The sequence below is a fragment of the Pseudomonas sp. c313 genome (assembly GCF_055407145.1).
In genome coordinates, this window is record NZ_JBUZRD010000012.1 from 55,803 (window position 1) to 102,274 (window position 46,472).

36 protein-coding genes and 2 pseudogenes (1 of these 38 only partly in view) are annotated in these 46,472 nt (G+C 60.7%); 15 read left to right on the forward strand and 23 right to left on the reverse strand.

The features are described from left to right. Window positions 1-628, forward strand: partial view of a substrate-binding periplasmic protein gene (locus ACZRKZ_RS23885; protein ID WP_463982928.1) — the 3' portion only. Its footprint begins 170 nt before the window's first position; only the last 628 of its 798 coding nucleotides appear in the window; the start codon falls outside the window, past its left edge; it ends in the stop codon at window positions 626-628. Between the two features lie 81 nt (window positions 629-709). Continuing rightward, on the forward strand, window positions 710-1,723 hold the full coding sequence (locus ACZRKZ_RS23890; protein WP_463982929.1) for a GNAT family N-acetyltransferase: 1,014 nt from the start codon (window positions 710-712) through the stop codon (window positions 1,721-1,723). Between the two features lie 169 nt (window positions 1,724-1,892). Here the strand turns inward: ACZRKZ_RS23890 and ACZRKZ_RS23895 are convergent, their stop codons facing one another. Then, complete coding sequence (locus ACZRKZ_RS23895) at window positions 1,893-2,444, reverse strand: RNA polymerase factor sigma-70 (RefSeq protein WP_133098807.1); 552 nt, start codon at window positions 2,442-2,444, stop codon at window positions 1,893-1,895. A gap of 302 nt (window positions 2,445-2,746) precedes the next feature. Here ACZRKZ_RS23895 and ACZRKZ_RS23900 point away from each other — a divergent pair, with 302 nt between their 5' ends. From ACZRKZ_RS23900 to ACZRKZ_RS23910, 3 genes are all read left to right on the forward strand, one after another. Beyond that, window positions 2,747-3,505: a thioesterase II family protein gene (locus ACZRKZ_RS23900; RefSeq protein ID WP_463982930.1), complete on the forward strand. Its 759-nt coding sequence runs from the start codon at window positions 2,747-2,749 to the stop codon at window positions 3,503-3,505. Between the two features lie 69 nt (window positions 3,506-3,574). Beyond that, on the forward strand, window positions 3,575-16,522 hold the full coding sequence (locus ACZRKZ_RS23905) for a non-ribosomal peptide synthetase (protein WP_463982931.1): 12,948 nt from the start codon (window positions 3,575-3,577) through the stop codon (window positions 16,520-16,522). A gap of 189 nt (window positions 16,523-16,711) precedes the next feature. Continuing rightward, window positions 16,712-19,402: a hypothetical protein gene (locus ACZRKZ_RS23910; protein WP_463982932.1), complete on the forward strand. Its 2,691-nt coding sequence runs from the start codon at window positions 16,712-16,714 to the stop codon at window positions 19,400-19,402. Between the two features lie 63 nt (window positions 19,403-19,465). Here the strand turns inward: ACZRKZ_RS23910 and dsbG are convergent, their stop codons facing one another. Genes dsbG through dsbD form a run of 3 tightly spaced genes read right to left on the reverse strand, consistent with a single transcriptional unit; the run spans window position 19,466 to window position 22,799 of the window. Beyond that, entirely contained in the window at window positions 19,466-20,227 is a 762-nt protein-coding gene (gene dsbG / locus ACZRKZ_RS23915) for a thiol:disulfide interchange protein DsbG (protein ID WP_463982933.1), read from the reverse strand. After that, window positions 20,203-21,069, reverse strand: coding sequence for a TlpA family protein disulfide reductase (locus ACZRKZ_RS23920; protein ID WP_463970226.1), 867 nt, complete (start codon window positions 21,067-21,069; stop codon window positions 20,203-20,205). The genes dsbG and ACZRKZ_RS23920 overlap by 25 nt, the downstream gene beginning before the upstream one ends. Further along, window positions 21,069-22,799, reverse strand: a complete 1,731-nt coding sequence (dsbD, locus tag ACZRKZ_RS23925; RefSeq protein ID WP_463982934.1) for a protein-disulfide reductase DsbD — start codon at window positions 22,797-22,799, stop codon at window positions 21,069-21,071. The genes ACZRKZ_RS23920 and dsbD overlap by 1 nt, the downstream gene beginning before the upstream one ends. Before the next feature lie 172 nt (window positions 22,800-22,971). Between dsbD and ACZRKZ_RS23930 the strand changes: the two genes are divergently transcribed. The 3 genes and pseudogenes from ACZRKZ_RS23930 to ACZRKZ_RS23940 all read left to right on the forward strand — a co-directional run. Beyond that, entirely contained in the window at window positions 22,972-23,652 is a 681-nt protein-coding gene (locus ACZRKZ_RS23930) for a response regulator (RefSeq protein WP_149414700.1), read from the forward strand. Continuing rightward, on the forward strand, window positions 23,652-24,971 hold the full coding sequence (locus tag ACZRKZ_RS23935; RefSeq protein ID WP_149414701.1) for an ATP-binding protein: 1,320 nt from the start codon (window positions 23,652-23,654) through the stop codon (window positions 24,969-24,971). The genes ACZRKZ_RS23930 and ACZRKZ_RS23935 overlap by 1 nt, the downstream gene beginning before the upstream one ends. Window positions 24,972-25,033: 62 nt before the next feature. Further along, a pseudogene (locus tag ACZRKZ_RS23940) lies at window positions 25,034-25,153 on the forward strand (N-acetylmuramoyl-L-alanine amidase); the annotation flags it as partial. A 35-nt stretch (window positions 25,154-25,188) separates the two neighbouring features. Here ACZRKZ_RS23940 and ACZRKZ_RS23945 read toward each other — a convergent pair. After that, window positions 25,189-25,314 carry a hypothetical protein gene (locus ACZRKZ_RS23945; protein WP_463970223.1) on the reverse strand — a complete coding sequence of 42 codons (126 nt, stop codon included), beginning with the start codon at window positions 25,312-25,314 and terminating at the stop codon, window positions 25,189-25,191. 22 nt (window positions 25,315-25,336) lie between these two features. Here ACZRKZ_RS23945 and ACZRKZ_RS23950 point away from each other — a divergent pair, with 22 nt between their 5' ends. Together ACZRKZ_RS23950 and ACZRKZ_RS23955 are read left to right on the forward strand one after the other, a co-directional pair. Then, a complete protein-coding gene (locus tag ACZRKZ_RS23950; protein WP_463982935.1) occupies window positions 25,337-26,749 on the forward strand; it encodes a diaminobutyrate--2-oxoglutarate transaminase in 1,413 nt (470 codons plus the stop codon). 81 nt (window positions 26,750-26,830) lie between these two features. Next, on the forward strand, window positions 26,831-27,055 hold the full coding sequence (locus ACZRKZ_RS23955; protein WP_149414703.1) for an MbtH family protein: 225 nt from the start codon (window positions 26,831-26,833) through the stop codon (window positions 27,053-27,055). A 57-nt stretch (window positions 27,056-27,112) separates the two neighbouring features. Here the strand turns inward: ACZRKZ_RS23955 and ACZRKZ_RS23960 are convergent, their stop codons facing one another. From ACZRKZ_RS23960 to soxR, 10 genes are all read right to left on the reverse strand, one after another. Then, window positions 27,113-28,072 carry a metal ABC transporter solute-binding protein, Zn/Mn family gene (locus tag ACZRKZ_RS23960; RefSeq protein WP_463982936.1) on the reverse strand — a complete coding sequence of 320 codons (960 nt, stop codon included), beginning with the start codon at window positions 28,070-28,072 and terminating at the stop codon, window positions 27,113-27,115. Beyond that, window positions 28,072-28,971 carry a metal ABC transporter permease gene (locus ACZRKZ_RS23965; RefSeq protein ID WP_133098795.1) on the reverse strand — a complete coding sequence of 300 codons (900 nt, stop codon included), beginning with the start codon at window positions 28,969-28,971 and terminating at the stop codon, window positions 28,072-28,074. The genes ACZRKZ_RS23960 and ACZRKZ_RS23965 overlap by 1 nt, the downstream gene beginning before the upstream one ends. Continuing rightward, complete coding sequence (locus ACZRKZ_RS23970) at window positions 28,968-29,714, reverse strand: metal ABC transporter ATP-binding protein (protein WP_463982937.1); 747 nt, start codon at window positions 29,712-29,714, stop codon at window positions 28,968-28,970. Before ACZRKZ_RS23970 ends, ACZRKZ_RS23965 begins: the two co-directional genes overlap by 4 nt. Next, complete coding sequence (locus tag ACZRKZ_RS23975) at window positions 29,711-30,631, reverse strand: metal ABC transporter substrate-binding protein (RefSeq protein WP_463982938.1); 921 nt, start codon at window positions 30,629-30,631, stop codon at window positions 29,711-29,713. The genes ACZRKZ_RS23970 and ACZRKZ_RS23975 overlap by 4 nt, the downstream gene beginning before the upstream one ends. Window positions 30,632-30,665: 34 nt before the next feature. Continuing rightward, window positions 30,666-31,232, reverse strand: coding sequence for a DUF6162 family protein (locus ACZRKZ_RS23980; protein WP_463982939.1), 567 nt, complete (start codon window positions 31,230-31,232; stop codon window positions 30,666-30,668). Between the two features lie 5 nt (window positions 31,233-31,237). Beyond that, window positions 31,238-31,567: a hypothetical protein gene (locus ACZRKZ_RS23985; RefSeq protein ID WP_133098791.1), complete on the reverse strand. Its 330-nt coding sequence runs from the start codon at window positions 31,565-31,567 to the stop codon at window positions 31,238-31,240. After that, window positions 31,564-32,103: a thiamine pyrophosphate-binding protein gene (locus ACZRKZ_RS23990; RefSeq protein WP_463982940.1), complete on the reverse strand. Its 540-nt coding sequence runs from the start codon at window positions 32,101-32,103 to the stop codon at window positions 31,564-31,566. Before ACZRKZ_RS23990 ends, ACZRKZ_RS23985 begins: the two co-directional genes overlap by 4 nt. Next, window positions 32,100-33,302, reverse strand: a complete 1,203-nt coding sequence (locus tag ACZRKZ_RS23995) for a PepSY-associated TM helix domain-containing protein (protein WP_463982941.1) — start codon at window positions 33,300-33,302, stop codon at window positions 32,100-32,102. The genes ACZRKZ_RS23990 and ACZRKZ_RS23995 overlap by 4 nt, the downstream gene beginning before the upstream one ends. Before the next feature lie 253 nt (window positions 33,303-33,555). Next, window positions 33,556-34,017 (reverse strand): VOC family protein, encoded by a 462-nt coding sequence (locus ACZRKZ_RS24000; protein WP_463982942.1) that lies wholly within the window; start codon window positions 34,015-34,017, stop codon window positions 33,556-33,558. Between the two features lie 186 nt (window positions 34,018-34,203). Then, window positions 34,204-34,656, reverse strand: a complete 453-nt coding sequence (soxR, locus tag ACZRKZ_RS24005; RefSeq protein ID WP_463982943.1) for a redox-sensitive transcriptional activator SoxR — start codon at window positions 34,654-34,656, stop codon at window positions 34,204-34,206. Window positions 34,657-34,756: 100 nt separating this feature from the next. Here soxR and ACZRKZ_RS24010 point away from each other — a divergent pair, with 100 nt between their 5' ends. Next, window positions 34,757-35,122 (forward strand): antibiotic biosynthesis monooxygenase, encoded by a 366-nt coding sequence (locus ACZRKZ_RS24010; protein ID WP_463982944.1) that lies wholly within the window; start codon window positions 34,757-34,759, stop codon window positions 35,120-35,122. Here ACZRKZ_RS24010 and ACZRKZ_RS24015 read toward each other — a convergent pair. The 4 genes and pseudogenes from ACZRKZ_RS24015 to ACZRKZ_RS24030 form a co-directional block, all read right to left on the reverse strand. Further along, window positions 35,111-36,214, reverse strand: a complete 1,104-nt coding sequence (locus ACZRKZ_RS24015) for a sigma-54 interaction domain-containing protein (RefSeq protein ID WP_463982945.1) — start codon at window positions 36,212-36,214, stop codon at window positions 35,111-35,113. The genes ACZRKZ_RS24010 and ACZRKZ_RS24015 overlap by 12 nt on opposite strands. Window positions 36,215-36,222: 8 nt before the next feature. Continuing rightward, the gene (locus ACZRKZ_RS24020; protein WP_463982946.1) at window positions 36,223-37,410 is read right to left on the reverse strand and encodes an acyl-CoA dehydrogenase family protein; all 1,188 of its coding nucleotides are present in this window, start codon (window positions 37,408-37,410) and stop codon (window positions 36,223-36,225) included. Between the two features lie 71 nt (window positions 37,411-37,481). Then, the gene (ssuD, locus tag ACZRKZ_RS24025) at window positions 37,482-38,621 is read right to left on the reverse strand and encodes an FMNH2-dependent alkanesulfonate monooxygenase (RefSeq protein ID WP_463982947.1); all 1,140 of its coding nucleotides are present in this window, start codon (window positions 38,619-38,621) and stop codon (window positions 37,482-37,484) included. An 18-nt stretch (window positions 38,622-38,639) separates the two neighbouring features. Beyond that, window positions 38,640-38,831, reverse strand: a pseudogene (locus ACZRKZ_RS24030) (FMN reductase); the annotation flags it as partial. A gap of 399 nt (window positions 38,832-39,230) precedes the next feature. On the opposite strand from ACZRKZ_RS24030, the gene ACZRKZ_RS24035 reads away from it, so the two are divergent. From ACZRKZ_RS24035 to ACZRKZ_RS24045, 3 genes are all read left to right on the forward strand, one after another. Further along, window positions 39,231-39,500 (forward strand): hypothetical protein, encoded by a 270-nt coding sequence (locus ACZRKZ_RS24035; RefSeq protein ID WP_463982948.1) that lies wholly within the window; start codon window positions 39,231-39,233, stop codon window positions 39,498-39,500. 234 nt (window positions 39,501-39,734) lie between these two features. Then, the gene (locus ACZRKZ_RS24040) at window positions 39,735-40,895 is read left to right on the forward strand and encodes a cysteine desulfurase family protein (RefSeq protein WP_463982949.1); all 1,161 of its coding nucleotides are present in this window, start codon (window positions 39,735-39,737) and stop codon (window positions 40,893-40,895) included. Window positions 40,896-40,945: 50 nt separating this feature from the next. Further along, a complete protein-coding gene (locus ACZRKZ_RS24045; protein ID WP_463982950.1) occupies window positions 40,946-42,754 on the forward strand; it encodes an aminopeptidase P family protein in 1,809 nt (602 codons plus the stop codon). 94 nt (window positions 42,755-42,848) lie between these two features. Here the strand turns inward: ACZRKZ_RS24045 and ACZRKZ_RS24050 are convergent, their stop codons facing one another. Together ACZRKZ_RS24050 and ACZRKZ_RS24055 are read right to left on the reverse strand one after the other, a co-directional pair. Beyond that, entirely contained in the window at window positions 42,849-43,439 is a 591-nt protein-coding gene (locus ACZRKZ_RS24050) for a 2-hydroxychromene-2-carboxylate isomerase (protein WP_463982951.1), read from the reverse strand. Between the two features lie 37 nt (window positions 43,440-43,476). Next, window positions 43,477-44,208 (reverse strand): SDR family NAD(P)-dependent oxidoreductase, encoded by a 732-nt coding sequence (locus ACZRKZ_RS24055; RefSeq protein ID WP_133098778.1) that lies wholly within the window; start codon window positions 44,206-44,208, stop codon window positions 43,477-43,479. 92 nt (window positions 44,209-44,300) lie between these two features. Here ACZRKZ_RS24055 and ACZRKZ_RS24060 point away from each other — a divergent pair, with 92 nt between their 5' ends. After that, entirely contained in the window at window positions 44,301-44,861 is a 561-nt protein-coding gene (locus ACZRKZ_RS24060; RefSeq protein WP_149414720.1) for a TetR/AcrR family transcriptional regulator, read from the forward strand. A gap of 13 nt (window positions 44,862-44,874) precedes the next feature. Here ACZRKZ_RS24060 and ACZRKZ_RS24065 read toward each other — a convergent pair whose 3' ends face one another. After that, on the reverse strand, window positions 44,875-45,159 hold the full coding sequence (locus tag ACZRKZ_RS24065) for a hypothetical protein (protein ID WP_463970205.1): 285 nt from the start codon (window positions 45,157-45,159) through the stop codon (window positions 44,875-44,877). A 168-nt stretch (window positions 45,160-45,327) separates the two neighbouring features. Next, window positions 45,328-46,215 (reverse strand): threonine/homoserine exporter RhtA, encoded by an 888-nt coding sequence (gene rhtA / locus ACZRKZ_RS24070; protein WP_149414722.1) that lies wholly within the window; start codon window positions 46,213-46,215, stop codon window positions 45,328-45,330. Window positions 46,216-46,472: the final 257 nt, after the last annotated feature.

Sequence of the window (46,472 nt, forward strand, 5' to 3'; positions counted from 1 at the left end):
GGAAACCTTGAACCGTGCGCAAACCGAATATCAGTTTGTGCTGGTACCCACTTCGATTCCCCGGCGTTTTCGTGACTTGCAGCAAGGCCGGATCGACATGGCGATCTTCGAGAACCCGCAATGGGGCTGGCAGAACATCGCCCACACCACTGTCGACATGGGCCTGGAAGACGCGGAAATATTCGTCGCCCAGCGTGAACCCGGTCGTGACCAGTCGTACTTCACCGACTTGAACGACAAGCGCCTTGCGGTGTTCAGCGGTTATCACTACGCCTTTGCCAACTTCAACGCTGACCCCAAATACATGGCCGAGAAGTTCAACGCCACGCTGACCTATTCCCACGACAGCAACCTGCTGATGGTCACCCGTGGCCGCGCCGACATCGCCTTGGTGACCCGTTCCTACCTCAGCGATTTTTTAGTGCGCAATGCTGATATGGCTGGGCAGTTCTTGGTGTCCGAGCGGATTGATCAGGTGTATCACCACTATGCGTTGTTGCGGCCCAAGGCGCCTATCAATGGCGCGGAGTTTTCCGAGTTGCTCAAGGGCTTGCGGGACCGCGGCGAGCTGCTGAAGATCTTCGAACCTTACCGGGTCGACGTCCTGTCCGTGCCTGCTACGCCATGACCTGCGCAAGATAGGCTTAAATTTTTCCTGCCGGTTCACGTCACTTCGTCTAACTGCCGACGATTACCGTGAGCCCTCTCCATGTCCAATCTCAATGACTTGCCTGTCCTGCCGCTACCGGCAGGGCCCGCCCTGAATGCAGATGAAACCGATAACCGGCTGATCCTGACCCTGGAAGGCCAGCCGCTGATCCGTCTGCGACTGGAGCGGGGCGATGCGCTGCATCTTCACCTGCAAACACCGAGTGAGGTGCCCTCGGTACGTGCCTTGTGGGCAGCGTGTTACTGGTTGTTTGCCAAGGAACCGCTGCGTCAGCGCCTGACCTGGCACCTTGAACACGCCCCCGACGACGCCTTGTGCAGCGGTTTGCTGGTGGCCACTGAGGCGGCAGGCCAATTCCACTGCGAGCGCACCCTGTTCTGGCAATTGCCGCAACCCTGGCTGGGCCAGCCCTTCAGTGGCGGCTATGCGCAGCAAATGATCATCAGTGCCGGCAAGCGTCATCCCGCCCGTGCGCCCAAGCCTCGCGGTGAAGTCTATCGACGTTTCGATACGCGTCTGGGCGCCTGGGTGTCATTGCGTACGGTGGAGATCGACGTTGACCTGGCCCGCTTCAATCGCTGGCAGAACAGCCCGCGAGTGGCGAATTTCTGGGAGGAAAGCGGCAGCCTGGAGCAGCACCGCGAGTACCTGGCCAAGCTTGATGCTGACCCTCATACCCTGACGTTGATGGGCTGTTTCGACGATGAACCGTTTGCCTATTTCGAGGCCTATTGGGCCAAGGAAGATCGCATCGCGCCGTTCTATGACGTTGCCGATTACGATCGGGGCATTCATATGCTGGTAGGGGAGGAGCATCACCGTGGGCCGCACAAGGTTGCCAGTTGGTTGTCGGCGCTGGTGCATTACCTGTTTCTTGATGACCCGCGCACCCAGCGGGTGGTGGCCGAGCCTCGCGCCGATAACGCGAAGATGATCAGCCATATGCAGAACCAGTGTTTCCACTGCGAGAAGGAATTCGACTTTCCCCACAAGCGCGCGGCGCTGATGATTCTGGGGCGTGAGCGGTTTTTTGACCGATGCGGGTTGGTTTGAGGCGGGGGCTTGCCGTGTACATATCCGTTGCTGCGGTAACGGCTACTTAGGGTTACGCCCTTACGGCGTGTCACTTTCGAAAAGCCGGAATGCCGGCCCAGACGAAAGTAACCAAATGTATGGTCAGCCCACACACATTGAACCAGTTCTTTCAGCCCCCCCAGGTCTGTCAGACCCGCCGTGCAAACGTATCGCTATGAGTACCCGAAACTTTGCGGCAATGCACCAGCGCATCGCGAATCATAAAGTTCACCAGCGTCGGCGAAACCCCCAGTTCCTTGGCGATGTCTTTTTGCGGCACGCCGTGCAGGCGGTACATCTCGAACGCGTAGCGAGTGCGCTTGGGCAGTTCGGTCAGTGCGTCGGCGATGTTTTCCAGGGTGGAGAAATTGATGTGGGAGGTTTCCGGTGAAGCGCCATGAATAACCACATTCAAGCCTTCCTCTTCGGGCCCGGAGTATTTCAGTTCCAGAGCCTGTTTGCGGTAGTGGTCGATGGCCAGGTTGCGCACGATCTGGAACAGGTAACTGAGTTGAGCCTTGAACGAAGAAGTGATCTGTGGCGCCGATTGCAGCCTGAAGTAGGCGTCTTGCACCACGTCTTCAGCACGGGAGCGGCAGCCGGTGATACGTGCTGCGATCTTGACCAGAATCAGCCGGTTGTCGACAAAGGCCTGGAGTAGCGGTGAGTCGCACCTGCTTGTGGATACTTGTTCCGTCATGGAAATCACCTTGCTGCAAATAAGGTTAGTGGAGGGCGTCCGTGCTGAGTCCTCCTACACATCGGGCAACAAATTATGCTTAATGATAATGATTGTCAAATGAGAAGACGAACTAATCTTATGTCTTGTTGTGAGGTGTGAACCGCGTCTCGCTTACCCCACGATGACTAATTATTTGCAGGCGCCATCCGTTCTCATGGGTGACAGGCCAGTTAACAAACCGGCCAAGGATTAGCACCCGCAGGAGGACAAAATGGGTTCGTGTCTTGAGAACAGCGTGTTCCAGGTAGGGGTGGTCTGAAATGAGCACGCCGAGTCGATTGCGCCTGTTTTGCCTGCCTTATTCAGGCGCCAGCGCCATGGTCTACAGCCGCTGGCGCAGGGCATTACCGGATTGGTTGCAGGTTTGTCCGCTGGAGCTGCCGGGTCGCGGCATGCGCATGGATGAGCCGTTGCAACGCGATATCAAGGCCCTGGCCGCGCAACTGGCCGATGAAATCAGCACCGAACTCGATGGCCCCTACGCCTTGTTTGGCCACAGCCTCGGCGGCCTGCTGGCGTTCGAGTTGGCCCATGCCCTGCACATGCGTGGGTTACCACAGCCGCTGGCGCTGTTTGCATCCGGTACTGCTGGCCCGGCCCATCGCGATGTCAGCGAATACGCCGTCGAGAAAACCGACGAAGAACTGATCGCCCGCTTGCGTGAACTCAAGGGCACGGCAGAAGACGTCCTCGCCAACCACGAGCTGATGCAGTTGATGCTGCCGATCCTGCGGGCCGACTTTCTCCTCTGTGGCAGTTTCCAGTACGGCGAGCGCGAGCCGTTGTCGATGCCGATCCATGTGTTTGGCGGCAAACAGGACAGCGTGCGTGCCGAGCAACTGCTGGACTGGCAGGAAGACACCGCCACCGGTTTTTCCCTGGACATGTTTGACGGCCATCACTTCTTCCTCGTGCAGCAGCAAGACAGCGTGTTGCGCTGCCTCAGGCGTTATGCCGACGAACACTTGGCCCGCTGGCGCAATGGCGCGGCGCGGCATTTGGCCCAGGCGACCGGCTGAAAAAGCCATTGCCTCCCTGGCCACACATTCCCTCGATTTCCCCGTAAGCCGATTTCAGGCAGGAACCCCATGATGGACGCCTTCGAACTTCCTCGTACCCTGGTCCAGTCCCTCCAGCATCGTGCCGCGCAGACCCCGGATCAACTGGCCCTGCGTTTTCTGGCCGAGTCCGCCGAGCAAAACGTCGTCCTCAGTTACCGCGACCTGGACCTGCGTGCCCGCACCATCGCCGCCGCCTTGCAGGCCACGGCGGGCCAGGGCGACCGTGCGGTGCTGTTGTTCCCCAGCGGTGCGGATTATGTCGCGGCGTTTTTCGGCTGCCTGTACGCCGGGGTGATCGCGGTGCCGGCCTATCCGCCGGAGTCCACCCGTCGTCATCACCAGGAGCGGCTGCTGTCGATCATCGCTGACGCTGAGCCACGGTTGTTGCTGACCACCACGGGCCTGCGCGATTCGCTGGCGCAGATAAATGCAGCACCGCCGTTGCTGTGTGTCGATGATTTGGATAGTGGGATCGCTGACCGCTGGATCGCCCCGAACCTGGCAGGCGATGACATCGCCTTCCTGCAATACACCTCCGGCTCCACGGCGCTGCCCAAGGGCGTGCAAGTTACCCATGGCAACCTGGTAGCCAACGAACTGCTGATTCGTCGCGGTTTTGGCATTGATCTCAATCCCGACGATGTGATCGTCAGTTGGCTGCCGCTGTACCACGACATGGGCCTGATTGGCGGCCTGCTGCAACCGATCTTCAGCGGTGTGCCTTGCGTGTTGATGTCGCCGGCCTACTTCCTCGGCCGGCCCTTGCGCTGGCTGGAAGCGATCAGCGAGTACGGCGGCACTATCAGTGGCGGGCCGGATTTTGCCTACCGCTTGTGCAGCGAGCGGGTCAGCGATTCGGCCCTGGAACGCCTGGACTTGAGCAAATGGCGTGTGGCCTATTCCGGCTCCGAGCCGATCCGCCTGGACACCCTGGAACGTTTCGCCGAGAAGTTCGCACGCTGCGGTTTTACCCCGAATAATTTCTTCGCTTCCTATGGTCTGGCCGAAGCGACTCTGTTTGTCGCTGGCAGCACTCGTGGCCAAGGCATCCCGGCCTTGCGCCTGGACGAACAGGCGTTGGCCGCCAACCGCGCCGAGCCGGGGCCTGGCTGCGCGATCATGAGTTGCGGCACCAGCCAGCCCGAACACGCGGTGCTGATTGCCGACCCGCAGACCCTGGCGGAACTGGCCGACAATGCCGTCGGCGAAATCTGGGCCGCTGGCCCGAGCATCGCCCACGGCTACTGGCGCAACCCCGAGGCCACCGCCGAGACCTTCGTCCAGCACGCCGGCCGCACCTGGCTGCGTACCGGCGACCTGGGCTTTATCCGCGATGGCGAGGTGTTCATCACCGGTCGCTTGAAAGACCTGCTGATCGTGCGTGGCCACAACCTCTACCCCCAGGACATTGAACAAACCATCGAGCGCGAAGTGGAAGTGGTGCGCAAGGGCCGGGTCGCCGCTTTTGCGGTCAATGACCAGGGCCTGGAAGGTATCGGCATTGCCGCCGAAATCAGCCGCAGCGTGCAAAAAATCCTGGCGCCTGAAGCGCTGATCAAGGTCATCCGCCAAGCCGTGGCCGAGGCCTATCAGCAAGCGCCGTGCGTAGTGGTATTGCTCAACCCTGGTGCATTGCCGAAAACCTCCAGCGGCAAAGTCCAGCGGTCCGCCTGCCGTAATCGCCTGGCCGATGGCAGCCTCGACAGCTACGCGCAGTTCCCGCAGTTGCACGCGCAAACAAGCGATAGCGCCCGCCTGGAATCCGAGTTGCAAGGCCGCATTGCCGCCATCTGGTGCGAACAGTTACAGGTGGCTCAGGTTGGCGCCGACGATCACTTCTTCCTGCTGGGCGGCAACTCCATCAGCGCCACCCAGGTGGTCGCCCGCCTGCGGGAAAACCTGGGCCTGGAATTGAACCTGCGCCTGCTGTTCGAAGCGCCGACCCTCGCCACCTTTGCTGCCAGTGTTGCGCAGTTGCAACAGGACGGCGGCGTGGCCCAAGGCTCGATCCATGCGTTGTCGCGCCAGGACGACCTGCCGCAATCCCTGGCGCAAAACCGTCTGTGGATCACCTGGCAACTGGACCCGCAGAGCAGCGCCTATACGATTCCCGGCGCCTTGCGCTTGCGCGGGGCGTTGGATGAAGACGCGGTACGCGCCAGTTTTCAGCAGTTGATCCAGCGCCACGAAGCCCTGCGCACGCGCTTTTTTGAACGTGACGGCCAGGCGTTCCAACGGGTCGACGCCACCACCGCTTTCGAGCTGCAAGTCATCGACCTCAGCAACCTGCCTGCCTTTGAGCGCGAAGCCCGCGCCCAGCAAATCCGCGAAGACGAAGCCCGTACCCAGTTCGATCTGGAGAAAGGTCCGCTGCTGTGGGTGACCTTGGTGCGCTTCGACGATGAAGACCACCAACTGCTGGTGACGATGCACCACATCATCGCCGACGGCTGGTCGCTCAACGTGCTGATCGACGAATTCTCACGCCTGTATGCTGCCGCGTCTCAGGGACAAACCATCGAACTGCCGGCCCTGGCCTTGCAGTACGCCGACTACGGCAGTTGGCAGCGCCAATGGCTGTTCGAGGGCGAAGGTCAGCGGCAGTTGGCCTATTGGAAGGAGCAGTTGGGCGACGAGCACCCGACCTTGAGCCTGGCCACAGATCATCCGCGCTCGGCCCAACAGCATCGCAGCGCATCACGCCTCAGTGTGCGGTTGGGCGCGAGCCTGGGCGAAGCTATTCGCCAGACCGCCCAGGCCCATGAATCCACGCCGTTCATGCTGTTGCTGGCGGCATTCCAGAGCCTGCTGCACCGCTACAGCGGCCAGCGCGACATTCGCATCGGCGTGCCCAACGCCAACCGTGGGCGCCAGGAAACCCAAGGCCTGATCGGCTTCTTTATCAACACCCTTGTACTGCGCGCCGAGCTGGACGCGCGTCTGCCGTTCAGCGAGCTGTTGGCGGCAACCCGTCATGCCGCCCTGGGCGCCCAGGCGCATCAGGACCTGCCGTTCGAGCAACTGCTGGAAGCGTTCCCGCAAGCCCGCGAACAAGGCCTGTTCCAGGTCATGTTCAACCACCAGCAACGCGACCTCAGTGCCTTGCGCCGTTTACCTGGCCTGCTCGCCGAGGAGTTGCCGTGGCACAGCCGCGAAGCCAAGTTCGACCTGCAACTGCACAGCGAAGAAGACCGCAACGGGCGCTTGAGCCTGTCCTTCGACTACGCCGATGAACTGTTCGATAGCGCCACGATCCAGCGGCTGGCCGAACACTTCGTCAACTTGCTGCAAGCGGTGTGCGAACAACCGCAACAGGCCATTGGTGACCTGACATTACTCAATGCCGACGAGCACGCGCAGCAACGCCAATGGAGTGAGGCGCCGTGCCTGCCGGCGCAACGCCTGCTGCCGGAGCAACTCAACCAACACACTTCGGAGCGCACCGCGCTGGTGTGGCAGGACGCCAGCCTGACCTTTGCCCAGTTGCACACCCAGGCCAACCGCCTCGCCCATTACCTGAGCGACAAAGGCGTCGGCCCCGACGTGTGTGTGGCGATTGCCGCCGAGCGCTCGCCGCAACTGCTGATCGGCTTGCTGGCGATCCTCAAGGCCGGCGGCGCCTACGTGCCGCTGGACCCGGATTACCCGACCGAGCGCCTGGCGTACATGCTCAAGGACAGCGGCGTGCAACTGCTGCTCACGCAAACCCACTTGCTGGAACAACTGCCTGCGGCCGAGGGCGTCTGCGTCATCGCCATGGACAGCCTCAAGCTCGACAGTTGGCCGAGTCACGCGCCTGGCCTGCACCTCAATGGCGACAACCTCGCCTACGTGATCTACACCTCCGGCTCCACCGGCCAGCCCAAGGGCGTGGGCAACACCCATGCTGCCCTGGCCGAGCGTTTGCAGTGGATGCAGGCCACGTATCAACTCGACGAAACCGATGTACTGATGCAAAAGGCGCCCATCAGTTTCGACGTCTCAGTGTGGGAGTGTTTCTGGCCGTTGATCACCGGCTGCCGCCTGGTACTGGCCGGCCCCGGCGAGCATCGTGATCCTCATCGCATCGCGCAGTTGGTGCAGGAGCATGGCGTGACCACGCTGCACTTCGTGCCGCCGCTGTTGCAGCTGTTTGTCGATGAGCCGCAGGCGGGCGAATGCACCAGCTTGCGTCGGCTGTTCTCCGGCGGCGAAGCCTTGCCCGCGCAGCTGCGCAATCGGGTGTTGGCGCAATTGCCGGCGGTGCAACTGCATAACCGTTATGGCCCGACCGAAACTGCGATCAACGTCACCCACTGGCACTGCCGCGCCGAAGATGGTGAGCGTTCGCCGATTGGCCGGCCATTGGGCAACGTGATTTGCCGGGTGCTGGATGACCAGCTCAATTCGCTGCCGGTGGGTGTGCCGGGTGAGTTGTGCATCGGCGGAGTGGGTCTGGCCCGTGGTTATCTCGGCCGTGCCGGGCTGACGGCGGAACGCTTTGTCGCCGACCCGTTGGGAGAAGAGGGCGCACGCCTGTACCGCACCGGTGACCGTGTGCGCTGGAGCACCGACGGCGTGCTGGAATACCTCGGTCGTTTGGATCAGCAGGTCAAGCTGCGCGGTTTTCGCGTTGAACCGGAGGAAATCGAGGCCCGCCTGCTGGCCCTGGGCGGCATCGCCCAGGCCGTGGTGCTGGTGTGGGAAACGGCTGCCGGTGCGCAGTTGATCGGCTACTACACGGCCAGCCAACCGCTGGATGAACAGGACGTGAAGGCGGCCCTGGCTGCCGAGTTGCCGGAATATATGGTCCCGGCGCAACTGATGCGCCTGGACGCCATGCCCCTGAGCCCCAGCGGTAAAGTCGACCGCCGTGCGCTGCCGGAACCCGTCTGGCAAGTGCGTGAGCACGTCGAGCCGCAAACACCGTTGGAACAGCAAATCGCCGCTATCTGGCGCGAAGTGCTGGGCCTGCCGCGTATCGGCCTGCTGGATGATTTCTTCGCATTGGGCGGCCATTCGCTGCTGGCCACGCAGATCATCTCCCGCACCCGCCAGGCCTGCGACGTCGAGCTGCCGCTGCGCACCTTGTTCGAAGCCAGTGAACTGGGCGATTTTGCCGAACAAGTACGTTTGATCCAGGCCTCGGGGCAACGCAATCAACAGACAGCGATTGCCAAAGTCGACCGCAGCCAGCCTGTACCGTTGTCCTATTCCCAGCAGCGCATGTGGTTCCTCTGGCAGATGGAGCCGGACAGCCCGGCCTACAACGTCGGCGGTATGGCGCGGCTGCGCGGGGTGCTGGATGTCGGGCGCTTCGAGGCGGCCTTGCAGGCCTTGATCATGCGTCATGAAACCCTGCGCACCACCTTCCCGAGCATCAATGGCGTGGCGCAGCAGAAGGTCGCGGCGCAAACCGGGGTGCGCATGGACTGGCAGGATTTTTCCGTGCTGGATGAGCAAACCCGTCAGCAACGCTTGCAGCAATTGGCCGACGGCGAAGCCCACACGCCGTTCGATCTGGAAACCGGCCCGCTGCTGCGCGCCTGTCTGGTCAAGGCCGGCGAGCAGGAACACTACCTGGTGCTGACCCTGCACCATATCGTCACCGAAGGCTGGGCCATGGACATCTTTGCCCGTGAACTCAGTGCGCTTTATGAAGCCTTTATCGACGAGCGCGAATCACCCCTGGAACCGCTGCCGGTGCAGTATCTGGATTACAGCGTGTGGCAGCGCCAGTGGCTGGAGTCCGGCGAGCGCCAACGCCAGCTGGATTACTGGACCGCGCAATTGGGCACTGAACATCCGCTGTTGGAACTGCCCAGCGACCGACCACGGCCGCCAGTGCAAAGTCATCAAGGCGAGCTGTACCGTTTCGACCTCAGCGATGACCTTGCCGCCCGCGTGCGCAGTTTCAACGCCGAGCGTGGCCTGACCCTGTTCATGACCATGACCGCCACCCTCGCCGTGTTGCTCTACCGCTACAGTGGCCAGACCGACCTGCGCATTGGCGCGCCGGTGGCCAACCGCATTCGTCCGGAAAGTGAAGGGCTGATCGGTGCGTTCCTCAACACTCAGGTGCTGCGTTGCCAACTCACTGGGCAGATGCGCGTCGGCGAGCTGTTCGAGCACGTGCGCCACACTGTGATCGAAGGGCAATCCCACCAGGACTTGCCGTTCGACCATCTGGTGGAAGCCCTGCAACCTCCCCGCAGTGCGGCCTACAACCCGCTGTTCCAGGTGATGTGCAACGTGCAGCGCTGGGAGTTCCAGCAAAGTCGCCAACTGGCCGCAATGACCGTCGAGTACCTGGCCAACGACGCCCGCGCCACCAAGTTCGACCTCAACCTGGAAGTCACCGACCTCGACCATCGCCTGGGTTGCTGCCTGACCTACAGCACCGACCTGTTCGACGAGCCGCGCATTGCGCGCATGGCCGAGCATTGGCGCAACTTGCTGGAAGCCTTGATTGCCGATCCTCAGCAGCGCCTGAGTGAGTTGGCGCTGCTGCAAGCCGATGAGCAACGCGCCCTGCAAGACAGCCTTGGTATTGAAGCCGGTGAACATCACCTTGATCAATGCATTCACCATCTGTTCAGCGCACAGGCCCTGGCCCGCGGCGATGCGCCAGCGCTGACCTTTGCCGAGCAGACCTTGAGCTACGCCGAGTTGGACGGCCGCGCCAATCGCCTGTCCTGGATGCTTCGCGAGCGCGGTGTCGGCCCGCAGGTGCGGGTTGGCCTGGCGCTGCCGCGTTCCCTGGAAATGGTCATCGGCCTGCTGGCGATTCTCAAGGCCGGCGGCGCCTATGTGCCTCTGGACCCGGAATACCCGCTGGACCGCCTGCACTACATGATCGAAGACAGCGGCATTGGCTTGTTGCTCAGTGATGCGCCGATGTTCGAAGCGCTAGGCGATCTGCCCGCCAGCGTCAGCCGCTGGTGCCTGGAAGATGACCTGCCGCAATTGGCCAATTACCCCGCCAGCGAATTGCCGTCCATCAGCCTTGCGCAACATCAGGCCTACTTGATCTACACCTCCGGCTCCACTGGTAAACCCAAGGGCGTGGTGGTGTCCCACGGTGAAATCGCCATGCATTGCCAGGCGGTCATCCAGCGTTTTGGCATGCGTGCGGATGACTGTGAACTGCACTTCTACTCCATCAACTTTGACGCCGCCACCGAGCGCCTGTTGGTGCCGTTACTCAGTGGGGCGCAGGTGGTGTTGCGCGCCCAGGGCCAGTGGGATGCCGAAGAAATCTGCGGGCTGATTCGCCAACATCGCATCAATATCCTTGGTTTTACTCCCAGCTACGGCAGCCAGTTGGCACAATGGCTGGCCACGCAGAACCAGACGTTGCCGGTGCGCATGTGCATCACCGGCGGCGAAGCGCTGACCGGCGAGCACCTGCAACGCATCCGCGCTGCGTTCCAGCCGGCGCTGTTTTTCAACGCCTATGGTCCGACTGAAACGGTGGTCATGCCGTTGGCCTGCCTCGCCCCGGAGCATCTGGAAGAGGGCGCTGGCAGCGTGCCGATCGGCAGCATTATCGGTGCGCGTGTAGCCTATATTTTTGACGCCGATCTGGCGTTGGTTCCCCAGGGCGCTACCGGCGAGTTGTACATCGGCGGTGCTGGTCTGGCACAGGGTTATCACCAGCGTGCGGGCATGACAGCCGAGCGCTTTGTCGCTGATCCGTTTGCCAGTGGTGGACGTCTTTACCGCACCGGCGACCTGGTGCGCCAACGCGCCGATGGACTGGTGGAGTATCTGGGGCGTATCGACCATCAAGTGAAGATTCGTGGTTTCCGTATCGAGCTGGGGGAAATCGAAAGCCGTCTGCTGGAACACCCAGCGGTGCGTGAAACTGTGGTGCTGGCCCTGGAGTCCCCAAGCGGCAAACACCTTGTGGCCTATCTGGTCAGTGATGAGGCGGATCACAGCGCCTTGCGCGAATCCCTCAAGGCTCATCTCAAGGCGCAACTGCCCGACTACATGGTGCCGACGCACCTGATGGTGCTGGACAGCATGCCACTGACCGCCAACGGCAAACTCGACCGCCGCGCCTTGCCGCAGCCGGACCCGCAGGCCAATCGTCAACACTACGTGGCGCCGAGCAACGAGCTTGAGCTGACCCTGGCGGCGATCTGGTGCGCGGTGCTTAACGTGCAGCAGGTTGGGCTGCACGACAACTTCTTCGAGCTGGGCGGGGACTCGATCCTGTCGATCCAGGTAGTGAGCCGGGCGCGGCAGGCGGGGATTCATTTCAGCCCTCGCGATTTGTTCCAGCACCAGACCGTGCAGACCCTGGCAGCCGTCGCTATCCGATGCGAGCAGATCAGCGCCGAGCAAGGCGTGCTGACCGGCGCCTCTGGCTTGACGCCGATCCAGCACTGGTTTTTCGATACCGAGATCCCGGCCCGCCATCACTGGAACCAGGCGTTACTGCTGGCGCCGGTGCAGGCCCTCGACCCCCATCGCCTGGAACAGGCGCTGCTGGCGGTGCTGGAACATCACGATGCCCTGCGCCTTAGCTTCACCTGGCGCGATGCTCAGTGGCACGCCGAACACTTGGCGGTGCCGGAAGGCGGCGTGCTGTGGCTGGCTCAAGTGCCGGACATGGAGCCGTGCGCTGTGCTGTTCGCCGACGCCCAGCGCAGCCTTGACCTGGAGCACGGCCCGCTGATACGCACCTTGCTGGTGGATGGACCGCTGGGCCAGCAACGCCTGCTGATCGCGATCCATCACCTGGTGGTGGATGGCGTGTCCTGGCGGGTGTTGCTGGAAGATCTGCAAAACGTCTATCGCCAACTGAGCGACGGCCTGTCCGTCAGCCTACCGGCCAAGACCAGTGCGTTGCGCGACTGGGCGGCTCGTTTGCAGGCCTACGCCAGCAGCGAATCCCTGCGCGAAGAGTTGAGCCTATGGCAGGAGCAGTTGGCCGGGCCGGCCGTTGAATTGCCAGTGGATCGCCCGCAAGGTTCGCTGCACAACCGCGACGCCGAGACCATCAGCGTGCGCCTGGATGCCGAGAGCACTCGGCAATTGTTGCAACAGGCACCGAGCGCCTATCGCACCCAGGTCAACGACCTGTTACTGACGGCATTGGCCCGTGTGCTGTGTCGCTGGAGCGGCCATGAATCGGCGCTGATCCAGCTGGAAGGCCACGGTCGTGAAACCCTGTTTGATGAAATCGACCTGACCCGCAGCGTTGGCTGGTTCACCAGCGCCTACCCCTTGCGCCTGACACCTGTGCAAATCGAAGAGGCCGCCGGGCAGGGCGCCTCGATCAAGGCGATCAAGGAACAACTACGTGCAGTGCCGCATAAAGGACTGGGTTATGGCGTGCTGCGCTACCTGGCGGACGACCTGTGCCGCCAGGCCATGGCCGCTTTGCCAACGGCGGCGATCACCTTCAACTACCTCGGCCAATTCGACCAGAGTTTTGATGGCGACGCGTTGTTCCTCCCGCTGGAGGAGTCTGCAGGCCCGGCCCATGATCCGGACGCGCCTTTACCCAACGAGTTGAGCGTCGACAGCCAGGTCTACGGCGGCGAGTTGGTGCTGCGCTGGACCTTCAGCCGCGAACGTCACGACAGCCAAACCATCAGCGAATTGGCGGATGCTTATCTGGGTGAGTTGCAGAGCCTGATCGAGCATTGTCTGCGCGATGATGCCGGCGGCCTCACGCCGTCCGACTTCCCGCTGGCGCACCTGACCCAATCGCAACTCGATGCACTGCCGGTGCCAGCCAGCGCCATTGAAGACGTCTACCCGCTGACGCCGATGCAGGAAGGCTTGCTGTTGCACACCCTGTTGGAACCGGGCACCGGCCTCTACTACATGCAGGACCGTTACCGCATCAACAGCGAACTGAATCCCGAGCGCTTCGCCCTGGCCTGGCAGGCAGTGATTGCCCGTCATGAAGCCTTGCGCGCCTCGTTCTGCTGGAACGTTGGCGAAGATATGTTGCAGGTGATCCACAAGCCGGGTCATACGCCCATCGAGTACCTGGACTGGAGCAATGAGCTGCAAACTGAACAGGAGCCGCGTCTGCAAGCGCTGCTCAAAAGCGAGCGCGAAGCTGGCTTCGATCTGCTCAACCAGGCGCCTTTCCATCTGCGGCTGATCCGCGTCGGCGAGGCCCGTTACTGGTTCATGATGAGCAACCACCACATCCTGATCGATGCCTGGTGCCGCTCGTTGTTGATGAACGATTTCTTCGACATTTACACGGCGTTGGGCGAAGGCCGCGCCGCGCAACTGGCAATGCCGCCGCGCTATCGCGACTACATTGCCTGGCTGCAACGCCAGAACCTGGCCGAGGCGCGCCAATGGTGGCAGCAGAACCTGCAAGGCTTTGAACGCACCACGCCGATCCCCAGCGACCGGCCATTCCTGCGCGAGCACGCGGGCCACAGCGGTGGCATGGTGGTGGGCGACTGCTACACCCGTCTTGAGGCACGGGACGGCGCGCAACTGCGGGAGTTGGCCCAGGCTCATCAACTGACCGTCAACACTTTCGCCCAGGCGGCATGGGCTTTGGTGCTGCGGCGCTTGAGCGGGGATCGCGACGTGCTGTTTGGCGTCACCGTGGCCGGGCGCCCGGTGGACATGCCGCAGATGCAGCGCACCGTCGGCCTGTTTATCAACAGCATCGCCCTGCGGGTCAAGTTGCCCGAGGACGACCAGCCGTGCAGCGTGCGTCAATGGCTCAGCGGTTTGCTCGACAGCAATATGCAACTGCGTGAGTACGAATACCTGCCGCTGGTAACGATCCAGGAACACAGCGAATTGCCCAAGGGCCAGCCACTGTTTGACAGTTTGTTCGTGTTTGAAAACGCCCCGGTGGAAGTCTCGGTTCTGGACCGTGCACAAAGCTTGAATGCCACCTCGGATTCGGGCCGTACCCACACTAACTTCCCGCTGACGGCCGTGTGCTATCCGGGTGATGACCTGGGACTGCATCTGTCCTATGATCAGCGCTATTTCGACGAAACCACGGTGCAAGGCATGCTCGGCGAGTTCAAGCGCCTACTGCTGGCGCTGGTGCAGGGTTTCCATGGCGACATGGCCGACCTGCCGCTGATCGGCGAACAGGAGCGCGAGTTCCTGGTGGAGGGGTGTAACCAGAGTGAGCACGACTACCCGCTGGAGCGCAGCTATGTCGAGCTGTTCGAGGCGCAGGTGGCGCAGCACCCACAGCGCATCGCCGCCAGTTGCCTGGATCAGCAATGGAGTTACGCCGAGTTGAACCGGCGCAGTAACCGCCTGGGCCATGCGCTGATTGCGGCAGGTGTCGGGCTGGATCAGCCGGTGGCGTTACTGGCCGAACGTAACCTCGATTTGCTGGGCATGATCATTGGTAGCTTCAAGGCTGGCGCCGGTTACCTGCCGCTGGACCCGGGGCTGCCGAGCCAGCGTCTGAGCCGGATCATCGACTTGAGCCGCACGCCGTTGCTGGTGTGCACTGAGGCTTGCCGTGAACAGGCGCGGGTATTGTTGGAGGAGTTTGCCTGCACCGGGCGGCCGAAGTTGCTGGTTTGGGAGGACGTGCTTGGGTCAGAGGACAATCCCGGGATCTACAGTGCCCCGGATAACCTTGCGTATGTGATCTACACCTCAGGGTCGACCGGACTGCCGAAGGGCGTGATGGTCGAGCAGCGCGGCATGCTCAATAACCAGTTGAGCAAGGTGCCATATCTGCAACTGACTGAGGCCGATGTAATCGCGCAAACGGCCTCGCAAAGCTTCGACATCTCGGTCTGGCAGTTCCTTGCTGCGCCGTTGTTTGGCGCGCGGGTGGATATCGTGCCGAATACCATTACCCATGACCCGCAAGGGCTGCTGGCCCATGTTCAGGCTCAGGGCATCACGGTGCTGGAAAGCGTGCCGTCACTGATCCAGGGCATGCTCGCCCAGGAGCGCATGAGCCTGGACGGTTTGCGCTGGATGCTGCCCACCGGCGAGGCGATGCCGCCTGAATTGGCCCACCAATGGCTGCTGCGTTACCCGGATATCGGGCTCGTCAACGCCTATGGGCCGGCGGAATGTTCGGATGACGTGGCGTTCTTTTGCGTCGACCTGGCTTCGACCCGTGGCACGTATCTGCCGATCGGTACACCGACCGACAACAACCGCTTGTACCTGCTGGACGGCACACTGGAGTTGGTGCCCCAAGGCGCCGTCGGTGAGTTGTGTGTGGCTGGCACCGGTGTAGGTCGCGGCTATGTCAGCGATCCATTGCGCACTGCTCAAGTGTTCGTGCCGAACCCGTTTGGTGCGGCTGGCGAGCGGTTGTATCTCACCGGCGACCTGGCACGGCGGCGCAGTGACGGCGTGTTGGAATACGTCGGGCGCATCGACCATCAAGTGAAGATTCGTGGTTACCGTATCGAACTGGGCGAAATCGAAGCCCGCCTGCACGAGCAACCAGAAGTCCGCGACGCCGCCGTTGGCGTGCAGGAAGGCGTTAACGGTAAGTATCTGGTGGGTTATCTGGTGGCAACCGACGCGGCTCTCAATTCGAATGAGCGCCTGGACCGTATCAAGCAACGCCTGCGGGCCGAGCTGCCGGAATACATGGTGCCGCTGCATTGGCTATGGCTGGACCGTCTGCCGCTCAACGCCAACGGCAAACTCGACCGCAAGGCCTTGCCATCCCTGGAAATCGGCCAGTTGCACAGCCAGGACTACCTGGCGCCGCGCAACGAACTTGAGCAAACCCTGGCGGATATCTGGGCCCAGGTGCTGAACGTCGAGCAGGTCGGGGTGCAGGACAACTTCTTCGAGCTGGGCGGGCATTCGTTGCTGGCGACGCAAATTGCCTCGCGGGTGCAGAAGGCCCTGCAACGGGATGTGCCGCTGCGGGCGATGTTCGAATGCAGCACGGTGGAGGCGTTGGCGGGGTACATCAATGGGCTGGCGGCCAATGACATCAGTGCCGAGAAGGTGGATCGGTTGAGTGATTTGATGGCGCAGCTGGAGGGACTTTAAGGTGCTGCGGGCGCTCACCCAGGGTGATGAAAGGTGAGCGTCCGTTGGTCGGAAAGCTGTTTTTTGCCGATCAGAACTGTCAATTCTGACAGTAGGCAAGACCTGCGTTCCAAGCGTTAGATAACCGTGGTTTTCCAGCCTCCCTGATCGAGGCCGATGGTTATCTATCCCGGGACAGGAGGTCTCGTCATGGTTAAAAAAATATCCCCTAAAACTGCTCAGTCGCTTGATACAACAACCGCTGCGGTACAACCTTTCGATGTCATTCGCGAGTTACCCTACGCGACGATTCAGTACGCAGCCAATAACAGCGTGTTGTATCCAATCGACGCAATCGATGGCACCTCGGCAACCATTGCCTTTGCGGGCATGGGCGCTACACCGATTACTTTGTATTGGGCAATTAAGGGCCAGGATGAGCCTGCCTTTGAACCCATCGTGCAGGTTGGCAGTACCAGCGGCGGTATTGAAATGCCCATCCCCTGGCAACACGTAAGTACCTGTATCGGTCACACGGTATTGATCTGGTACACGGCCACCGTTGCCGGGCGGCTCCAGGAGTCGCTGGTCCTGGAGTTGGAAATTCAGGACATCAGGGAAGTGGATCTACGCGAGTCATTGCCGGTGTTTGAGCACGCCAAGCGAAATAGCCCCACAGACCCCACTGTCGTGCTGGATATGCACACTTTTAAGGGCGATGAAACCATCCGGATCAAGGCATGGCCGATGATTCAGGCTGGGCAGCGCCTGTTTGTCACCGTCGCGGGTGACCAGCACCAGGTGCCGTATCAATTTATCTGGGTGGCCTTTGACCATCTAGTGAAGGCCGCTGAAGCAGATCCTGATCATATTTTCGAGTTCAGGTTGTCCCGTGGCTGGATGTCGCGACGGCAGGACTACTCGGCTCTGACTGCGCACTTGGGAGTCATTTGGGACGGCACTGAGCCGGTGCTGCCGGCGGCGGATGATCCGGTCCATGAGAACCCGCTGCCTATTAATGCTCAGGACTTTCACCTGCGTACCTCCACGCTGTTGCGAGTGGACCCTGCGCTGGACTTGCCGCCACCGCACCTTAAAGAGTCGGTGGATTGCGGTGCCGATGGTTGGCTGGTGAGCCCGGTCAACACCGTAGACGGTGCGCATCTCGTCATTGCTTACGAGGGCATGCATGCCGGGGATATTGTCTGTCCCAAGTTTATGGGGACACCGGGGCCGGGTTCGCCTGCCCTTGAGTGCCGCACCGTACAGGAAGGTGAAGCCAGCCTTGAGTTTCGGGTACCGCCTTCGGCTATCAGTGCCAATTTCGGGTTGCCGGTCACGCTGACCTATAACGTCAGCCACAGCGGTACCGGTCCGTGGCATTCACCGCCACGGGAAGTAAAGATCCTGGATATCACCGGGCTGCCGACTCCGGCAGTCGAGCAGGCAACCGCAAGCACGTTGGACCTCAATACCTTTTCCGGTGATGCCGATTGCACGGTCATTCCCTGGCCTTATATCGCGCTAGGGCAGCCTTGCTGGCTGTGGGTGACAGGTGAATTGGAAGATGGCGCTGCCTACAGCTTCCAGGTGCTGGAGGGCGAGCCGGTTACCGCAGAATGGCTGGCCAGTGGTGTTAACACACCTTTGCCCCGCAGCGAGCTGCAAAAGCTGGCGGATTGCAGATCTTTCGAAGTGCATTTTTCCGTGAATTTCAATGGTCAGTCCGATAAGGCCAGTGCAAAGAAATTCCCGGCATTAACCCTGGGTATCGTTCAGGAAGACCTGGTACTCAAGGCGCCTACGGTGCGGGAGGCGGTGGGCTCGCAGTTGACGGTGTACAACGGCCGGGACGGTGTGACGGTACGGGTGGAGTACGAGCGCATCAGCCCTCATCACACGATCAGTGTGCGCTGGATCAAACCGAATGGTGAGATCCTGCCGTTGGCTTCCAAGCCGGGTCATAGTGACCCAGGTTACGTAGACTTCCCAATTCCCCGTGAGGCGGTGATTGGTGGCATCGGTAAAACGATCTTGATTAACTACACCGTCACCAGCGCCTGTAAGTTGGCGCCTTCCAAGACCCTTGCGTTGCAGATCAGTGTGCCGGTGCGCTTGCCCACGCCTGTGGTGCCGCAGGCGACTAACCGCATATTGGATTTGCGCACCTTCCCCGGGAACGCCAACATTACCGTGGAACCATGGTGGTTTATCTTGCCCGGGCAATGCGTCTGGTTGCGGGGTGTCGGGACGTTGAAAAGTGGAGGCTCCTACACGATCAATGTGTATTTGGGCAAAATCGTGATTGCCGCCGAAGTGAGCACAGGGCTGGCGGATATTTTGAGTCGGGCCCAACTTGATCTACTGGCAGATGGCAGCCTTCTGGCCTTTACCTGCAAAGTGACGGCTGATGGCAGCACTAATGAGAGTGCCGCAGTGGTATTCCCGGTATTGCAACTGACAGTGCGCTCGCCTCTCGATGACTTCACCCCGTTTACTGGCAATAACTGGAACAACTGGCGTGCCGGGCCAGCAGCCCTTGGTGAGATGAGGTACGCCACGTTCTTTGGCAAAACCTGCGTGGCCAACGGCACTGCCAGTACTGCCAGTGTGGGCGTCGTCCTTTATAAAGACTTCACGGGGCTTCAGGTCGGCGCAAGTTATGAGTTCAGCATTCTCGCATGCACATACAATGGCGCTGCTCCAATGCCAAGGTTGTCGCTGAGGACCAGCTCCGGGGTTGTTACGGGGGTCACGACCTTTTACAGCATGGCGTGGACACCGCTGAAGGGGACGTTTGTTGCAAGCGCGACATCCATGCGGCTGGAGATCTGGAGTCATGAGCCGTCAGGCATATCCGGCAACGACTATGCGATCACTGATATCCGGGTGCGTGGATAGTCGAAAGGCCGTTTTACTCTGAGAAATGCTCCTGCCTTTGGCAGGAGCATTTTCTTTTTCAAGTCACTTCGCCCCCAGAATTTTCACCAACTTATCCGGCGACGGCGCCCCTTGCTGTTGCTGCAACTGGCCCTTGTCATCCAGATAGAAAATCGCCGGCGTCGCCGACAACTCCAACTCTTGCATCAATTGCATATTGGCATCGAGCTTGGCCTGGATCTCGGCAGGAATCTTGTCCAGGGCCTTGAGCTTGCTGCCTTTGCCGGCGGTTTCATGTTCTTGCAGGGCTTTTTGCGTGTCCTTGCTGGCCAGCAGCGCCGCCGACTTGCCCGGGCTGTCTTCGCGAATAATCCCGACCATAATGTGCCGCAACTGCACCTTGCCGGCCTTCACCCACGGCCGTGCCTGTTCCCAGAACATGTTGCAGTACGGGCAGTTGGGGTCACTGAACAGGTAGACGGTGCGCGGGGCATCCTTGTTACCGTCCTGGATCCAGCTGCTCTGTTCCATCTTGGCCCAGACTTCCTTGGCCATCGGTGCGTACACCAGCTTTTCCAGGGGTGCGGTGCTCAGGTCGTTGCCGCTTTCGTCGTACAGGTTGCCGGCGATCACATGTTTACCGTCGGCGGTGAGGTACAGCGCCATGCCACGGTTCTGGTATTGCGCGGCGTAGCCCTTGAGGCCGCTCGGCGCGTCGAAGCTGCCGACGATCTTGGCGCCCTTGGCTTCGATTTGCTTGATGGGCGCCGGCCATTCTTCGGCGTGGGCCAGGGTGGCGGCGAGGGTCAGGGGCAGCAGGGTCAGCAGGTGGCGGAGGCGGGGCATAGGGGTTTCCTTGTTGGGGCCGGCTTGGCGGAGGTGGCGTCGGTCTCAAAGTGTTCCATGGCGCGGGCCAGGCTGGCCTGGGACAGTTCGCCCAGGTGACTGTTGATCAGGCGTCCGTCGGGTTGATAAAACAGCGTGGTCGGCAAGGCCATGGAGCCTACGGCCTGGCCGAGGCGGCCACTGGCGTCGAACAGTACGTTGTCCAGGTTCAGGCCCTGGGTGGCCAGGTAGGTGATGACGCTTTGCATGCTTTCGGCCTGGTTGACGAACAGAAAGGTCACGTCAGGTCGTTGTTTCTGGGCGTTTTCCAGCACGGGCATTTCCCGTCGGCACGGCGGGCACCAGGTGGCCCAGAGGTTGATCACCAGTGGCCCGCCCTGATAGTCGGCCAGTTGCACGGTTTCACCATTGGCGTTGCGCAGGCTGATGTCCGGCAGGCGCGTGCCTTTTTCATAGATGTTCAGGGAAAAACTGGTCAGCGCCCAGAATGCCAGCCCGGTGATCACCCCGGCGCTCAACGGTTTGCGCAGGGCCGGGCGACGCCAGCCCCACAGCAGCGCACCGAGCACCAGCACGATAACCCCCGGCCAAGCGAGAAAGCCGCCGTCGCGCAGGTCGATGATTTGCAGCGGGTCGTCACGGTAGTACGCCCAGTACATCAGCACAAAGCTGATGCGTGCGCTCAACATGCCCAGCAGGAACAGGCTGAACAGTACCGATTCCGGGTTCTCGCCACCGCGCTTGGCCACACGCCAGCCCACCAGTGTGGCGAGGATCAGCGCACTGATCAGCAACAGATGGTTCAATGCGATGGCAAAGGTGCCGATGGTGAAGGTCAGCATCAGAGGGCGTCCCGGGTCTGGGTCCAGCGTTGCAGGAAGGTCTCGGCGTTCACTTCACCAGTGATGCGCTGGCTGCGGCGCTCCTCACCGTCGGGGGCGATCCAGACGAAGCTCGGTGGCCCCGGCACCTTGTAGCGCCCCATTAGTTCGCGGCTGGCGGCATTGTCGGCGGTGACGTCCAGGCGCAGCAGGCGCACGTCCTTGAGGGCGTCCAGCACTTCGGGTTTGCCGAATACCTGCTTTTCCATGATCTTGCACGACACGCACCAGTCGGCGTAGTAGTCCAGCAGCACCCATTGACCCTGAGCCTTGGCGCTGTCCAGTTGGCTTTGCAGCGCGGTCGGGTTGTTGATGGTGACGAAGGCGTCATGGGCTGTCGGCGCACTGGCGCCCCGCGAGCCGCTATAGACCTTCAGCGGTTGCCACAGGTCATCGCTGCCTCCGGCTGCACCCACTGCCAACATGCCACCCCACAGCCCCAGCACCAGTGAACCAGCGCCCAGGACCATGGAGACACGTCCGTAATCGCGGGCCAGGCGCCAGCCGCAGTAGGCCATGACCAGCGCCAGCACGCCCCACAAACCAATCCACAGGGTTTCACCTACCACCGGCCGGATCATCAGCACCGCCGTGGCGAGGAACAGGAAGCCGAAGATGCCCTTGAGCACGTTCATCCATGTGCCGGGTTTGGGCAGGAAGCGATTACCTACGGTCACCAGCAACAACAGCGGTATACCGATGCCGATGCCCATGGCAAACAGAATCAAGCCGCCGTGCAGGGCGTTACCGCTCTGGGCGATATACAGCAGGGCGCCAGCCAGGGGCGCGGTCATGCACGGGCCCACCAGCAGGCCGGACAAGGCGCCCAGCACCCCGGCACCGATCAGGCTGCCGCCGTTTTGCTTACGGCTGGCGTTATCCAGGCGATCACGCAGAAACGCCGGCAATTGCAACTCGAAGAAACCGAACATCGGCAAGGCCAGGATCACAAACAGCGCGGCGAAGCTGCCGAGGATCCAGGGTGTTTGCAACAAGGCGGCCAGGTTGGCGCCCAACAGGGCGGCTAGCACGCCCAGCGCGGCATAGATCAGCGCCATGCACACCACGTAGCTGGTGGCCAGGGCAAACCCGCGCCGCGGGCTGGCGCCGCTGCCGACTACCAGCCCGGCAAGGATCGGCAGCATCGGCAAGGAGCAGGGGGCGAAGGCCAGCAACAGGCCCAGGCCGAAGAACACCAGCAGGCTCCAGCCCAGGCTGCGTTGTTGCAGCCCACTGGCCAGGCTCTGGTCTTGGGCTTCACTGGTGGCAGAGACGGCGGGGTTGCCGCCCAGGTCGACGGTGAGCGATTGCGGCGGGTAGCACAGGCCGGCATCGGCGCAGCCCTGCCAGCTCAGCTTGATCTGGCCGGTGGCGTCTGCCTGAATCTTCACTTCAAGGCCCTGGCGATAGACTTGCTGCTCACCGAAGAACTCGTCACTGTGGGATTCGCCTTCCGGCAACACCGGCTTTTCGGCCAGGCCGTCGAACTTCATGCGCTGCTGGTACAGGTAATAACCGTCGGCAATCTGCCAATACAGCTGGGTTTCGCCGGAAGCCAGGCGCTCAGAGGTAAAGGTGAAGGCTTTGCCCACCGGGAGGAAATCGGGTTTGGTCTCGAAAGGATTGTTGCCAGGTGCGGCCTGGGCGAATCCAGCGAACAATACCAGCAGGAAGATAAACAAATGCCGCATGGTCAAGCCTTAGTTCGATGCAAGAGGGACACACAATGTGTGGTGTTGATTAACCGATGATTAACCGGGGTTATTCTAAGGTGTACGGATTTTCTGATGCTGCCCTTATCAAGGGCATAATGCGCGCTTAATCCGCCGGTCTTCTAATCACTCTTTTTGCAAAGGGCTCACCATGCACGTACTGGTCTGTGAAGACGATGAGCTGATCGCCAGTGGCATTGTTGCCGGCCTCAGCGCCCAGGGCCTGACGGTCGAGCGCGTCGGCACCGCCGCCGCTGCCCGGGCGATGCTCAAGGTGGCTGAATTTGACGTGATGGTACTCGACCTCGGCCTGCCGGATGAAGACGGCCTGAAACTGTTGCAGCAACTGCGTAGCCAGGGCTTGGAAATTCCGGTGCTGATCCTCACGGCGCGGGACTCGGTAACCAACCGTGTCGATGGCCTTCAGGCCGGTGCCGACGATTACCTGCTTAAGCCGTTCGACCTGCGCGAGCTTGCAGCACGCCTGCACACCTTGTTGCGACGGGTCGCCGGGCGCAGCGTCAACCTGATCGAACATGGCCGCCTGAGCTACAACCCCAGCAGCCGCGAAACCTTGCTGGGCGGCCAGCCGGTGGACCTGTCTCGCCGCGAGCAGGCGCTGTTGCAGGCCTTGCTGCAAAATCCTGGCCGGGTGCTGTCCAGCGAGCAGCTCAAAGACAGCGTCTACGGGCTTAATGATGAACTGGAAAGTAACGCCTTGAACGTGCATATCCACCACCTGCGGCGCAAATTGGGCAATGGCATCGTCGAGACCGTGCGCGGCCTGGGCTATCGCTTGGGCCCGGCTAATGGTGGAGAGGACGCTTCGTGATGAGCTTGCGCCTGCGGCTGACCTTCAAGCTGGGCGCCGCCTTTGTGCTGATCTGGGCCCTGGCGGCGGCCTGGATGCTCAACGACCTGCGCAACCAGATGATGTTCTCCCTGGATCAGCGGCTGGTGGCCTCGGCGCGCATGGTGGCAGGGTTGATGGAACAGTTGCCGGAGCTGGCGAGCAAGGGCGAGGGCACCCATCTGAGCGCCGAACAACTGAATGTTCCTGGCGGCATGGCGTGCCAGGTCAGTTCCTTGCGCGGGGAAATTCTGGCCCGCAGCCACACCACGCCTGATCAGGGCCTGGAGTCCCAGAAGAGCGGCTTTCGCGATCAAATGATTGACGGCACGGTCTGGCGCAGTTTCACCCTGGCCCGTGGAGATTTATTTATCACCACCGCCGACCGTCAAGTGGAGCGCGAAGCCTTGAACATGTCGATCCTGCTGGCGGCGTCGGTGCCCGTCGGCGTGGCGCTGCTGGGCTGCCTGTGCCTGTTGTGGCTGGGCATCGGCCAGAGCCTGCTGCCGCTCAACCGTATGCGCGACGCCTTGATGCGCCGCAGCGCCGATTCCCTGGAGCCGTTGCAGATTCATCCGCTGCCCAGCGAGCTCAAACCTCTGCTCGACACCCAAAACTTGCTGTTGCAGCGCATCGCCAAGACCATCGAGCGCGAGCGGCGCCTGACCGGCGACGCCGCCCACGAACTGCGCAGCCCGTTGACGGCGATCAAGACTCACCTGCAAGTGGCGCGCATGACCGACGGTGCGGCCCGCGACCAGTCCCTGGCCCACGCCGAGGAGGGCGCCGACCGTCTGCACCACACCCTTGAGCAATTGCTGTTGCTGGCGCGTGTCGAGGGCAGCCTGTCATTTGACGACGGTTTGCAATCGAGTGCCGAGCAAGTGGCGCGTCTGGCGATTCAGGACGCCAATGCCGGGGACAATCGGCGGATCGACCTGATCCTGCCGGACAATGTGTCCGAGGCCCCGGTGGAAATGCCGGTGGGCCTGGCCGTTGCCGCCTTGCGCAACTTGCTGGACAACGCCTTGCGCCATACACCGGCAGATACGCGGGTGGAGCTGAGCGTATTTACCGCCGCCGACAGTGTGGTGTTCCGCGTGCGCGACCATGGTGCGCCGATTTCCAGTGAAGACTTGCAACACTTGACCCAACGCTTCTGGCGCAACGGCAACAGCGCCGGTTGCGGCCTGGGGCTGGCGATTGTGCAGGCTATCGTGCAGCGCTGCTCTTGCTCGCTGAAGTTCGACAGCCAGGCTGATGGCCTGCGCGTCGACCTGGGGATGCCGCTGCGGCGCTGACAGCTGCTTTTCAAAAAACCACACACCAAAAATAGTTACCGCCATTTTCCGGCCCCGTTCGGTTCTACCGACATCCTCGGGCGTTCCAGATGCACTTTTGGTCCACCGATTATTGCGGGCGGATGGGCACTGAAACCTGCGCGATTCTTTATGCGTTGAATGAAAAATACACGGGCAGTTGAGGAAAATTCTCACATTCCTGTAGGTGGCTAGTTTTTTAGCGGTAGGTTTTAACGCTGCGGGTGTAAATCCTCTCCTTGTTGATGCGTTTCCAGAACAGGAAATCCGTGCGCATGCCCTCCTGGGCCAGGCGCCGACGGGTTGGCAGTTTGGTCACCATCATCAGCGTATTGAGGGGTCGAGAGATGTCAGTCGCTACCAGCCGTACTGAAGATTTGCAGGTGTGTGTCAGCCCACAGCCTGCGGAAACGCTCTATCAGTTCGATGATTCACCGCTGTTGGCCCGCCAGCGCCAGCAGGAGTCCAACGCCCGCAGTTATCCTCGACGCATTCCCCTGGCCCTCAAGCGGGCGCGGGGGATTTATGTCGAAGACGTCGAAGGTCGTAGTTTTATTGACTGCCTGGCCGGTGCTGGCACCCTGGCGCTGGGTCACAACCATCCGGTGGTGATCGAGGCAATCCAGCAGGTGCTGATCGATGAATTGCCCTTGCACACCCTGGACCTGACCACGCCGGTCAAGGACCAGTTTGTCCAGGACCTGTTCGGGCTGCTGCCGGCGGAGTTGGCGCGGGAAGCGAAGATTCAATTCTGCGGCCCGACCGGCACCGATGCGGTGGAGGCCGCGCTGAAACTGGTACGCACCGCCACCGGCCGCAGCACGGTGTTGTCGTTCCAGGGCGGTTATCACGGCATGAGCCAGGGCGCGCTGAGCCTGATGGGTAGCCTGGGGCCGAAAAAGCCCCTCGGCGCCTTGCTGGCTAATGGTGTGCAGTTCTTGCCGTTTCCCTATGACTATCGCTGCCCGTTCGGTTTGGGTGGTGTGCAAGGGGTCAAGGTCAATCTGCACTATCTGGAAAACCTGCTCAACGACCCGGAAGCAGGCGTGTTGCTGCCAGCGGCAGTGATCGTCGAAGTGGTCCAGGGCGAAGGCGGCGTGATCCCGGCGGACCTTGACTGGCTGCGCGGCCTGCGGCGGATTACCGAACAGGCCGGTGTGGCCTTGATCGTCGATGAAATTCAGAGTGGTTTCGGTCGTACCGGCAAGATGTTTGCTTTCGAACATGCCGGCATTATTCCGGACGTGGTGGTGCTGTCCAAGGCCATCGGTGGCAGTTTGCCGCTGGCGGTGGTGGTCTATCGCGATTGGCTCGACACCTGGCTGCCGGGGGCCCACGCCGGGACCTTTCGCGGCAATCAGATGGCCATGGCCGCAGGTTCGGCGGTGATGCGCTACCTCAAGGAACACAACATTCCCGCTCATGCAGCGGCCATGGGCGAGCGCCTCGGTGAGCATCTGCGCATCCTGCAGTGCGACTTCCCTCACATGGGCGATATTCGCGGCCGTGGCCTGATGCTTGGCGTGGAACTGGTGGACCCGAACGGCACGCCGGATACCCAGGGGCATCCGCCCGCTCATCGGCAATTGGCGCCGCTGGTGCAGCGTGAATGCCTCAAGCGTGGGTTGATCCTTGAGCTGGGCGGGCGCCATGGCAGCGTGGTGCGCTTCCTGCCGCCGCTGGTCATAACGGCCTCGGAAATCGACCGGGTGGCGGAGATTTTTGGCCGTGCCCTGAAGGCAGCGGTGGCCAGCCTCTAATTTTTCCAGACGGCGGTACGTTTCTACTACATCAGTGTTGCGCGTGGTGCGCAGCCAGCCTTTCAGTGACGGAGAACAGCAATGACCTCAGTATTTGACCGCGAAGACATCCTCTTTCAGGTGGTGGTCAACCATGAAGAACAGTATTCCATCTGGCCTGACTACAAGGCTGTGCCACAGGGTTGGCGCACCGTGGGTAAAAGCGGAATGAAGAAAGAATGCCTGGCCTACATCGAAGAGGTGTGGACCGACATGCGTCCGCTGAGCTTGCGCCAAAAGATGGACAGCCAGGTGGTTGCTGGCTGAAATGATCATTCCCACGCAGAGCGTGGGAACGCTCTCAACTGTGCTTGCGTATCAGGGTCAGGGTGCCAGCGCCTTGATCACCTGATCCACATTCCCTTCCAGCTCCGCCACCGGATCGGCACCGTCGGTGCTTAACACCAACAACTGCGAGCCACCGGCACTGATTGCCGCTTTCACCGCCTCGGCGGGCTGGCGATGATGCAGCACCAGCGCCACGTCGTTGTCTTTCAGGGTGGCACTCAACTGCTGTAGCGCCTCAGCCGTCCATTCGGTATCTGCCCGCGCGTCGGTGCTGACCAACTCCAGATTCAATCCGCTGACCAGATAACCAAAATGATCGCTCAGGCTGACCACACTCAGGTTGTCGGCCTTGGCCAGTCGCGCCTCGCTTTCTGCGCTGAGCTTGAGCAGTCGTTGCTTGAGGCTGGCCAGGTTGCTGTCGATCTGCGCCTTGGCGTCCGGCGCCAGGCGGCCCAGGTCGGCGGCCATCACATCGGCCATGCGGCCCAGGTTGTTGCTGGCTTGCCACGGCTGGCTGTTCAGGCCATCGACAGCGCCCGGTTGCACGGCGATCCCCGGCAAACCACCGTCCACCGGGCGCGCGGCGTCGACCTCGACGATGCGAATATTGCTGCGCCGGGCTACCGGATACAGCGGGTCATCCGGCCACAGCGAGCGTAGGCCGATGGCTGCGTCGGCGTCCAGGGCCAGGGTGTGCAGCGCCGGGGCGCCGCGACCGGTGAAGTAGGCGGTCTGGCGAGAGCCTGGCAGGTTCGCGGGCGCCGCTCGTTCAAGGGTCACGTGGGTGCCTTTGAGCAAGGCTTCGGCCAGGCCGTAGGTGATTGGCAATGCCGCCAGGACCTTCACCGGCTTTATCGTTTTGGCCTTGTTGAGGGCGGCATGGCCAACCCCTTGGTTGGCGGCGATTTGCAGCGGTTTGAAGCCGTCGGCGGCCAACAGTGGGGTGCTGATCAAGCAAGCGATGGCCAGGGCCAGCGGGCGTAGAGCAAGGCGCATTATCCGAGATTCCCTTTCAGGCTGGGGACCGTGCCGCGCGCGATGGCGGCGAGGGCGAAGGCGATACCGGCGACCAGAATGATCGCAGCACCGGACGGGATGGGCAGGTCGAAGATGATCGGCAACAGAATCCCGCACAAGGTGCTGATCGTGGCAATCACCACCGAGATCCAGAAGAAGCCCTTGAGGGACTGGCTCAGCAAGCGCGCGGCGGCGGCCGGGATCACCAGCAGGGCGCCCACCAGGATCGCGCCGATCACCTTGACCGCGGCTACGGTGATTAGCGTCACCAGGATCACGAACAGATAGTCCAGGGTCTTCACCGCCACACCACGCACCGCGGCCAGTTGCGGGTTGAAGCTGGCGAGCATGATGCGGTTGTACAGCGGCAGGGCCAGGGCCATCACCAGGGAGCCGACCACCGCCAGCACCAGCAGGTCATTACCGTTAACCGTCAGCACCGAACCAAACAACACGTTTTCCAGAATATGCACATTGATCTTGCCCGCGAGAATCAGCAGCAGGCTCGCTCCCAGGGCCAGGGATACTGAAAGGAATACGCCGATCAACGTGTCCGGCGCCAGCCCTGTGCGGTTGCGCAGGTAGTTGAGCAGGATGCCAAACAACAGGCAGTAGCCGAACAGGCTGCCATAAGGCCCGGTGTAGGGCTCCCCCAGCAGAATACCCACGGCCACGCCGGTCAGCGCGGCATGGCCGACAGCTTCGGAAAAGAACGCAAAGCGCTTGACCACCACCAGGGTGCCCAAACCGCCCAGCACCGGGCCGATCAATAGCCCGGCCAACAATGCGTTGACCACGAAGCCATAGGCCAGCGCTTCCGGCAGATACCCGGAAGACGCCCAGCCCTGGACCATCAGGCGAAAGGCTTCGTAGCTCATAGAGGTGTGCTCCGTGGGTGAGTGGAGAACAGCGTCAGCAGACGATCCGGCGTCAGTGCCTCTTTGGGTGTTGCATCAAACAGCACACGGCGATTCAGCCCGGTAACCCGGTCTGCCAGGCGGCCGACGGCTTCCAGGTCGTGTTCGATCCACAACACGGTGATCCCGGCCTGGCGCCAGACGCTTAGCAGGCGCTCGAACACCTGGATGCCGGCCTCGTCGAGGGCTGACATTGGCTCATCCAGTACCAGCAATTGCGGCGCCGGGATCAAGCCCTGGGCCAGTAGCACCCGCTGGCGTTCACCGCCGGACAGCGCACCCATGCGCCGTTTGCGTTTGTCCTGCATGCCGACCCGCTCCAGCGCCTCGCCAATCGCCCCGGCGTAATGTCGAGACAAGCCAAGGAAGGCCGGGCGGCGCTGGCACATGGCGGCCATGAAGTCGTCGACGGTCATCGGCAGGCCCCGGTCGAATTCCAGGGCCTGAGGCACATAGCCAATGGTGCCGGGCGCTTCGGGCCAGTGCAGGCTCAGTTGACCCTGGTGCGGGGTTTGCCCCAGCAGCGTCTTGATCAATGAACTTTTGCCGCCGCCGTTGGGGCCGACCAGGGCGTGGATGCTGCCTGGCTGCACCTGGAAACTCACATCGTCGAGGATTATGGTGCGGCCGAGGGTCAGTGAGACCTTGTTGAAATCCAGGGTCGGGCCAACGCTTGCGACCTGCAGGTGTTCGGCCGCCGTCATGCCCCTGCCTCCTGGATTGCCCGAACCACGGTGTTGAGATTGCCGGTCATTTCCACTTCATATTTTTCAGCGCTGTATTCGCCGTAGGAAATATGCGACAGCGGGTACAGCTTGACCCCGGATTCACGCTGGATGGTGTCGACGTAGCTGGAAGGGAAGTCCATCTCCGAGAAAATTACTTTTACGTCCAGTTCCCGCAGTTGGTCGATGGTCTTCTTCAACTGGCTCGGGCTTGGTTCGATACCGTGGGCCGGTTCAACCACGGCGGTGACTTCCAGGCCAAACTCGCGCAGCAGGTAGTCATAGGCGGCGTGCACCGTCGCTACGCGCAGGTCGGCGTTGGGGGCGCTGGTCAGCTTGGCCAGGGCGTCGGCGCGCATCTGGCGCAGGCGTTTGCCGTAGGCACGGGCGTTCTTGGTGTAGGTCTTGGCATTGTCCGGGTCGAGCTTGCCCAGTTCCCGGGCGATGTTGTTGACCTGGGCAATGGATGCGCTGATGGACAGGAAGGTGTGCGGGTTGACCACCTTGCCTGCGCCACGGGCTGCATTGCCGGTGGCGGCCAGCAGCGGCACGTTGGCGTTGGCTTCGATCACCGGGATGTCCGGGCGCTCGCTGGTGGCGATCATGCGGTCGGCAAAGTCATCGTGGCCGACGCCGTTGAGCACGATTACGTCCAGGGTGCCGATGCGCTTGATGTCTTCGGCGCGAGGCTCGTAGGCGTGGGGGTTGAAGCCGGCCGGAATCAGCGGCACCACCTCGGCCTTGTCGCCGACGATGTTGGCCACGTAGCTGTAATAAGGGTGCAGGGTGATGCCGATGCGCAGGCGTTTGGTTTGCTCTGCACTGGCCAGCGGCGCCAGTAACACGGTAAACAGACCTACCAGCAGCAGGCGCAGCAATGGAGATGAAATAGACATGGGCAATCGGTCTTCTCTCGGATACAGCGTGAATTCAGTGGCGGTGCTGACGGGTGACGCCGGCATCGAATTGCGCAACCACCTGTTGCCAGCCAGCGTCGATCAACGCCTGGTCAGTGAGGTCGGTCGGTGCCGCAAGGTTGGCGCGGCGATTGAGCCAGATATCCGGTTCGGCGCCGATCACCCGCATCAGCAGCGAGCCGCTGGCCTCCGGCGTCTGGCTTAAACCCAGGTAGGCCGCAGGCTCCAGTAACTGCCAGCGGTGGTCGCCACGGCTTACCGAACTGGCATCCTGGGCGAAGGGTGCAAAGCCTTCTTCGGCCAGTTGTGTCGGGGTGGGCAGAGCGCTTTGCTCCTGCTTGAGCAAGTGGATTTCATCCAGGGTCACCCGCAGGTCGGCGTAGATACCTTGTTCGGCGGCGCTCAGGTCGCGGCGGGCGTCCAGTTGGTGGCTGTCCACGACATGGACTTCCTGGGTTTCGCCGTGCAACGCCACCACCGTGCCAGATACGGCCAGGATGATCAGGCACAACAGCAGGACGTAGAGGGTTTCGTGCCCGGCTCCGGCCGGGCGGACGATTTGCGTGCTTCCTTTAGTCACGGCAGTCATTGGCCTTGGATATCCGCTTGGTCGATCTCGACAACGTGGCCGGGGCCGGCGTCAAACAGCACGTAGAACTCGGCGGAAGGTTTCTTGAAAGTCAGGGTCGAGTCTTCACCCAGCTTGCCGGGCACCAGGATGGTTTCGTCGTAGCCGATCACATCCAGGGTCACGCCGGGCGCGCCGCTGCCGTCGGAAAAGCCGCCGGTGCATTGGATCTGCTCGCCGGGGATTTCCTTGCATTCGCACATCGGGTTGTGGGCCAGGGCGTAGGTGCTGAAGCCGGCACAGAGGATCAGCGCTGCGCAGGCACGGGTCAGGTGCATCAAAGTCATGGTTTAACTCCTTGCTTGTTCAGCCAGGCGACGGTGGCAGGCGAGGCCTGACTCAAGGGAATGGAAGCCTGTTGCATGCTGCCGTCCCAGCCTTCCATGGTTATCCACAGTTCGGCGTCGGGCGGGGTACGTTCTGGAATGGGTAAGCCAGCGCCCATGCGGTATGGGGTGCCGAAGAAAATTACCCCGGCGGCCCGCAGGCTGCGCGGCTTGCCGATACGCAAGTAGGTGGCCTTGACCTGATCGCCGCAGGTGGCGCATAGGGCTGCGTTGAAGAACTTCATGGGGCCCGCCGGGTTCGGCGCCGGAGCTTCATTACGAAACTCGGCCAGCCTGATGCTCCAGGGGCCGACCTGCACTTCGCCGATTTCCCGTTGACCCAGGCCGCTGTCACCGCGAAACAGTGCGGCGTCGGCAAAGTACTTGGGCATGAAGCCCAGGGGCACCAGCAACAGCAGGATATTGATGTGAAAGCGCCATTTAAACCAAAAGGCCCGCAGGGGCGAGGGCGGTTGAACGGTAGTGGCCTTGCTCATTGGTTGCCCTCCGGGGTTTCAGCCTGCATGGCGGGGATCTGCGTCGTTTGCCGGGTCGCTTTGGCGCTGCGCTTGAGGGCGTGGAAGGTGGCCAGGGCCGTGCGCTTGCTCCAGATCAGCAGGCCGCTCAAGACCATCATGCTCAGCAACAGGCCGAAGAAGAACCAGATCAGCTTGATCCAGATCCCGCCAAAGTCACCGGTGTGCAGCGGGCGCATGGATTCGGTGACGAACTCAAGGGCCGAGCGGTCGGACAGCAGGTGCGAGGCGGCGATTTCGCCACTGTAGGGGTTGATCTCCGCAGTCTGGAACATCAACGGGTACCAGCCCCTCCCGCCGATGCGCAAATGGCTGTAGGCGTTGCTCGGCAGACTCACGAAGCTGGCCTCAAGCCCCGGAATACGCTGGGTGGCAATGTTGATTGCGTCGTCCAGGGGAATCATCGGTGAAGGTACGCCAGGGCTGGACATCGGCACCTTGTCCCGGGAAATCACCGGTACCACCGGCTGGCTGGAAATGGTGATCTGGTTGTCCCCCAGAATCGCCTGGATCATGAACCAGGTACCGGTGATGGAAATAACGGCGATAAACCAGATCGACCAGATGCCGCTCAGTCGGTGGAAATCACCCCAGAAGATTCGCGCACCATGGTTGAAGCGCAGGGTTGGCTTGAAGAAGCTTTTCCAGAAGCGCTTGTAGACCACAAGGCCGGTGACCAGCGAGGCCAACATCGGCAGCCCCAAAAACGACACCAGGTACCAGCCCCAGCTGAAGCCATTAGTGAACGGCACCAGCCACCAGCCGTGCAGGGCACGGGTGAATTGCTGGAAGTTGAACGCGGGGCTGATGCCCTGGATCACGCCGGTGTATGGATTGACGTACACCGATACGGAGCGGCCATCGGGGTAGCTGACGTCAACGTCCAGGGCGAAATGTGATTCGTCCGGGCGGCTCAGGGATTCGACAATGGCCTTGGGCTCAGCGCGTTTGATGGCGGCAATGACCTGGTCATAACTGAGGGGTTCGGCATCGTCCGACGGCTTGCTGGCCCGCATGTCCGGGTTGGCCAGCCAGACGATTTCCTGGCTGACCACCGCCAGGGTGCCGGTGACGCAGACGATCAGTACGAAGAACCAGATGGGCAATGCCAGCCAGCTGTGTACGAGAAACCAGAGTTTGGAACGCGACTTTTTCAACATGTTAATAGGGGGTCTTGATCGGAGGGGGGCAGTGAAGGCCCGGGAAAGGCCGGTCGTAGCTTTTGCTTACGCGACAGGCTGTATCTAGGTTAAGACGGATGAGAATCAAAAAACCTTAAGCTAGATATGAAAGTAAATGTTTCAGATACGCATTTACGGGGCGTTCTGAAATCACACTGCACTGGGGAAAGCGTGGCGGGGGTGTTCATGAGGTGTGTTACAGGAGCGAGCGTACCCGCTCCTGCCTTGGCGCTTAGCCTTGCTTGAACATCTCCTCGGCACGCTGGCGAACTTGTTCCACCGTCAAATCCTCCTTGCGGGAGGCCAGGAACCATACATGCCCGAACGGATCTTTCAGCGTCCCGGAGCGGTCGCCGTAAAACTGGTCCTTGGGTTCTGAGATCACGACGCCACCGGCCGCAACGGCCTGTTTGTACTGCGCGTCGACATCGTTGACATACAAATGCAGAGCGACGCTGGTGTGCTCTTTCCCAGGACTGCCAAAGGCCATTTCGCCACAGGGCGAAGCCAGCATGATCGCCGAATCGCCAATGCGCAGTTCAGCATGTCCCACCTTGCCGTCGGGCATGTCCAGGCGCATGATTTCGGTGGCGCCAAAGGCTTTCTTGTAGAACTCGATGGCCTCGGGGGCTTTGTCGATACCGAGGTAGGGCGTGATGCTGTGGTAGCCCTCGGGGATAGGTTTAACGCTCATTTCGTTCTCCTTGATTGTTGTTGTGAATGAAACCGGTTTTCCGGTCTTTTCACTATAGGCCAAGCCTTCCGTGGCCTCTGGGCAGCCGACGAGGTGTTCGCCCTGTAACAGCAAACAGGCGGTTTGCTGTGCATCGGTCGGTTGCCAGGCAGTCAATTAGATTCAAGCGGGGTTCCAAGCCGATGATTATTCGTTGGGGGTTGTTGGTTCCAGCAACTGCGCGCCGGGCCCGCGCTCACCGAGCTTGTCATCCTGATTGCGTAACGGGCACGCCTCCAGCGACAGACACCCGCAGCCAATACAGCCATTGAGCTTGTCGCGCAGCATCATCAGTTTATTGATGCGCTCATCCAGGTTCTCACGCCATAGCGCAGACAGGCGCTCCCAGTCTGCCGCGGTTGGCGTGCGGCCATCAGGCAGGGTTTGCAGGGCCTCATGGATCGTCGCCAGTGGAATACCCAGGCGCTGGGCAATCTTGATCACCACCACACGCCGCAGCACATCCCGGGGATAACGCCGCTGATTGCCGGCATTGCGATTGCTTTTGATCAAACCCTTGGTTTCGTAGAAGTGCAGGGCGGTGACGGCCACGCCACTGCGCGCCGCCAGTTGGCCGACGGTGAGTGCCTTGATGACCATAAAAAACTCCGAAAGAACCCTTGACCTTGACTTAACTAGAGGTTTTACCCTGCGCTGCATCGAATCGCAAGATTGTGCCTACAGTGAGAGGGGAATATTCATGCAGGTATCAGAGAGAAGTCGCAGCTTTACCCAACTGATCGAGTTCCAGATCGAACCCCAGCAGCAATCCGCACTGGTGGCGGCCCTGTCGTCCCAGAGCGAGCGCCTGGCCATGGGGCATGGCGGCTTTCTCAGTGCGAGCGTGCAGGTCAGCGATGACGGGCGGCGGGTGCTCAGCTACTTGCAATGGCGCTCCCGCGAGGATGGCGAAGCGGCCTTTAAGCGCTTTGAACAGGGTGAAGAGGATTTCTGGACGCTGATTCGCGCTCATCAGGCCACGGCCGTGACCTTCGGCTCGTTCCAGGTGCTGCGCAGCATCGAGCGCAGCCATGACGACGCGTTGCAGTGCCGGCTAAATGGATAGGTGCAACATGCGTTCTCCTTGCACGTTCTCCCCTGGCCGGCGCTTGTTCACTGCCAGTTCACCGATCTTGATCAAGCGGGTGCGGGTGACGTTGCGGCTCAGGCCGAGCAGGTTGGCGGTATGCACCTGGTTGTAATGACTGAAGCGGTAGGCGGCGCGCAGCAGCGCGTCTTCAACCTTTTCATGCAGGGCGCCGGCCTGTTCCTCGAAGAGCTTCTGAAACGCCCGTTGCAGCAAGGCTTCGGCACTGTTGTCGACGCCGTGCTGACTGTCGTCCTGACGCTCGATGCGCATGTTCGACAGGCGCAGGTCGTCGCGATCGATCAGGCCATTGCGGCAAATTAAAAGGGTGTGATGGATGACGTTTTCCAGCTCGCGGATATTGCCTGGCCAACTGTAGGTTTTAAGTTTTTGCTCGGCCTCGCGGCTGATGCTGATCGAACCGTAGCCCAGGCGCTGGCTGTAGGCTTCGATAAAGTGCCGGGTTAACGGCAGGATATCGCCGGGGCGGTCGCGCAATGGGCTCAGCTCCAGGCTGACCACGTCGAGGCGGTAGTACAGATCCTCGCGGAAATGCCCGGCGTTGATGGCCTTTTCCAGTTGTACATTGGTCGCCGCCAGTACCCGCACATCAATGGGAATGCTTTTGCGTGAGCCCAGGCGTACCACTTCGCGCTCCTGCAACACCCGCAGCAGCTTGACCTGGATGGCCATCGGCAAGTCGCCGATTTCGTCGAGGAACAAGGTGCCGCCGTCGGCTTCTTCGAACCAGCCGGCCTTGGCGCTGAGGGCACCAGTAAAGGCGCCTTTTTCATGGCCAAACAACTCGGCTTCCACCAGGGATTCGGAAAACGCCCCGCAGTTGACTGCCACGAATGGCCGGTTGCGCCGGGCGCTGAGGTTGTGAATGTGGCGTGCCACCAGCTCTTTACCGGTACCGGTTTCGCCGATGATTAGCACACTGGCTTCGCTGGGCGCCACTTGCTGGATATGCGCCAGCAGCGCCTGGGATTTCGGGTCCTCGAAGACTTGCGCAGTGGCGCGGATCGAGGTCGCGAGAGCGGGCGAGGGCGGTAAGGTTAAAAGCTGCATGGGCACCTCTAGGAGTAGAACGTCGGAGTCGGCAGGGACTGGTTCAAGGCCCAGTCGCCCAGTTCATGGATCTTGTAGTCCACCGGATCGTGCAAGGTTTGCGTGCGCAGATTGCGCCAGTGCCGGTCCAGGCGCAGGGAGGCGTGGGTGGCGCGCGCACCGGTGACTTCAAACAGGCGGCTGCACAGTTCCAGGCCATTGCGGGTGGCCGCGACCTTGGCGGTAGCGATGGCAATAGCCAGTTGGCCGCGCTCGTCCTCGCTCAGGTTGGGGCCTTTGGCCCAGGCCAGGTCCAGCAGGTCGGCTGCCCGTTCCACCAGCAGTCGCACACCTTCCAGTGCGACCCAGAAATCGCCGTAATGGCTGAGTATGTAAGGGTCCTGGCGCACATCCTGGGCAGTGGATTTGTGCCAGGGACGGGTTTCGGTGAGGGTGTAGTTGCGGGCTTCCTCGAAAGCGCCTTCGGCAATGCCGAGGAACATGTGGGTGAACGTCAATTGGGCGATCAACGGGCGTAGGCAGGCGAATGGCGTGCTCAGGGGGCCGGGGTCCAGCAGCAATTCTGACTCTTCCACGCGCACCCGTTCGAAGCTGGCGCTGCCGCTGTCGGTCTGGCGCTGGCCGATACTGTTCCAGTCGTTGTGCACGGTGATGCCGCTGCGCCCGCTGGGGATGGCGGCGATCAGCAGCTTGCCTCCGGCGTTTTCATCAACTGCCGAGGCGATCAGCATTTGTGAATCGCTGGCGCCGGAGCAGAAGCTTTTCTTGCCGGAGAACTCACGCCAGCCGCCGAAGTCCTTGACCACGGTGCGGGTGTCCAACGGGTTGAGGGCATTGCCCCAGAACCAGTTTTTGCGGGCGGTCTGTTCGAACCAGGGTTGCCATTGTTCCGGGCGGGAAAACAGCCGCACGGTGGCCAGCATCAGGTGATGAAAACCGAAAACGTGAGCGATGGAGCTGTCGATCTTGGCGAATTCGCGCACGATTTCGAGGGTTTCGCTCCAGCGCGCGCCAAGGCCGCCGTATTGTGTTGGAATGCTCAGGGCCAGCAGGCCGCTGTTGCGCAAGGCGTCACGCTCGGCCTTGGGGGTGCCGCCGCGCTCGTCGCGCTCGACGGCGGTCAGGGCAAATTCGGCGGCCAGCAGTCTGGCGGTCTGCAAGGGTGACGGCAGGACGCTGTGGGGTTTGGCTGTCACGCGGGGGTTCCTCTTGGTAAGGCTTTCTGTAGGAGCGAGGGGGACGCCTAGTTCCTACAGTTAAAAGCTGATCAGGCCTTGGTCGGCAGCACGTCGTTGGCAATCATTTCGCCAAACGGTCCGGTGAGGTTGGTGATGCCGCGCCCGGCCAGGCTGGCGTAGGGCTCCGGCAGCCGCGGGAACACCAGCTCGGCGAAACGGTAGGCCTCTTCCAGATGGGGGTAGCCGGAGAAAATGAAGCTTTCGATCCCCAGGTCGGCGTATTCCTTGATCCGTTCAGCCACCTGCTGCGGGTTGCCCACCAGGGCCGTACCGGCTCCGCCCCTTACCAGGCCTACACCGGCCCACAGGTTGGGGGCGATTTCCAGGTTGTCGCGACGTCCGTCGTGCAGGGCGGCCATGCGCCGCTGGCCTTCGGAGTCGAAGCGCGAAAAGGATTTTTGCGCGGCGGCGATGGTTTCATCGCTGATGTGTTCGATCAGTTTGGCGGCGGCTTTCCAGGCGTCTTCTTCGGTTTCGCGCACGATCACATGCAAGCGAATGCCGAACTTGACCGTACGCCCGTGGCGGGCTGCGCGTTCACGTACATCGGCGAGCTTTTCGGCGACGGCGGCCGGTGGTTCGCCCCAGGTCAGGTACACGTCCACCTGTTCGGCAGCGAGGTCGTGGGCGGCGTCGGAAGAACCGCCGAAGTACAGGGGTGGATAGGGTTTTTGCACCGGCGGATAGAGGGCCTTGGCGTTCTGGACCCGTAGGTGTTTGCCTTCGAAGTCCACGGATTCGCCCTGCAACACGCGACGCCAGATCCTGAGGAACTCGTCGGTCACTTCATAGCGTTCGCTGTGATCGAGGAAGCTGCCGTCGCCACGGTTTTCGTCAGGATCGCCGCCGGTCACTACGTTGATCAATAGGCGGCCATTGGAGAGGCGATCGAGGGTTGCGGCCATACGCGCGGAAACGGTGGGCGAGATGATTCCCGGACGAATCGCCACCAGGTAGCGCAGGCGCTCGGTAAAGGGCACCAGCGCCGAGGCGATCACCCAGGAGTCTTCGCAGGAGCGGCCGGTGGGTATCAGTACGCCGTGGTAACCGAGATTGTCGGCGGCCTGGGCCACTTGTTTCAGATAATTGAGGGTGACCGGGCGGGCGCCTTGGGTGGTGCCCAGGTAATGACCGTCGCCGTGTGTGGGAAGAAACCAGAAAACATCCATGACAAATCCTTAAGCGATTTTCAGCAAAGCGGTGGGGTGCGCGCCAAACAACGGCGCCGCGACGATCAGCAGGTCGACCTGTTCGATCAGATGGCTCTCGATCAGCAGTTGGGTGGCCAGTTCGGCCAGCAGCGCTTGGGTCAGCACTCGCGTGCGAGAGGGGCGCCAGGTACCGCCGGAGAGGGCAACGACATTCAGGGGACGCGACATGGACAGTTCCTTTTTCAACAGTGGCTCAGTGCGATGAGTGAGTGAAAGAGGTGGAGCAAGAGCTGTACCAATCGGCGAAGTCGCTGATTGACGGGGGCTCTGGGCTACCTGTTGAACCGTGGAGATGTTGTCTGGCTGCTGTTTTGTTGAATGACTGTTGCCTGGCCAACAGTTGCTCGGGTAACAGTTGACGAGGCGAGGGGACATTTATAGAGGGTTGTATTTATTCCGTAAATGAAAGTATTTCTATATTTATAGATCATAAAGGAATATAAGAAGTTGGCTCTCGCAGGTGCTGCCAAAGCCGATAGCAACTATCACGGGGGATGATTTTTCACGGTGCGTGGCCGGGAGTAGCCTGTGTCCATTGTCTACCGCCCGATTCGCAGGACCTTCGCCATGAACCGTTTTCTCGCCACTTTCTTGTTGCTCATCTGCTCCGTTCTTGCCGGTTGCGCGACTCATTCCACGCCCGAGCTGCGACCTTATTCAGCCGAAGAGAGCAAGCAATTGGCGATGGAGGCGCTGAATCGCCGGGGTTTGTCGTTTGACGAATACCAACAGAAGAAAGCCGAACTGACTGCCCAGCCACAGAAGCCGTTTGGCTTTGATCGTCAGGGAGAAATGAACGCCGAACGCAGAGTGATGTTGCAGGGTCGTCCCAGCTGAATTTGCAGCTTGGCCCACAGAGCCCGAGGTTTCGTTCAGAAGCTTCGGGCTTTTTGTTTTCCATCCCTTTCGCCGAGCCTGTTAAGCTGGATTTCAGGAGCGTTCCTACGCACTTTTAAATAAAGTGGTCTTTCTTTAACGGCATCCGATCAGGTAAACCTGACGATCTGTGTTCTGATCGCTGCCCCTGGGACGCTGAATCTCGGGAACATGCTCTGCGAGTCCTTTAACGTCATGAATAAACGTCCTCTGTATTTCGATTACGCCGCCACCACCCCGGTGGATGAGCGAGTCATCCAGGTCATGGTCGAGTGCCTGGGTTACAACGCCAATTTCGGCAACCCTGCGTCCAGTTCCCATGCGTTTGGCCAACAGGCCCGGCAAACGGTTGAGCAGGCGCGGCGCCAGGTAGCCGAATTGGTCGGCGCCCAGGCTGAGCAGATTGTCTGGACCTCCGGTGCCACTGAGTCCAACAACCTCGCGCTCAAGGGCGTGGCCCAGGCGCGGGGTGTGGCCGGTGGGCACATCATTACCAGCCAGATCGAACACAAGGCGACCCTCGACACCGCACGTCAGTTGCAGGAAGCCGGCATCGCAGTCACCTACCTGGTGCCGGATGCCGAAGGCTTGATCAGTGTTGAAGCGGTCAGCGAAGCGCTGCGAGAAGACACCTTTCTAGTGTCGCTGATGCTGGTCAACAACGAATTGGGTACGCTCAACGATATTCCGGCCATTGGTGCGCGGGTTCGTGAGCATGGCGCGCTGTTTCATGTGGACGCGGCGCAAGGGGCGGGTAAGGTTGCCATTGACCTGGCCCAGTGGCCAGTGGACCTGATGTCGTTTTCCGCCCACAAGCTGTATGGCCCCAAAGGTATCGGCGCGCTGTATGTCGGGCCACGGGCCCAGCAAAAAGTGCTGGCGCAGATTCACGGCGGAGGGCATGAAGGCGGGCTACGCTCCGGTACGCTGGCGACCCATCAGATTGCCGGGATGGGCGCAGCCTTCGCGCTGGCGGCAGAGTCCTTTGCAGAAGACTCGACGGCGATTGTCGCCCTGCACCAGCGCCTGCTTGACCAACTGAAATCAATCGCTGGCGTGCGTTTGAATGGCAGCGTCACTCAACGTATTCCACACACCCTTAGCCTGACGTTCAGCGAAGGCGAGTTCAATTCCGCTGCGTTGAGCGCTGGTATCGCCTTTTCGGCTACCTCGGCGTGTAACTCGGCGAGCAATGCGCCGTCCTACGTGCTATTGGCCTTGGGCCATGATGCTCGCAGCGCAGGTCGCACTATTCGCCTGAGTCTTGGGCGTTTTACCACCGAGCAGGATATCGATCAGGCAGTTCAACTGATCAAGGCCGCGCTGGCCAGTGCGCCGGCCTTTTGGGCGGTTTGATCCAATCATTCGCAACCCATAACAATTATTAGTGGTTAGCAGGAGACACAATGAGTACGCAGCCTTTGACCTATGGAGCGGTTCCCCAGCGCCTGGCGCGCACCCGCGAGTTGATGAGCCGGGAGGGGATTTACGCCCTGCTGGTGCCGTCGGCCGACCCGCACCTGTCCGAATACCTGCCGGGTTACTGGCAGGGGCGCCAGTGGTTATCGGGTTTCCATGGTTCGGTGGGGACACTGATTGTTACCGCTGACTTCGCGGGTGTCTGGGCCGACAGCCGCTACTGGGAACAGGCGACCAAGGAGCTCAAGGGCAGTGGTATCGAGTTGGTGAAACTGCTGCCGGGGCAGTCCGGGCCGCTGGAATGGCTGGCCGAACAAACCCCTGAAGGCAGCGTAGTCGCGGTCGACGGTGCGGTGATGGCGGTTGCTTCGGCCCGCACATTGGGTACCAAGTTGGCGGACCGTGGCGCTCGCCTGCGTACCGATATCGACCTGTTGAGTGAAGTCTGGCAAGACCGTCCGGCCTTGCCGAATCAGCCGATCTATCAGCACTTGCCGCCGCAGGCTACGGTCAGCCGTGGCGAGAAACTTGCTGCGCTGCGGGCAAGCTTGAAGGAGAAGGGCGCCGACTGGCATTTCATCGCCACCCTGGACGACATCGCCTGGCTGTTCAACTTGCGCGGAGCTGATGTCTCGTTCAACCCGGTGTTCGTCTCCTTTGCCTTGATCGGTCAGCAGCAGGCGACACTGTTTGTTGCCTTGAGCAAAGTCGATGCCCAACTGCGCGTCGTACTGGAGCAGGATGGCGTAACCCTGCGTGACTACAGTGACGTGGCTGCAGCCTTGGGCGAGGTGCCAGCCGGTGCCAGCCTGCAAGTCGACCCGGCGCGGGTGACTGCGGGGTTGCTGGAGAACCTGGGCAGCGGCGTCAAACTGATTGAAGGGCTCAACCCGACTACCTTGGCCAAGTCCCGCAAGAGCCTGGCTGACGCCGAGCACATTCGCCAGGCCATGGAGCAGGATGGCGCGGCCTTGTGCGAATTTTTTGCCTGGCTGGACAGCGCGTTGGGTCGTGAGCGCATCACCGAGCTTACCATCGACGAACACCTGACCGCTGCCCGTACCCGCCGGCCGGGTTATGTGTCGTTGAGCTTCAACACCATTGCTGCGTTCAATGCCAATGGCGCCATGCCGCATTACCACGCCACTGAAGAAGAGCATGCGCTGATCGAAGGCGATGGCCTGCTGCTGATCGACTCAGGTGGCCAGTACCTCGGCGGCACCACCGATATTACGCGAATGGTACCAATCGGTACGCCGAGCGAAGAGCAAAAGCGCGACTGCACGCGGGTGCTAAAGGGCGTGATTGCCTTGTCTCGCGCTCAATTCCCCAAGGGCATCCTGTCACCGCTGTTGGACGCCATCGCCCGTGCGCCGATCTGGGCTGAAGGCGTGGATTACGGCCACGGCACTGGTCACGGCGTCGGTTATTTCCTCAATGTCCATGAAGGCCCGCAAGTGATCGCCTATCAGGCCGCCGCCGCGCCGCAAACCGCCATGCAGCCGGGGATGATCACTTCCATTGAACCGGGAACCTATCGGCCGGGCCGTTGGGGTGTACGCATCGAGAACCTGGTGTTGAACCGTGAAGCGGCCAAGACCGAGTTTGGCGAGTTTCTCAAGTTTGAGACCTTGACCTTGTGTCCGATCGACACACGTTGCCTGGTGCCGTCGTTGCTGACGACTGAGGAGTGCCAGTGGTTCAACGACTACCATGCACAGGTGCGTGAGCGTTTGAGCCCGTTGCTCAGTGGTGCGGCGCTGGAGTGGTTGCAGGTGCGCACGGCGGCTATTTAAGGGTTTGCAGTTCGGGGCCTGGGACAACGTTTTGGTCATCATAGTTGATGACGGCTTTGGCCCAGGCTGACTGGCGGCGGTTGGTGATCGAGCGTTAGCTCAGCGCTTCGCGGACAAAGTCGAGGCGATCCTGGCCGAAGAACAGTTGGCTGTCGACAAACATGCTGGGTGCACCGAACACGCCCCGTTGGATGGCATGTTCAGTTTTGTCCTTGAGGGCGGCTTTCACTTCATCGTCGTTGGTCAGTGCCAGCACCTTGATGGGGTCGAAGCCATGCTCGGTCAGCACTGCTGCCACTACTGCTGGATCACCCAGAGGGCGTCCATCGACCCATAGGGCTTGAAACAGGCAGTCAATAAAGTCGATGAAGCGCTCCGGTTGGTGCATCTGAATGCCTGTGACAGCGCGCATCAGTGTCAGGGTGTTAATAGGGAAGTGTGGGTTGAACTTGAGTGGGACATCGTAGCGCTTGGCGTAGCGCGCCAAGTCTTGAAGTATATAGCGCCCTTTGGCGGGGATAGTGACGGGAGATGCATTGCCGGTCGCTTTAAATACTCCCCCCAAGAGCATGGGCTGATACACCAATCGACTACCGGTTTCAGCGCACAACTTGGGAAGCTGGGTATAGGCCAGGTAGGTGGCGGGGCTGCCGAGATCAAAGAAGAATTCCAGGGTTTTATTCATGGTTTTTGGCTCGCTGCTTATTATTATGGGGGAGTGATTACCACGGCTCATTCCATGGGCGTAGATCCAGTTCGAAGGTCCAGGCGTCTCGCGGTTGACTGTGCAAGTACCAGTAGTTATCGGCAATGTGCTCGGGGTTAAGAATGCCGTCCTGATCCTTGAGGGCATACTTCTGCGGGAAGTTGTCGCGAATGAAGTCGGTGTCGATGGCGCCGTCGACCACCACATGTGCCACGTGAATGTTCAAGGGGCCAAGCTCTCGCGCCATACTTTGGGCCAAGGCTCGGATCCCATGTTTGGCACCGGCGAACGCGGCGAAGCCCGCAGCACCACGTAACCCAGCGGTGGCACCGGTAAATAGAATCGTCCCACGTTGGCGAACAGCCATCCGTTTGGCCACTTCCCGGGCATTCAGAAAACCCGAGAAGCAGGCCATTTCCCAGATCTTGAAATACTTGCGTGCGGTTTCTTCCAGAATGCTGCAGGGCACGTTGGCGCCGATATTGAAAACAAACGCTTCAATCGGGCCTAGCTCGGTTTCGATTTGCTCGATCAGGGCGACGACCTGTTCTTCCTTACGCGCGTCGCAGGCAAAACCGTGGGCTTCGCCGCCAGTCGATTGGATGCTTTCTACCAGTGGCTGCAGCTTGTCAGCGCTGCGTCGGGTGACACAGGCAACATAACCTTCGCGGGCAAAACGCTTGGCAATGGCGCCCCCCGTAGCATCTCCAGCGCCTACGACCAGTACGATTTTTTTATTATCAGTCATGACAAGTCCTTTGATAAACGATCGTTAACTAAACGAACGTTATGCTACGATTTAGTGGACGTCAAGGTTGTACATCTCCAGGGGCAGAAGCGATGCGTTATTCGGTCAGTCACAAGCAGCAGACCAGGGAAAAGCTATTGCACAGCAGCGCCGCCCTGGCCAAGAAAGAGGGGTTCGCCAGCGTCGGTGTAGATGGATTGATGAAGGCTATCGGTCTGAGTGGTGGGGCTTTCTACAGTCATTTTTCGTCGAAGGACGAGCTGTTCAGCTCGATTATCGAACGTGAGTTGAGCCATAGCCTTGAGCGTTTGAGTGTGGGGGACGTCCAGAGCCGTGAACGGTTGGATCGTTGCCTCAAGTTCTATTTGAGCATGGCTCATGTTGAACAGGCAGAATCGGGATGTGTATTGCCGAGCATGGGAGCAGAGATTGCTCGGTCGGATGTGGCGGTCCGTCAGCAGGCGCAGACATGGATTTGTCGATTGCAGGCAGACTGGGCTCGTACTCTGGAAAGCGACAGCCTGGCGTGGGCAATTCTGTCCCAGTGTGTGGGCGCCCTGGTAGTGGCAAGAATGATGGTCGACCCGCAGGTTCAGGCGCAGGTGCTTTCATCCAGCTATAAAGAGCTTAGTCAGCGAATCGCTGACAAATGAGCGTGCAAGCTGCTTATTTACAGATGACGATCATGCTTCGACTGGTGTAGCCGGCAGGGTTGAGGCCGAACGGGTAGTCCCCAGGCTCCTCCTCCGCATTGTCGCCGGACTTGGCAATGAGCTTGTAGCCTTTGGTGCCGCAGGAGTTGGCTGCGCTGGTGTAACACTGCTCCCAGGAAGATGTCAGGCCAGAGCAATTGATATGTAGCCCTTTTTTCCCCCGCTTAACTTCTGTCTTGGTGGTTGCAGCGCAACCTGCAATGGCGACCACGACTAGCAATATCAAAATTCGCTTCATTACCATCCTTAATAGCCGCTTCGCAGGGATGCCCGACGCTGGCTTTGCTCGCTCTCGATTGTCGCGTTCTTAATGTCCCTATTTGAAAATCTCCATGAGTGACACTGGGTTACATCCTAAACATGGCCTAATTGGGCGGCAAATACCAGAGCAACGTCAAATCCTGAATCAATCGGCGGGTACCAGTGGCTTTGATTCACTGCGCATGGTCAAGGTTGCGCCAACGGACGCCAGGATAATGCACGCGATGGCCAGCCATTGCCCGACGGACAAGTACTCCTGAAGGAAAAATAGGCCGGAGAGTGCACCGAAAGCAGGTTCGATGCTCATCAGCGTACCGAAGGTGCGGGCGGGCAGGCGGGTCAGAGCCACCATCTCCAGGGTGTATGGAAGCGCTGTGGAAAGAATGGCAACGCCTATGGCTATAGGAATCAATGAGGGTGTAAGCAGTGCCGTACCGGCATGGACTATTCCGATAGGTGCGACAAATAGCGCTGCGATCATGACGCCGAGAGCTGCAGTTTGGACGCCATTGTCCGCTCCCGCTTTTTGGCCAAACAGAATGTAGAGCGCCCAGCAGATGCCAGCCCCCAATGCATAAGCCGCACCTGTCAGGTCGATGCTGCTACTGGTTTCGCCAACAGGGATCAGCAGCAGGAGGCCGATGATCGCCAAGGCTATCCAGATGAAGTCGACGGCGCGTCGTGAAGCATAGATAGCTACGGCCAATGGGCCGGTGAACTCCAGCGCCACTGCGATGCCGAGGGGAACGGTCTGCAGGGACATATAGAAGAGGAAGTTCATGCCGCCCAGAGCCATGCCGTAGACGATCACCGTGCGCAGGGATTTGGCGGTGAGCTTGGCGCGCCAGGGACGCAGTATGAGCAGCATGATCACGCTGGCAAAAACCAGGCGCAGCGTCGTGGTGCCCTGGGCGCCGATTATTGGGAACATGCTTTTGGCCAGCGAGGCACCTGATTGAATGGAGGCCATGGCGATAAGTAGCAGGCCGACCGGGAATAATGTCGAAGTCAGGCTGCGGGGGGAGGTGTTCATGGAGGTGTTCGTCCAGGGTCGTATTAAAGAAGCAGGGCCGACTATGATGCTCAACTGCTCCGCATTGAGCAATATATTGCTCAATGTATTCGTTTTCTTCTCTATATATAGAGAAGCGTGTTGATATTCGGGTGTTTCGATAGAAAACTCAAATTAGAGGTTGACGGCAGATTCTGGAAGTCTATAATTCGCCCCACTTCCGGCGCAGTCGAAACGGAAAACTCCTTGGTAAACAAAGAGTTATGTAGGTTTCGATA

Coding starts and splice junctions, on each gene's coding strand:
- ACZRKZ_RS23890 (WP_463982929.1), top strand. CDS start 710: ATGTCCAATCTCAATGACTTGCCTGTCCTGCCGCTACCGGCAGGGCCC.
- ACZRKZ_RS23895 (WP_133098807.1), bottom strand. CDS start 2,444: ATGACGGAACAAGTATCCACAAGCAGGTGCGACTCACCGCTACTCCAG.
- ACZRKZ_RS23900 (WP_463982930.1), top strand. CDS start 2,747: ATGAGCACGCCGAGTCGATTGCGCCTGTTTTGCCTGCCTTATTCAGGC.
- ACZRKZ_RS23905 (WP_463982931.1), top strand. CDS start 3,575: ATGATGGACGCCTTCGAACTTCCTCGTACCCTGGTCCAGTCCCTCCAG.
- ACZRKZ_RS23910 (WP_463982932.1), top strand. CDS start 16,712: ATGGTTAAAAAAATATCCCCTAAAACTGCTCAGTCGCTTGATACAACA.
- dsbG (WP_463982933.1), bottom strand. CDS start 20,227: ATGCCCCGCCTCCGCCACCTGCTGACCCTGCTGCCCCTGACCCTCGCC.
- ACZRKZ_RS23920 (WP_463970226.1), bottom strand. CDS start 21,069: ATGCTGACCTTCACCATCGGCACCTTTGCCATCGCATTGAACCATCTG.
- dsbD (WP_463982934.1), bottom strand. CDS start 22,799: ATGCGGCATTTGTTTATCTTCCTGCTGGTATTGTTCGCTGGATTCGCC.
- ACZRKZ_RS23930 (WP_149414700.1), top strand. CDS start 22,972: ATGCACGTACTGGTCTGTGAAGACGATGAGCTGATCGCCAGTGGCATT.
- ACZRKZ_RS23935 (WP_149414701.1), top strand. CDS start 23,652: ATGAGCTTGCGCCTGCGGCTGACCTTCAAGCTGGGCGCCGCCTTTGTG.
- ACZRKZ_RS23945 (WP_463970223.1), bottom strand. CDS start 25,314: ATGATGGTGACCAAACTGCCAACCCGTCGGCGCCTGGCCCAGGAGGGC.
- ACZRKZ_RS23950 (WP_463982935.1), top strand. CDS start 25,337: ATGTCAGTCGCTACCAGCCGTACTGAAGATTTGCAGGTGTGTGTCAGC.
- ACZRKZ_RS23955 (WP_149414703.1), top strand. CDS start 26,831: ATGACCTCAGTATTTGACCGCGAAGACATCCTCTTTCAGGTGGTGGTC.
- ACZRKZ_RS23960 (WP_463982936.1), bottom strand. CDS start 28,072: ATGCGCCTTGCTCTACGCCCGCTGGCCCTGGCCATCGCTTGCTTGATC.
- ACZRKZ_RS23965 (WP_133098795.1), bottom strand. CDS start 28,971: ATGAGCTACGAAGCCTTTCGCCTGATGGTCCAGGGCTGGGCGTCTTCC.
- ACZRKZ_RS23970 (WP_463982937.1), bottom strand. CDS start 29,714: ATGACGGCGGCCGAACACCTGCAGGTCGCAAGCGTTGGCCCGACCCTG.
- ACZRKZ_RS23975 (WP_463982938.1), bottom strand. CDS start 30,631: ATGTCTATTTCATCTCCATTGCTGCGCCTGCTGCTGGTAGGTCTGTTT.
- ACZRKZ_RS23985 (WP_133098791.1), bottom strand. CDS start 31,567: ATGACTTTGATGCACCTGACCCGTGCCTGCGCAGCGCTGATCCTCTGT.
- ACZRKZ_RS23990 (WP_463982940.1), bottom strand. CDS start 32,103: ATGAGCAAGGCCACTACCGTTCAACCGCCCTCGCCCCTGCGGGCCTTT.
- ACZRKZ_RS23995 (WP_463982941.1), bottom strand. CDS start 33,302: ATGTTGAAAAAGTCGCGTTCCAAACTCTGGTTTCTCGTACACAGCTGG.
- ACZRKZ_RS24000 (WP_463982942.1), bottom strand. CDS start 34,017: ATGAGCGTTAAACCTATCCCCGAGGGCTACCACAGCATCACGCCCTAC.
- soxR (WP_463982943.1), bottom strand. CDS start 34,656: ATGGTCATCAAGGCACTCACCGTCGGCCAACTGGCGGCGCGCAGTGGC.
- ACZRKZ_RS24010 (WP_463982944.1), top strand. CDS start 34,757: ATGCAGGTATCAGAGAGAAGTCGCAGCTTTACCCAACTGATCGAGTTC.
- ACZRKZ_RS24015 (WP_463982945.1), bottom strand. CDS start 36,214: ATGCAGCTTTTAACCTTACCGCCCTCGCCCGCTCTCGCGACCTCGATC.
- ssuD (WP_463982947.1), bottom strand. CDS start 38,621: ATGGATGTTTTCTGGTTTCTTCCCACACACGGCGACGGTCATTACCTG.
- ACZRKZ_RS24035 (WP_463982948.1), top strand. CDS start 39,231: ATGAACCGTTTTCTCGCCACTTTCTTGTTGCTCATCTGCTCCGTTCTT.
- ACZRKZ_RS24040 (WP_463982949.1), top strand. CDS start 39,735: ATGAATAAACGTCCTCTGTATTTCGATTACGCCGCCACCACCCCGGTG.
- ACZRKZ_RS24045 (WP_463982950.1), top strand. CDS start 40,946: ATGAGTACGCAGCCTTTGACCTATGGAGCGGTTCCCCAGCGCCTGGCG.
- ACZRKZ_RS24050 (WP_463982951.1), bottom strand. CDS start 43,439: ATGAATAAAACCCTGGAATTCTTCTTTGATCTCGGCAGCCCCGCCACC.
- ACZRKZ_RS24055 (WP_133098778.1), bottom strand. CDS start 44,208: ATGACTGATAATAAAAAAATCGTACTGGTCGTAGGCGCTGGAGATGCT.
- ACZRKZ_RS24060 (WP_149414720.1), top strand. CDS start 44,301: ATGCGTTATTCGGTCAGTCACAAGCAGCAGACCAGGGAAAAGCTATTG.
- ACZRKZ_RS24065 (WP_463970205.1), bottom strand. CDS start 45,159: ATGAAGCGAATTTTGATATTGCTAGTCGTGGTCGCCATTGCAGGTTGC.
- rhtA (WP_149414722.1), bottom strand. CDS start 46,215: ATGAACACCTCCCCCCGCAGCCTGACTTCGACATTATTCCCGGTCGGC.